The following is a 56,466-nucleotide window of genomic DNA, read 5'->3' on the forward strand; positions in this document are numbered from 1 at the left end:
ATTGATGCCGGCTCAATAACCACGTCTTGAGGATCGCTGCGGGTGTTGAGAAGGTACGTGCCCACGTAGGCAGATGGGCACGTAATGTCAGACAGTCATCTTTCCGAGTTGGCGCAGCGGCTGGTGATCGGCCACAAGCGTGACGGGCGCAGCATCTACGACGAGGGTGCTAAGCACGAGCTGGTCATGGCGTGCCTTGAGCTTCGTAGTCGGCAGACGGGCCTGGCTCTTCAGCGACACAGTGGCCGGCGCCAACGCCAGTGCGAACCTGTACTCGCTGCTGCAGACCTGCATTGCCAACGGCATCGACGGCTACTGGTACCTGCGCCGGCTGCTTACTGAGTTCCCCAAGGCCAAGACCGTGGACGGCTACGAGGCGCTGCTTCCCTGGAACCTGAGACCGGCGGCGAGCTGAACGCCGCTGCAGCAAGCAGATCCCGCACTCGTCCGCCAGTACGGGGAAGATTGCGCGCTTACTGTGCATCTTCTCTGCCGCACTCCGTGCGACGCCGACAAGGCCGTCGACCGGCCACGGTTGTTCAGCGTCTATTGGAATTTGCAGGAGCACCACCCATGGTCCTCGACATCCTGGCGGGCATGTTGCGCGCCGTCGGCAGGCGGGTGATGGAGTAGAGTTGGATGAACCCCGGCTGGTGATCAGCGTTGACAGCACTGTCGGGGTCACCTACTGCCTGGGCCGTGGACATTAAAACCGTCGGCTTCATGCCCTTGACATTTACAGGCCAAATAAATGTCCACGCAGGGGCCCCTTGGCGTCACACGGAGTGCTTCACCGTCGCGATTTCGAGCTTCCATGCCTGAACTTTGATCCAGCGGCGGAAGCCGTTTTTCGAGGGCCGTCTGTGAGTACGTTGTTGCCGGCCACCATATCGATGGCAATAAGGCAGCCGCCATGGGCTGGCGGGGCGTCTTGACGCGACGCAGGAAACGCTTGCGCCGCCTACAGCCCTGATGAAATCTGTTTGATCAGGACGTGCCGGGCGGCCAAGCTCGTTTCATGGGCCGATCAAAGTATGCGCACGGATACTTGCTGGTGGCTGCTGACAAAACCGAGGTATTCGTAGTGCACGCCATACCGATCACAAAATTCTTTCCAGGCACGTATTTCATGCTGTTCGTAGCCCGGATAGTTGAAATACTCATCGAAGCAAATGACCGTGCCTGACTTCATATAAGGGCGGCAGGTTTCCAAAATGGTGCACGTGCCACGGTACAAGTCGCAATCCACGTGAATAAACGCGACGTCGCGCTTCATCTCCTGGATAAACATGGGCAGGGTGTCATCGAACAGGCCTGGTACCAGTTTGCAATTGCTTGGCACCTCGGGAAAGGCGGTCCGTGCAAAAGTGCCCGCGTCGTAGCCGGTGCGCCAAGTTTCAGGCAAGCCGGAAAACACATCGAAACCGTAAATCGTGTCGTCAGGCCGGGCCTTGGCGATGTGGTTGATGGTACGGCCCGTGGCAACCCCGAATTCAAGATACAGGCCAGGAATGGTCACGTGCTGCAGTGCGAAGCTCAGGTGCTCCAGGTCATTGGGCAGGTTCTTGGCCGTGAGCATGTGCTCCTGGTAGTAGCGCGCCGAGCGCAGGGCCGCATCGACTTTTGCGAAATGCAGCATGTCAAAACTGTCGGTGCGCTTGCCGAACACCGAGTATTCAATGAGCTGGACAAGGTTGTTCATATGAATGGCCGTGGAAATCCGTGGAAAGGTAAACAATCAAGCATGCGACGTTGCAAAAGCAACATTGCCTGGGTGAGTGATAAGGAAAGGAGTGATCATCTGAGGCTGACGCAGATGCGTTGAACCGCTTGCAACAGCAGCATCTTTTCGGTTTGTAGACCGTATTCCCGTGCCAGGCGTTGAATGCCGGGCCAAAGAGCTTGCGCGGCCTCAGCATTCATCGATGCGGCCGTTGCACGCCGAAACTTCTCGGCGAACTGCCGGATGTCGCCCATGTCAACCGGCAAGAAATTTGGCGCTTCCCAGTATTCGCGTCCTCCCCAGCCGGGATAGCCCACCACCACGTTGCCGCACAGGGCCGCCTCCAAAGGCGGCACAGGACAGCCCTCGAAGTCACTGAAAGCCAGGAACACGCGAGAAGATTTCAAATGGTCGGCGACCACGTCCTCATGCATGCCGTGGATCGGCTGGAATTCCCAACTTGGGAATTGGCGTACCAGCCATGGCACCAGGTTGTTCGCATGCAAGGCTTGCTTGCGCGGCATGTAGGTGGCCTTCAGGCGCTTCTCGCCGACGGAAAAGCGAGAAACGTCCACCGAGTACTTCACGCGTACGATCTTGTGCGCAAACTCCGGGAACACACCGGCCAGATAGTCGCTGGTGTCCTCCGAAATGGAAAGGATGGCCGTGGCGTCGCGGTAGCAGGCGTAAACCTCGTTCATCGGCGCCGTGGGCAGCACCAGATAGCCGTTTTGCACGAACATGCAATAGCGCACGCCGTTGGCTGCGAAATGGTTGCCCAGCACCGTCATGATTTCGGGAACGATCGCGATGTCGGTCCTCAGCATGTCGTTGAGCGTGATGACCGGAGCGCGGTGCGAGAACCAATCACACGAGAAACCTGGGGTGATGTGTGCCACGGCGGCCGGGATGCCCAACTCGCACAGCAACTCGGCATGCTTGTAGATGACCTTGATGCCGCCGGTGGGCGTGTTGGAGTCGGGCGAAACGTAGACGAAGCGGGTCATGAGGGGTGATGCGGTCATTCAAACCACAGGGCCTGGACGGTGGTGAATCGGGTACGCGTCGCCGACAGGTACAGGCTGGTGAAGCGCTCGGCCAAGTAGCCCGGGTAACGGTAGGGCTGGTAGCGCACGTCGCCTGGCACGGCTTCGGGCACGCCCATCTCCTCCACAACCTCGCCAAGAACCTTGAAGAGACTCTTGCAGTAGTCGTCGAAGACCTTGGCGTGTGCCACAACCATGTTGCCGCAGTAGAAGCGCGTCTCTACGTCCAGCAGCCCGGCCACTGCGCCGAACTCGCGGCGACATGCCTTGCGGAAGGCATTCCACACCGCGTCGCCATGCGCTGCGCGGTAACTGCTGGCGATGGACGGGTACTCCGGAACCGGATGCGGCACCACCATCTCGAAATGCTCCAGCAAGGATTCGAGACGCTGCTCCTGCGCTGCAGAGGCCAGGAACGACAGGGTTTCGGGTGCCAGCGGTGCCTTGACGATGGGCAAGCTCTGGTAACCCTGCACAGGCAGAGGGACGAAGCTGAAGTAGCGGCGGTAGTGGCACAGGCCCACGTACGGGTCACGGCAGTGCTTCCACAACCAGTACGTGGCCGTGAGTTCGCAGTACTGGCGGTTCAGCGCAGCGATGTTGTCGCCTTGGGCGTCGTTGAGCTGCGTGGACGCGTCAGAGAAGCCGCCGACGCCGATGGGCTTGAGCCAAGGTGCCGAAGGCATCTGCGCGGGCTTGTGGGTCGCGATGTAGAGGGCCATGTGCGCTCAGAGGTTTGTGATTCGAAGAGTCAGGGGCAGTCAGTCAGTCGGTCAACGCCAGGGCCGCGGCCACTACCTGATCCATGTTGTAGTAGCGGTATTGCGCCAGGCGGCCAACAAAGACGGTGTCGGGCTCGGCGTCGGCCAATGCCTCGTAGCGCTTGTAGAGCGACTCGTTGTCTGCAGCCGGTATGGGGTAGTACGGATCACCTTGCGCACAAGGGAACTCGCGCACGATGGAGGTTCCCGCATGGGTCTCGCCGGTAAGATGCTTGAACTCAGTGATGCGCGTGTAGGCGTGGTCGTTGGGATAGTTGACCGTGCCCACTGGTTGCAGTTGCACCGTGTCTTTCAGGTGCTCGTGCTCAAACCGCAGTGACCTGTAGGGCAGCTTGCCCAGCCGGTGTTCGAAGTACTCGTCGATGGGGCCGGTATAAATGGTGCGCCGGCGCACGATGGAGTGGCGCACCGCATTGAAGTCGCATCCCAGGCTCAACTCGATGTTGGGGTGATCTAGCATGCGTTCAAACATGCGGGTATAGCCTTGAGCGGGCATGGCCTGGAAACGGTCGGCGAAGTAGCGGTCGTCGTCGTTGGTGCGAGTGGGAATGCGCGCGGCCACGCCGGCTGAAAGCTCCCCAAGCTCAAGTCCCCACTGCTTACGCGTGTAGCCGCGAAAGAACTTGTCGCACAGGTCAGGGCCTACGGCGTTGAGCACCACGTCCTCGCTGGTGCGTAGCGGTTCACGCGGCATTCGCGCACGCGCCAGAAACTCCGTGACCCCGGCCTCATCAAGGTCCAGCCCGTAGAGCCGGTTGATCGTGGTGCGGTTGATCGGGATGGGCAGCAGTTGGCCTTCCACCGCAGCTACAACCCGATGCTCGTAGGCTCGCCACTCGGTGAAACGCGAGAGAAAGGCAAACACCTTCTCGCTGTTGGTATGGAAGATATGGGGGCCGTACTCGTGCACCAGCAACCCGTGCTCGTCGCGCCGGTCAAAGGCATTGCCGCCCACGTGCGGGCGCTTGTCGATCACCAGCACGCGGTGACCCGCATCGGCCAGGCGCCGCGCGCAGGTGGCGCCTGCAAAGCCCGCACCGACGATCAGATCATCCATGCCGCCTTGTCCCTTTATTGAGTTCATTGAAGTCCTTCGGTCAGTCCTGGTCCGAGCGACCACAGCAACGCCGTGGCTTGTTGTGCATCGAGCAGCGCGTTGATTCGTGTGACCTGCAGGTTGTGGAAATCGCCTTCGGTGGAAATCACGTCGAACAGAGAGCGACGGCCAAGCTGTTGCCATTGCATCCGTGTAGCCTGGCGAAGCTGCTGGCTGACCTGCAGCACCTCGGCGCTGCGTTGTGCGCGGTCAAAGGCAACGCGCGCCTGCTCGTGCAGCTCCGCTACGCGCTCCAGGCGCTGCGACAGGGCCTCGTTGCGCTGCGCTACGGCGGCTTCTCCGCGTTGCGCCGAGGCACGGATGGCGGGCTGGGCCGTCAGGTCCAGCAACGGCACGCTGACGTTGATGCCGCCACTCCATACCGTGGACGTGCTGCTGCCCGTCGTCCGCGCGCCGTTGATGTTCCAACTCCACTGGGGCCGGCGTTGGGCTTGCAACGCCCGCGTGAGGTCTTGCTGCGCTTGGGCCTGCGCCGTGAGCTGCGCAATGGCGCTGGCGTGCCCCGCCTCGTCGAGCATGCGCTCCAGCGGTGGCGGCGGCATGAGCAAGACATGCAGCGGCGCACGCGGCAGCGGCGCGTCGCCGATGAAGCGGCGCAGCCGGATCTCGGCCAGGCGCTGCTGCGAACGTGCTTGACCCAGCGCCAGTTCGGCCTGGCGCTGCGTGTTGCGCGCCTGCAGCAGCTCGCTGGCGCGGCCACGGTCGGCGGCCACGATCTGCTCCAGCGCACCCACCAAGCAGCTCATGCGCGCCGTGTAGCGCTCGTAGACCTGGGACTGCAGCCCATAGCGCTGTTCGTCCAGGGCCGACGAAAGCACTTGCAGCGCTACTTGCTCGCGCGTGTCAAGCTCGCCCAGCCGTGCCGCATCGAGCAGCCGCGCTCGCCAGTCCAGCAGCGCATGGCTGTAGCCGCTATCGAACAGCGGGGCGCTGAGCGTGACGTCCGCACGGGCTTGGCGGCCGTTGCTTTGAATGCCGTAGGCGTTCTGGTTCGCGCTCGCGAGTCCGCCGCTCAACGTGGCCCGTGGCAGCGGCGCGGCACGCGCTTCCTCCACGTCGCTTTGCGCGGCCGCGGCCAGCAGTTGAGCCGCGCCCACGGCAGCGCTGCGCTGCTCGGCTTGGCGGAGCAGCGCCTGCATATCCAGACGGGCTGCCGTCACCGCATCGCCTTCTACCGGCAGTGAGGCCACGGGTTGCTCGTTTTCCTCTGAACAGGCGCTGGCGGCGGCTGCGGGCAGTGCCAGCCCTCCAACCAGCAAGCTGGCGGCGCCGCATACGCTCCAACCTGCCATGAGGCTACGCGCCACGGCCCACGCTTTCGAAGATGACAACTGCTTCATGGCGCGGGCTCAGCGTTCCTGGAATGCCTCATGCGCCCGCAACATGGGCCGCAGCAGGAAGCTCAGCACCGAGCGTTCGCCGGTGCGAATGTCCACGGTGCCCGTCATGCCGGGGAACACCGGCTGGGGCTCGCCCTGCGCGGGGTGCAACACCGCGTCATTGGTGCGAAGCAGCACGCGGTAGTAGGTGCCATCGCCGCCGGGACGTTCCGTGTCGCCCAGCACGTCGGGGCTGATGTGCTCGACATGGCCCTTGAGCGCGCCGTAGACGGACACGTCGTAGGTACTGAGCTTGAATTCGGCGCTTTGGCCAGTGCGCAGGAAACCGATCTCCGCCGGTTTCACACGCGCTTCCACCAGCAGCCGAGAGCTCGTGGGCACAATCTCCAGGACTGGTGCGCCGGGCGCCACGACACCCCCCACGGTGTGGGCGCGGATGTTCTTCACCAATCCGTCCACCGGCGAGGTCAGCACCGTGCGGCGCAGGACATCCGCGCGCCCGGACTGCTGCTCATCGAGTTGTGCCAGCTCCGTACGCACACGCAGCAAGTCGGTGCTGGCGTCCTGGCGGAAACGGTTGAGGCGTTCCTGGCCTTGCAGCAACTGCTCGTTGAGTTGGCGCTGCAGCCGCATGACTTCCACTTCCGACAGCAAGCCTTGCGACGCCATCTGCTGTGCCACGTCGAGCTCGCGTTGAAGCAGCGCTGCGCTGCGCTGGTTGGCTGCCAGCGCTTGGTCCAGTGCGTGCCGGCGTGCCTGGAAGGCCTCGGTCTCAGAGCGCAGCAATACCGTTTGCTTGGACAACGAGGCCGGAAAACTCAGTCCATGCCCCGCGGCCTCCGCTTCCAGCCGTGCGATCGTGGCGCGCAGTGACAGACGCCGGGCCTCGCCCTCGTTTTGCTGCGCCTGAAACCGCGTAGGGTCCAGCCGCATCAAGGGCTGGCCGGCGCGCACGTGCTCGCCCTCACGGACCAGCATCTCGGCCAGGATCCCGCCTTCTAGGCTGGCCACCTGTTGTTCGCGTCCGTCGGGAATCACGCGGGCGTCGGTCCGTGTGACACGGTCCACCCGTGCCAGCGCTGCCCAGGTGACGAAGGCGGTCATCAGCAAGGCAATAAGCACCAGGGTCCAGCGCCCGCGCGGCAGCTCATCCAGGTGCTGCGCAGCGCGCAGTTCGGAAAGGTATTGCGCGTCTTCGGCGCTCAATGGAGTCGTTCGGGCGGCCATGATGTTTCAAGCCTGAGCCAGTGCTGTCGCAGCGGTCGTGGCAGGGGAAGTGGGCGTTGCTGCGGCCGGCATCGCTGCGCCGGGCTTGTTGTGACCTGCCAGTGCCGCCAGCACCAGCGCCTTGGGGCCGTCGAGCAACACTTGGCCGGCATCGATCACGACCAAGCGCTGAGCCAGCTCCAGCACGGCCGGGCGGTGCGTGACCATCACCAGCGTGCGGTCACCCGCAGCGGCGGTGAGCTGCCGCAAGAAGGCCAGCTCGGATTGCGCATCCATGGAGCTGGTGGGCTCGTCCATAAGCAGGATGCGCGGACGCGTGACCAAACAGCGTGCGAGCGCCACGAGCTGACGCTGGCCGCCTGACAACAGCGCACCCATCTCGCCGACTTGCAGCTCCCAGCCTTGCGGATGCGTGTCCACCAGGCGATCCAAGCCGGTGAGCCTTGCTACCTCGGTCAGCGCCGCGGCGTCGATGCCCGGCCGCCCAAGCACCACGTTCTCCCGCAGCGAGCCGGTGAAGAGCCGCGGCTCCTGCGATACGAAGCCTACTTGGCTGCGGAAGTCCGCACGGTCGAGCTGCCGCAGGTCGATGCCATCGACCTCGACGCGCCCCTGGGTTGGCTCGTACAACCCGGCCATGATGCGCAGCACGGTGGACTTGCCGCTACCGATGCGCCCGATCACGGCCACGCGCTCGCCTGGTTCAAAGCGAAGATTCATGCCCTTGAGCACTTGCGGCGGCGGTGCCTGACCGGTGGGCGGGTAGCTGAACTGCACATCGCGCAGCCCGATGCGACCGCTGAGCGCCATGGGGGGCAGCGGCGGTGCACCGGCACCGCGCTCAGTCGGTAGCGCCATCAATCCGTCCAGCGACTGCAGCGCCGCACGCGCGCTCTGGTAGCGCGTGGCCAGTGCCACGACCATAGACAGCGGCGCGATGGCGCGCCCGGCATACATGATTCCTCCGATGAGCGCCCCGGCGCTGAGCTGACCGGCGGCAATCAGGTACACACCCCAAATCAGCATTGCCAGCGTCACGAGCTGCTGCGCCATGGAGCTGAGATTGGTGGTCCAGCTCGCCAGTCGACGCGACCTCAGGGCGGTTTCGGCGACAGCGGCGGTGGCCTGGTCGTGCCGCTGCACGAAGCGGCCCGCGGCGCCAACGGCCTTGAGGTCTTCCAGTCCTTCCAACGCTTCAACTTGCAGCGCATGCAAGTCAGCCTGGTGCTTGAGGTTGTCGCGCATGGTGCGCCGCAGCGCGCTTTGCATCAGCGCCGCAATGCCGAGCACCAGCGGAATAGCCACCACCATCACCCAGCCCAGCGCGCCGGCCGTGGCGAAGATCATGGCTGTAAACAGCAGCACGAAGGGCAGGTCCGACAGGGCCGAGAGCGTGGCCGAGGCAGTGAACTCGCGCACCAGCTCGATCTGAGCCATCTGGTGCGCACAGGCACCGGCCGACGCAGGGCGGTGCTCCATGCGCACCTCCAATGTCTGGCGGAACAGTGCCGAGCCCACCAGCAGGTCAGCCCTCTTGCCGGCCAGGTCGATGAGGTGACTGCGCAGTTGACGTGCTGCCGTGTCGAAGGTCAGCGCCAGCAGCGACACCGCTGCCAATGCCCACATCGTCACGAAAGCCTGAGTAGGGATGACCTTGTCGAAAGTCACCGACGACACCAGGCCGATGACCAGGGTGAGCACGTTGCTCAGCAGCGCCGCCAGCAGTGCAGAACGGTAATAGGGCAGGAAACGCCGCAGGGTGCCCCAGAGCCAGTGCGGCGCGGCGCCGTGCGCCGGGCCGGCATGGGCCTGCGGCGTGGCCGCCAGCGTGAAGCCGCTGTGGCGTGCCGTGAGCGAGGCTTCATCCAGCACCGAGGTCTCGCCGGTGTGTGGGTCCAGCACCTCGTACCTTGCACCTTCCAGACGACGAAGCACGATGCAGGCATCGCGCCCGTGCAGCAGCAACACGGCAGGGAACAGCAACTCGTTGAGTTGCGACAGCGGCCGCTCCACGATGCCGGCCTTGAGGCCTGCAGCCTGCAGAACGCGCAGTGCTTGTGCCGCGGTGAGTTGGCCATCTACGGGGTGCCCTGCGAGCAGTGAAGCTGTGCTGTGAGCGTGGCCATGGTGCCGCGTGAGCCACAGCAGTGCGGCCAGCAAAGGGTCGGTTGCAGCGTTAGGGTCGTTGGACATTGGAACTCCTTGAGGCCTCAACCCTTGCGGCGCTGCAGCGCGAGGCGTTCGAACTCGGCTTCAAGCTCGCGCACGAAGCGCGGCGTGTCGAACAGCACCGATTGCCGGCCTTGCTCCTTGAGATAGCGCCGGTACGAGGCCACACGGGCAGGCGTTCGTCCGAGCAGGATGGCCATGCGCTCGTACTCGGCCAGCGTGGTCGTGATCAAGTCAGGAAGGCCCACGTGCGTGAGCAGGCTGCCGGCCATACGCGAGATGTAGCTGCGTCCTGAAAGCGTGAGCAGCGGCAACCCCATCCACAGCACGTCGCTGGCGGTGGTGCCCCCGTTGTAGGGGAACGTGTCCAGGAACAGGTCGGCCAGTTGTAGCCGCGCCAGGTAGTCCGGCGGCGCCACGCGCGGCGCAAATAGCAGCCGCGTCCGATCCACCCCCTGGGCATCGGCGGCGCGACGCATGTTCTCCTGGGCCCATTCGTTGTCTGCCAGCAGCCACAGCACGCTGTTGGGTACGGCATGCAGCACACGTATCCAACTGCGGAACACGTCTTCGGTGAACTTGAAGTTGTTGTTGAAAGCGCAATAGACGAATGCGTCCTGAGGCAAGCCGTACTGCGCACGGGTCGGGGTCGCGCCGACCTCTCGTTGCCGGTCGCTGACCTGATAGCAGTTAGGCAGGTAGATGGGCTGCTCGCTGCTGTAGGGCAGCAGATCAGGTGGCATGACATAGTGGTCCGCAATGACCCAGTCCACGCCCGGCAGCCCACAGGTGCCGGGAAAGCCCAAATAGCTCACCTGCACCGGGGCAGGGCGGTGGGCCAAGATGGTCGGTCGCGCGCCGCTGGTCAAGCCCTGCAGGTCCACCAGAATGTCAATGCCTTGGCTGGCAATCAGTTGCGCGGCAGCTTCGTCGGACAGTCCGGCAATGGGCCAGACCTTGTCGAAGCCGCGCTTGATGCGGGCGCGCAGCGGCGAGCCGTCCTCGGTGCTCCAGCAGAAGGCGTGCACCTCGAATCGGCGCCGGTCGTGGAGCTCGTAAAGCTCGGCCGTGAGCAGCCCCACGGCGTGCATGTGCAGGTCACCCGAGAGGTAGCCGATCTTGATTCGCCCGCGGCGCGCAGGCTGGGCGGCATGCAGCGCGGCAGGCAGCGGCTTGGGCGTGCGCTCCAGCACGAAGCGCTGTGCCGCCACCATGTGCAATGCCGGATCATCCGTGGCACTGAGCATGGCCAGCGCTGAGGTATTGGCCAGCAACTGGTAGTGGTTGACCTCGCCCAGGGGTTGGTACACGGGCCAGGCACACTGTTTCTGGCGCAGGTGCACGTAGTGCTGAATAGGCCCCGACTGCGCGGGGTTGAGCGACAGGCTTCGGCGCAACCAAGCTTCGGCCACGTCAAAGCGGCGCAGTTGCTCGTTCACTCGCGCCAAATTGTTGAGCGCGTGAAGCCGCAGCTCCATCGTGGTGGCATCGGTGCCCGTCAGCGCAGTAATGGGCTCCCATTGCGCGATCGCTTCGTCGTGGCGGCCTTGCCGTTCGATCTGGTGACCCAAATTGAGCCGGGCTTGAGCAAAACCGGGAGCCAGCGCCAGAGCCTGCCGGTAAGCGCGCTCGGCGTCCGCGCTGCGCCCAAGCGCACCCAGCACCACACCCCAGTTGAAGCACGCTACGTGGCGCAGCGGCGATGCGGTGTGCTCAATCCAGTTTTCGTAAAGCTTGGCAGATGCTTCCGGCAGCCCCTGCTGGCTTAGGCGCCCGGCACTGTCGAGCAGCTCGGCCAGCGGCATCTTCCCCGAGCGAGCCTGGACCAGGATGGGGGCCAGCGCGGCTTCTTGGGTCGCAGGCAAGGAAACGGACTTCGATGAGGACATGGGCTGGCCGGCAGAAAATGCTTCAGTGGGAATTGTCGGAAACCCGCGCCGCGCCCAATCGCCGCATCAAGCCCGGGAAGGCCCGCCAGATCACCGGACGGGCCTCCCCGCAGCCGGTACGTCCAAACGCCGCCGGGAACGCGTCGGCAGGTCAAATTGCCAAAAATTACCGGTGCCGTGGCCGGCGCTATTCGAGCGGCGGGTTGCCGGGCAATTTGCTCAGCAGGGCCAGCAGGGAAATGCGGTTGAAAAACCACAGTCCGTCCAGCCGCCAGGGCGTATATTTTTTCAGCACGTTGCTGAAGGTGTAGGGGGGTATACCAACAATTGTGGTCCGGATGCACGACTTCCACCACCGTGCCCTGGTCGGGCACATGCTCAAAATGGGCGGAAAAGCAGGAGTAGGCATCCGGTACGGTGATGACATACTCTTTGGCCTTGACCTTGTCCAGTTGCCCCAGAAAACCCTGAACGTCCGGCACGTGCTCCAAAACCTCTGGCACCAGCACCAGGTCATATTCTTCCGTCACCTCGGCCCAGTCGGAGAAAAGGCGGGAACCCTGGGGCAGGGCGGGGCGCAGCACATCGAAGATTTCGGCGTGTATGTCGAAGCCGTCGAGCTGCGCGCAATAAGGCGCTAGCTGCAGGTGCAGGCTTTGGCGAACATCGGTAATGGGCCAGTCCACGCAGCCCACGTGCAGCACGCGGCGGCCTTCGCACAATTGCCGGAATACGTCCAGCCGGCGGTGGCCCTGCAGCTCGGAGCGCACGGGAACGGCCTGCACGAAATAGGGCGCATGGCGCCGGGCCAATTGGGAGGCAGACAGATCCGGTGGCGCGGCGGGCGTGTCCATGGTCATGCTGCAGGGGTTTGGTTATTCGAAAGTCTTCAGGTGCAGCTCGTCATAAGCGCGCCGCGTGCTGCCCCACTCCTGCTGCGCAAATACCGGCCCCGGGCCCTCGTAGCGTGCGCCGGAGAAATGCTCGGGAATGAAGAAATGGCTGGGGTAAATGGTCAGTCCGCTGTACTTGTGCTTGTAATAGGCCTCGCTCAGCGCCATGGGCCCCACCGTCTTCCAGGCCATGTCGTCGGTCACCGTGGCCTTGGCCTGGATGTCGAGAATGATCTGGCCGAAAACGGATTTTCCGGCACCGAGCCGACATAGCCGGCCGCAATCAGCATGGGCCGCTCCAGCTCGTTTTCCCAACAGGCGAAGGCTTCGGATTCCAGCATCCATTCCGGCAGCGGCCGGGTGCATAGGCTGTCGGCATCCAGCACGATGCCGCCCTCGTTGTAGAGAATCTCCCAGCGCATCATGTCGGCCACGCCGTTCAATTCCTTGCTGGACATGTCGCGCATGTGGCGGGCATTGATCCATTCGGTGGACGCGAGATCCTCATTGCCCCAGATGCGAATATCCCAGCCGGGATGGCGGCGTACCCAGGTGTCTATGCAATTGTTGGGGCGCTTGCTCTCGTCGCCGACCCAGATGAAATGAAGCTTCTTGCTGATCATGCTTGTCGAGCCGGTGCAGTGGAGTTTTGCCGCAATTGGCGGGCGAGGTTTTCGTAATGCCGCTGGCGCTGCGGATTCTGCAGGCCACCGTAGAGCACGGCGAGATTGTGGGCGGCCAGGAAACTGCCGCGGCCTTGCACGCCGTCCAGGTCCGGGCACTCGCCCAGCTCCAGGCAGCGCAGCCAGGCCGATTCGGCCATGGGCAGCCATTGCTCATGGGCCTGGCCGGGTTGCGCCACCGCCATGTCCAGGAAAAGATTGCCCAGCGCGAAAAAGTAGTCGGGAAAGTGCTGGCAGTCGTCCATGAGGTCGCCGGACAGGACGATGGCGCGCTCGAATTGCCGGGACTGCGCCAGGCAATACATCAGCCGCACGGCCGCGTCCTTGCGCCAGGCCGCTTGTGCGGGCGCGCACTCCAGGGCGCGGAAATATTCATCGCAGGCGCTCTGGAATTCGCGGTGGATTTCCATGTCCTTGCCCAACTGGTAGCGCACATAAGCGTCGCCGGGGTGGTCCTGGACTTCGCGCAGCAATATCTCGCGGTTGCGTCCGGCCTTTTGGGCGAGTTGCGCGGCTGCATAGCCGTCATGCCCAAGCACCAGCGACAGCCGCCGGCGCGGCAGGCAGGAAACGGGCTGCTCGTGGATGCGGCCCTCGTAGCGCACGCCGCGCGGCAGCAGCCGCGGCAGCCAGGTGCGGCTGTGCTCCTGGTGCGCTCCCACGGCGATGTCGCTGCGCACCGTCACCAGGCCGAGGAAGGGCTCCGCCAGGGCGGGGCCGCGCAGCGCGTGCGCGCCGGCTTCCAGCCATTCGTCGGCGTCCAGCACCAGGTGCCAGTCGGCGTCGGCCAGGGCCAGCGCGGCGTTGCGCGCGGCGGAGAAGTCGCCCGTCCAGGCCAGGTGCTCCACGCGTGCGCCGCAGCGGCGGGCGATCTCCACGGTGGCGTCCGTGGAGCCCGTGTCCAGCACCAGCATGCGGCGCACGTGGGGCGCGGCGCTTTGCAGGCAGCGCGCGATGCAGCGGGCCTCGTCGCGCGCGATGACGACCAGGGCGATGTCCGGCTGCGCCGGCCGGGCCGGCGGTGCGTTGCCGCGTGCGCCGCGTGGTTTCTTGCCCATGGCGAAAGAGGGAGGGTTGCCAGGCGGCAACGGGCAGCGCCGGCGGATGGCGCGGCGCCGCCGCTGCGCGCGGCGTTGTGGGTGATGAAGTGCTCACGCCGTGGCCGGCGTGGGGTGCTCAATGCACGGTGCGGGGGCGGGCGGCCAGCACGGCGTCGAGCTCGTCCAGCCAGGGTTCGGCCAGGCGGCGGATCTGCGCGTCGTTGAGCAGGATGCGCTGCAGGATGCGGGCCTTGGCACGCGCCTGCTCCACGGGCAGCTTGCGCGCGCTGCCGGCCTGCCGCAGTTGGGAAATCAGGTTCCCGCAAGTGCCTTCCAGCGCCACGAACTGTTGCCAGTCGCCACGCTGAGCCGCCAGCAGCATGTCGGCGCTGGTCTTCTCTATGGCCTCGTAGTAGCTCAGCAGCGAAGTGTTCATGAAGAACTTTGGGCCAGCCGTGGGCCGGCGTTAGGCGTTGGGCGTGGGGTGGTGCGGCAGGGTGTGCACGCGCGCGGGCGTGGTCAGCGGGCGCCTTCGACCTGCGGGCCGATGGCCTTCCAGGCCTCGCGCACCGGCTCGATCAGGCGCTTGCATTCCTCGATCATCTCGGGGCTGCTGCGCAGGTTGGCCAGCGTCAGCCGCATGGACACGTAGGCATACAGCTCGTTGAGGTCCTGGGCGATCTGGCCGCCTTGCTGCAGGTCCAGCGCGGACTTCAGGCCTTCGTCAACGATGCGCACCGCGCGCGAGATGGCGGTGCACTTGCCTTCCACGTCCTTCTTGCCGATGGCGCCTTGCGCCTTGGTCAGCTCCGTCATCAGCCCGTCGTACAGCATGGCCACGAGCCTGTGCGGGGAGGCCGTCGTCACGCCGGTGACCACGCCAACTTCGTGGTAGGCATTGGCCAGACCCGTGCGGGCCGCGATGGGGGGGCGCGAGAAGGGGGAGGCGGTGTACATCGGTTCTACCCTATCAGTGAGAGTTGTCATGGGACGGTGGTTGCGGCAACACCGGCGCGGGTGCCGGCCGTTGTCCTGTAAGGGCGGTGCCCGGCGCCGGGCCCGCCTGCCGCCTCGGCAGCGGTCAGCCGCTGTTGTTCATGGCCGTGACCTGTTGCGTGATGTAGGTGGACAGGCTGTTGAGCGAGGACATCTTGCTGTCCAGCGCCTGGTACTGCTTTTGCAGCCGCAGCATGTTGGCGTTCACGCGGTCTTCCAGCCGGGCCTGCTCGTCCTGGTTGCGCTTGAGCTTGCTTTGCAGGCCCTCGGTGCGCGAGGTCAGCAGCCCGCCGGAGCCGGTGATGCCGCCCAGCAGCTCGCGAAAGCGCACGCCCAGGCCGTTGTTGCCCTTGACGTCGCTATCGGTGCTGGAAAAGAGCTTGGCCACCTCGGCGGGCTGTTCCAGTGCCTTCTTGAGCTTGGTGCTGTCGACCTTGATGGTGCCGTCGGTCTGCGTGGACAGGCCGATGGCCTGCAGCGAGCTGAAGACGCTGGAGGCGCCGTTGGTCTCGTGCAGCAGGCTGCGCATCTGGCTGCGTATGCTCAGCGCGGCGCTGTCGCCCTGCAGTGTCCCGGCGGTCTTGGTGGCGTCGTCGTACTTGGTCTGGTTGACCAGCTGGGTGTTGAGCGCGTTGTACGCGGTCACGAAGTCCTGCACCGCCTTTTCCTGCGCGGCGTTGTCGTTCTTGACGCTCAGCGTGATGGGCGTGGTCGTTTCCTTGGTCAGGTTCAGCGTCACGCCGGGCAGGGCGTCGGCGATCTGATTGGAAGACGCCGTGACCGGCACGCCGTTGATGGTGAGCTTGGCGTCCTGCGCCGACTGGCCCTCGCGCACGCGGTCGGGGTTGGTGACGTCGGAGGTGTCCGAGGGCGGGTAACTGAAGCCGGCCAGGCCGTCCGTGCCCGTGATGGAGATCTGGTTCTGCGTGCCGGAATTCTTGGCCGTCAGGGCCAGCCGCGCGGCGCCGGTGGCGTCACGTATGAGCGAGGCGTTGACGCCCAGGTCGGCACCGTTGATGCGGTCGCGCACCTGCTCCAGCGTCGTGTTGGGGTCGCTGAAGTCCAGCTGCACCGCGGTGCTGCCATCCTTGGGCGTGGGCGGGGAATAGCCGCTCATGAGCTGGATGGTCAGCGAACCGGCGCCCACCACGGCGGCCGAAGACGAGAGGGCGCGCGAGTACAGCGTCTGCGCCCGCGCGATCTGCGACACCGACACCGCGTAGTCGCCCGCGGCCAGGCCGCCGCTGGTGGCGGTGGCCGACATCACGGTCGTGTCCGAAGGCGTGGCCGTGCCCTGTTTCCACAGGCTGGTCGATGCCAGCGCCGCTGCGCTGTCGCGCAGCGTGGACATCAGGCTTTGGATCTTTCCGTAGGCCGAGATTTGCGAATCTATGGACTTGGCGGCGGTCTGCAGGTTGTCTATGGGCTTGCGCTCGACAGCCTCCAGCTGGCTCAGGATGCTGCTGACGTTGAGCCCGCTGCCTATGCCGGTGGAAGATAGGGTGGCCATGCTCCGGTCCTTCAGGGCTTGATGGGGTACGTGTCAGATCGGCGCGAGCCGGCGGAACTTGAATGATTTCGCGCTGGCCACGACGGCAGGCGCGGGGTCTGAAGGCAAAGCGGCCCAGGGCCGCGCGGGGCAGCGGCCCGCGCGGCGAAGGCGAGCGCGTCAGCCTTGCAGCAGCTTCATCACCTGCTGCGGTTGCTGATTGGCCTGCGCGAGCATGGCGGTGCCGGCCTGCTGCAGGATTTGCGCGCGCGAGAGGTTGGCGGTTTCGGCGGCGAAGTCGGCGTCCATGATGCGGCTCTTGGCGGCGGACTGGTTCTCCGAGGCCGACTGCAGGTTAGAGATCACCGACTCGAAGCGCGACTGGTTGGCGCCCATGGTGGCACGCTCGTCGTTGATCAGGTCCAGCGCCTTGTCGATGTTGTCCATCACGGTGTGGATGGATGTGTTGTCGGCGGTGTTGTCGATCACCGCGCGGCCCGCCCCCGTGTTGTCCGCCCCGGCCACGGCGATGATGTCGGGCTCCGTCGTCATGCTCTTGGTGAAGACGGTGATGGTGTCGTCGGTGGTGGTGTTGGCACCGATCTGGAACTTGAAGCCGGCGGTGGGCTGCGCGTCGGTGCCGAGCACGTGCTTGCCGTTGAAGGTCGTGCTGCCCAGCACGCGCTGCACCTCCTGGGCCAGCTCGCCGAACTCCTTGTCCAGCGAGTCGCGGTCGGAGGTGGTGTTGGAGTCGTTGCCCGACTGCACGGCCAGCTCGCGCATGCGCTGCAGCGCATCGCTGGCGCGGCCCAGCGCGCTTTCGACGGTCTGGGTCATGGAGATGCCGTCGTTGGAGTTGCGCACGGCCTGGTTCATGCCGCGCACCTGGGCGTTCATGCGCTCGGCAATGGCCAAACCCGCTGCGTCGTCCTTGGCGCTGTTGACGCGCAGGCCGCTGGACAGGCGCTGCATCGACGTGGAAACGGCCCCCTGGTTGCCCTGCATATTGCGCTGCGCAACGAGGGAAGCCAGGTTGGTGTTGATGGATTGGGACATGGCGGTGGCAAAGGTTCAGGTTGGCGGCGTGCGGCCCGTCCTGTGGACGACCTCGGCGGGTAGGAGGATTCTTTCGCCAGGCGCGGCGTGTGAAAGCTGCGACAAGCAGGGTGTTTCCGGCGCAGTTTGCCGCCGTGAAACCCGTGGCTGGTAAGAAAAAGGGCCTCGACCCTTGCGGGGAGGCCCTTGGCGCTCGCGTCTGGAGCGCAAGCGATGCTGTCGCCGGGATCAGCGCAGCAGCGACATGACCTGCTGGGGCTGCTGGTTGGCTTGCGCCAGCATGGCGGTGCCGGCCTGCTGCAGGATCTGGGCGCGCGACAGGTTGGCGGTTTCGGCCGCGAAGTCGGTGTCCATGATGCGGCTCTTGGCGGCGGACTGGCTCTCCGAGGCCGACTGCAGGTTGGAGATCACCGACTCGAAGCGCGACTGGTTGGCGCCCATGGTGGCGCGCTCGTTGTTGACCAGGTTGATGGCCTTGTCGATGTTGTCCATCACGGTGTGGATGGCGGCGTTGTCGGCGGTGTTGTCGATCACCGAGCGGCCCGCACCCGTGTTGTCCGAACCGGCCACGGTGACGATTTCAGTCGCCGTGGTCATGTTCTTGGTCTTGATCGCGATGGTGTCGTCGCTGGAGGTGTTGGCACCGATCTGGAATTGGTAGCCCGTGGTGTCGTTGGAGTCAGCACCCAGGATCTTCTTGCCGTTGAAGCTGGTGTTGCCCATCACGCGCTGGATTTCCTTGGCCAGCTCACCAAACTCCTTGTCCAGCGAGTCGCGGTCAGAGGTGTTGTTGGAGTCGTTGGCCGACTGCACGGCCAGCTCACGCATGCGCTGCAGCGAGTCACCGACCTTGCCCAGCGCGGCTTCGGCCGTCTGCGTCATGGAGATGCCGTCGTTGGAGTTGCGCACGGCCTGGTTCATGCCGCGCACTTGCGAGTTCATGCGCTCGGCGATGGCCAGACCGGCAGCGTCGTCCTTGGCGCTGTTGACGCGCAGGCCGCTGGACAGGCGCTGCATCGACGTGGCCACGGCACCTTGGTTGCCCTGGAGATTGCGCTGCGCGTTGAGTGACGCGATGTTGGTATTGACAGACATGCTCATGATGAAACTCCGTGTCTAGTAGATGACCCCGGCAGACGCCGGCATTGCCCCGGTGCGTGGGCACCCGCCCTCGCACCGCATCAGCGGTTGTCCGCCGACTGCGCCCGGCGGTAGTCATCCGTGCAGACCTTGGTGGGCTCGATGCCCGTGTTCCTTGTCTGCGTCCGGCTCCTACTGTCGGACCCCGAACCGTTTTTGCGATCCGTTGTGTTTGTTATCGGAGGGGGCCCGGAAGAACTTTAGGGGGGCGTCAACACAAATTTGATGTGATTTTTGGCCGCTTTTCCGTAGGCGGAGAAAGCGCTGTCATCTGGTTATCGGAGACGGTTTAGGGAACTTGAGAACTGTTTTTCTTGTGCCCGCGCGGCACGCCGCCACAGAGGGAAGCCACCCGGCCGCGCCCGGGAGCGGGTGCCTGTAGGCGGCCCGGGTCTTGTAGGAATTTGCCTGACAAGGGGCTGGAAAAAACAAGACAAAACGGACGGAGATGGGCCGATATTGGCCCGCTTCTTCGGCTTCTACAGTTCACACCACGCTGCAAACGCCCCATTCACCTTGCCGGAGAACGCCATGAACACCGAACAGATCCTTGCCGAGATTCGGGAAGCCAACCTGTCGTACCTGATGCTGGCGCAAAGCCTCATCCGCAGCGACCGCGAGCAGGCGCTGTACCGGCTGGGCATTTCCGACGAGACCGCCGGCCTCATCGGCACGCTCACGCCGGCGCAGATGCTCAAGATCGCCTCCGGCAACACGCTGCTGTGCCGCTTCCGCATGGACGACGAGCTGGTGTGGAACCTGCTCACCAACCATGGCCGCGGTGCCGCCAACGACGGCGTCAACCGGCTGCATGCTTCCATATTGATGGCCGGGCGCCACCAGGAAGCGGCCTGAGCCGCCGGCGCGCCGCGCGCCTGCCCTTTCTCAAGTCCGTTCCACGCGCAACCGCGTCCGCAGTCCGCGCCCGCAGTTGCAGTCGCAGTCGCAGTCACCAAATTCCGCCATGGCCCGCAACAAAAGCATCCTCTCCGAAGCCCGCCAGATCGAACGCGCCGTCACGCTGATCAACCTGGGGGCCCGGCTGCAGGTGCTGGAGAGCGAAACCGACCTGAGCTACGAGCGGCTGCTGCGCCTCTATAAGGAAGTGTCGGGCAAGAGCCCCAGCAAGGGCCAGCTGCCGTTTTCCACGGACTGGTTCATGACCTGGCAGCCCAACATCCACGCCAGCCTCTTCCTCAACATCCACGAGTACCTGAACAAGAGCGCGGCGCTGGAGGACATCGACATCATCATCAAGGCCTACCAGCTCTACCTGGAGCACACAAGCTCCCAGGGGCTGGAGCCGCTGCTGTCGGTCACGCGCGCCTGGCGCCTGGTCAAGTTCGTGGACAACGGCATGCTGGCCATGACCAAGTGCAGCCGCTGCGGCGGCCACTTCGTGACGCACCCGCACGAGATCGCCAAGCACTACGTGTGCGGGCTGTGCAATCCGCCGGCGCGCGCGGGCAAGGGCAAGGCCGCGGGCAGCCTGTCCATGCACTGACGCCGCCGCCGCTCCAGCGGCCCGCCGCGCACGCGGGCCCGCTCTGGCGCAACGTTGATGCAGCTCAAGTTCGCTGCCGCCCGTGCCGATAACTTCTGGCCCGCGCCCGCCACGGCGCCCGCCCATGCGCCTGCCGCCGTCCCTCCGTGAAGCTCGTTCCCTTTCCGCAGCCCTACCTGGAGACCAACAACGAACTGCCCTTTGACGTCTTTGACGGCAAAGGCCGGTTGCTGCTGGCCGCGGGGCAGCAGATCGAGCCCAACACGCTGACCTACCTGCTGCGCTGGGAGCTGTTTGCCGACGAGGCGCAAAGCATGGCCTGGCGGCGCCAGCTCATGGGCGTGGACGTCTCCAAGCGGCGCAAGATCGCCGAGGACGACGAGGACGACTTCGACGAGTACGGCGCCGTGCAAAAGCGGCTGAGCCTGGGCCGGGAGTGGTCCACGCTGGTGGTGGCGCTGGATTCGGTGCTGCGCGAGCCGCGAGCGGATCCGGGCTGGGTGCGCGAGCTGTGCTCGGTGCGCCAGCGCGTGCGCCAGGTGGCCGAGCGCGCGCTGGACGCCTCCGTGTGCCACCTCATCTACACCGGCGGCATGCACGCCAACCTCTACAGCTGCCACCAGGCGCTGCGCTGCATGCTCATTGCCGGCGAGTGCGCGCGCGCCATGGGCTGGAGCACGGAGATGGTGGAATCGCTGGAGAACGCGGCGCTGACCATGAACGTGGCCATGCGCGCGTTGCAGGACATGCTGGCGCAGCGCGACACGGGGCTGAGCACGGGCATGCGGATGCAAGTGGCCAACCATCCGCGCGAGGCGGCGCGGCTGCTGGCCGCTGCGGGCGTGACCGATGCGGTGTGGCTCAGCGCCGTGATGCTGCACCACGACGCGCAAAACGCCACCACGCCGCCGGAGCAGCTCACCCCGGCGCAGCAGGCCGCGCAACTGCTGCGCCGCGTGGACATCTTCTGCGCCAAGCTCAGCCGCCGCGGGCGCCGCGCGCCGCTGTCGGGCCTGCGTGCGCTGCGCGAGGCCTGCCTGGACGCCGACGGGCACGCCGACGAGATCGGCTCGGCGCTGCTCAAGACCATGGGCATGTACCCGCCGGGCAGCTTCGTGCAACTGGCCGGCGGCGAGCAGGCCCTGGTGCTGTCGCGCGGCAGCCGCGCCAACGCGCCGCGCGTGGCGGCCTTCACGGACGCGCAGGGCGCTCCCGTGTTCCGTCCACGCTTGCGTGACACTGCCTTGCCCGGCTACGCCGTAAAGTCCGCGCTCGATTGCACCAAGGTGCGCGAGCGGCCCAATCATGAGAAGTTGTTGGCGCTGTTGCGCTGAACCGAAGGGCGCGCGGCAGAGGGTTTCTTAAATCCTCCCTATCGTGGGCCGATAACAGAAACACTCAAAAACTCTCCACCTTTCATGTTCGTTTTCATTGGCTGGGGTGTTGCGCTGGCCTGCGTTTTTGGTGTGTTCGTGGCTCACGGCGGGAATATTTCCGTCGTGTTGCATGCGCTGCCGTTCGAGCTGATCACCATCGGTGGCGCGGCGGCTGGCGCGTTCGTGGCGAACAACCAGCCCAAGGTGCTCAAGGCCACGGGGCGCGGGGTGGCCGCGTGCTTCAAGGGCTCCAAGTACAGCAAGACACGCTACCTGGAGCTCATGGCGCTGCTCTACGACATCCTGCAAAAGGCGCGCAAGGAAGGCCTGATCGCCATCGAGAACGACGTGGAGTCGCCCGGCGAGTCCGCGCTGTTTCAGCGCTACCCCTCGGTCAGCGCCGACCACCACGTGGTGGAGTTCATCACCGACTACTTGCGCATGATGGTCTCGGGCAACCTCAATGCGCATGAGATTGAAAGCCTCATGGACAGCGAGATCGATACCCACCACGCCGAGGCGCATGCGCCGGCGGCGGCCATGACGCGGGTGGCCGGCGGCCTGCCGGCCTTCGGCATCGTGGCGGCCGTGCTGGGGGTGGTCAACACCATGGGCTCCGTGGGCCAGCCCCCGGCGGTGCTGGGCGCCATGATCGGCTCGGCCCTCGTGGGGACCTTCCTGGGCATCTTGCTGTCCTACGCCATCTTCGAGCCGCTGGCCGGGCTCATGGAACAGAAGATCGACGAAAGCACCAAGGAGCTGCAGTGCATCAAGACCACGCTGCTGGCCTCCATGCAGGGTTACGCGCCGCAGGTGGCCGTGGAGTTTGGACGCAAGGTGCTGTACTCGACCGAGCGGCCCACCTTCGCCGAGCTCGAAAGCCACGTCAAGGGCAAGAAGTAAACCGGCGGCGCAGGCACCCGGCAGGACCATTCCATGGCAGGCGACAACAAGAAGCTGCAGCCCATCATCATCAAGCGGGTGAAGAAGGGCGGCCACGGGCACCACGGCGGTGCCTGGAAGATCGCCTATGCCGACTTCGTCACGGCGATGATGGCCTTCTTCCTGCTGATGTGGCTGATGGGCTCGGTCACCGAGGGCGACCGCAAGGGCATTGCCGACTACTTCAACGCGCCGCTGAAGGTCATGGTGATGGGCCAGACGGGCAACAGCACGGGCGACGCGCAAAGCATCATCAAGGGCGGCGGGCAGGACCTCACGCGCAGCGCCGGGCAGGTCAAGAAAAGCGACCCCGACCCGGCCGAGGCCGTCAGGCAGCTCAAGGCCGAGCAGGCGCGCCAGGAGCGCCGCCGCCTGGAGGCGCTGCGCGCCAAGGTGTTGTCCAAGCTGGGCGAGAACCCGCGCCTGGCGCAGATGTCCTCGCAGATCAAGGTGGAGATGGTGCGCGACGGTTTGCGCATACAAATCGTCGACGAGCGCAACCGCCCCATGTTCGCCACCGGCAGCGCCGTGGTGCAGCCCTACATGCGCGAGCTGCTGCGCGAGATCGGCCAGACGCTGGCCGACATCTCCAACCGCCTCACGCTCGAAGGCCACACCGACGCGCAGCTCTACTCCGGCGGCGAGCGCGGCTACAGCAACTGGGAGCTCTCCAGCGACCGCGCCAACGCCAGCCGCCGCGAGCTCATTGGCGCGGGGCTGCCCGAAGATCGCGTGCTGCGCGTGCAGGGCCTGGCCTCCAGCGTGCTTTTCGATCCCAAAGACCCGCTGAACCCGCAAAATCGGCGCATCAGCATTCTCGTCATGAACCGCGAAGCCGAAGAACGTTTCTTCCGCAACGCTTCCGACCTTGCCGAAGCCCTGGACTCCGCGCCTGAGCCGGCTTCTCCTGGCACCGTGGCGCCGGCAACGCCGGTTCCTCCCAACATCCGTCCCCGAATCACACCATGAGCAACCCTTCCGATCTGAAATTCCTGATCGTCGACGACTTCTCCACCATGCGCCGCATCGTGCGCGGGCTGCTCAAGGAAATGGGTTGCCACAACGCCGACGAGGCCGAGGATGGTGCCATTGCGCTGAGCATGCTCAAGAACCAGAAGTTCGACTTCGTCGTCAGCGACATCAACATGCCCAACATGAACGGCTTCGAGCTGCTGGCCTCCGTCAAGGCGGACCCGGCGCTCAAGCACCTGCCGGTGCTCATGGTGACGGCCGAGGCGCGCAAGGAGGACATCGTGCGTGCGGCGCAAAGCGGGGCGGCCGGCTACATCGTCAAGCCTTTCACCAAGGCGACGCTGGAAGAGAAGGTGCAGAAGATCCTGCAGAAGATGACGGCCGCAAAGGCTTGAGGCGAAGGAGCCAGCGATCATGAACTTCGACCTGACCACGCCCAGCAATCCGCTGATCGTCTCTCCCGAGGTGTTCCAGCAGCTCGGCGCCATCACGCGCATGCTGCACGACACCATGCAGCAGCTCGACGTGATGCCGCGGCTGCAGACCGCCACCGACGGCCTGCCCGACGCGCGCAGCCGGCTGCAGTACATCGCCACCAAGACGGCCGACGCCGCCACCAAGGTGCTCAACCTGGTCGAAGAGGCCAAGATCGAGCAAAAGCGCATCAGCGACGCCACGCGCGAAATCGCCGCCGCCATGGTGAGCAACCCCGTCAAGGCCGTGGCCTCCGGCGCGGTGATGAACTTCATGCACGACGTGGAGACGGCCTCCTCGCGCATCGACGGGCACCTCACCGACATCATGATGGCGCAGGACTTCCACGACCTCACCGGCCAGGTGGTGGCCAAGGTCGTGACCCTGGCCAACGAGCTCGAAGACGGGCTGCTCAAGCTGCTGGTGCAGGTGGTGCCGCCCGAGCAGCGTGAAAAGATGCACAACATGGCCACCGCCCAAGTGGCCGAGCTCGACGGCCCGGTGGTCGATGCCGAGGGCCGCACCGACGTCGTCACCGACCAGAGCGAAGTCGACGACCTGCTGGCCAGCCTGGGCTTCTGAGCCCGGCGCGCCGGCCGCGCAGCCAGGCTCCCAAGCGAAGCCGCCCGCGGGCGGCTTTTCGTATTGCGCGGCATAGGCGCCGCTTTTTGGCCCGCCGCGGCCGCGCGCGCGGGCGCATCATCGCGCGCTTTCCCACTGAGGCACAGCCATGGCTGATGACCAGGACCGCGACTTACCGGCGTCAGAACGCAAGATACGCAAGGCCCGCGAAGAGGGCCAGGTGGCGCGTTCGCGCGACCTGGGCCATTTCGCGGCCATGGCCGTGGGCGGGCTGGCGCTGGTGGCCGGGGCGCGGCCGCTGGCCGACTGGTTGCGCAGGATCCTGGTGCACGGGCTGCGTTTCGACCACCAGGTGCTGATGCACCCGGAGGCCATGGGGCAGCGCCTCATGGACCTGGTGCTGCCCATGCTGCTGGTGGTGCTGCCGATGGGCCTGCTCATGGCGCTGGTGGCGGTGGGCGCGGCCCTGGGCGGCGGGGGCTGGAACTTCGCCACGCAGGCGCTGCGCCCGGACTTCACCCGCTTCAACCCGATCACGGGCCTTGGGCGGCTGGTGTCCAAGGACCAGCTGGTGCAGACGCTCAAGGTCAGCCTGCTGGCGCTGGTGCTGGGCGTGGTGGGCGGGCTGTACTTGCGCGCGCACCTGGGCGACTTCACCGCGCTGCTGTCGCTGCCGCTGCCCGCGGCGCTGGCCGAGGGCACCTCGCGCGTCTACGGCGGGCTGGCGCTGCTCATCGGGGCGCTGGCGCTGTTTGCGCTGGTGGACGTGCCGCTGCAGCGCTTCTTGCTGCTCAAGCGGCTGCGCATGAGCCACCAGGAGGCCAAGCAGGAGCACAAGGAAGCCGAGGGCAACCCGGAGGTCAAGGGCCAGATCCGCCAGCGCATGCGCGAGATGTCGCGCAAGCGCATGCTCTCGGCCGTGCCCAAGGCCGACCTGGTGGTGACCAACCCGACGCACTACGCCGTGGCGCTGCAGTACGACGAGGCCTCCATGGCCGCGCCCAAGGTGGTCGCGCTGGGCACGGACCTCATGGCGCAGCGCATACGCGAGGTCGCGCGCGAGCACCAGGTGCCGCTGCTGGAGGCGCCGCCGCTGGCGCGTGCGCTCTACGCCCACGGCGACCTGGACCGCGAGATCCCCGGCGCGCTGTACGCCGCGGTGGCGCAGGTGCTGGCCTACGTGTGGCAGTTGCGCGCGGCCATGGCCGGGCGCGGCGCCATGCCCGTGGCGCCGGCATCGCTGCCCGTGCCGCCGGAGATGGACCCGCTGAACAAGACGCCGCATTGACGCGCCGCGCCCGCGGCGGCGGCTGCGCTACGGACGCTGGCACCGCGGGCGTCGGGAAACGGCAATTTTTTGCGTTGTCGCAAGCTGCGTCGTGCCGTGGGTGAACAGCGCCGTTTTCGGCCTTCTAATCCGGCTCAAGTCGCCGCCACGCCCCGGAACAATCCTCCCCCATGAACTCCTATCTCGCTCGGCTGCAGGCGATGCTGGGCGTGAAGCCGGACTTCGTGCGCACGCTCGGTGCGCCGCTGTTCGTGGTCATGGTGCTGGCCATGATGGTGTTGCCGCTTCCGGTCTTCGTGCTGGACGTGTTCTTCACCTTCAACATCGCCATGGCCCTGATCGTGATGCTGGTGGCCTCCAGCATGGTCAGGCCGCTGGACTTCGCCTCCTTCCCCGCGGTGCTGCTGGTCACGACGCTGTTGCGGCTGTCGCTCAACGTCGCCTCCACGCGCGTGGTGCTGCTCAACGGCCACACGGGCACGGGCGCGGCCGGCCACGTCATCGAGGCCTTCGGCCACTTCCTCATCGGCGGCAACTTCGCCGTGGGCCTGATCGTGTTCGCGGTGCTGGTGGTGATCAACTTCATCGTGATCACCAAGGGCGCCGAGCGCATCGCCGAGGTTGGCGCGCGCTTCACGCTGGACGCCATGCCCGGCAAGCAGATGGCCATCGATGCCGACCTCAACGCCGGCCTGATCGACGAGAAGGAGGCCAAGCGCCGCCGCGCCGAGGTGGGCGACGAGGCCGAGTTCTTCGGCTCCATGGACGGTGCCAGCAAGTACGTGCGCGGCGACGCGATGGCGGGCCTGCTGATCCTGTTCATCAACATGGTGGGCGGCTTCATCATCGGCATGGCGCAGCACGACCTCAGCGCCGCCGACGCCGCCAACTCGTACATCCTGCTGGCCGTGGGCGACGCGCTGGTGGCGCAGATCCCGGGCCTGCTGATCTCCGTGGCCTCGGCCATGGTGGTCTCGCGCGTGGGCAAGGACGCGGACATCGGCAGCCAGATCGGCGGCCAGCTCTTCGGCTCGCCGCGCGCGCTGGCCATCGCCGCGGCCATCGTGGGCGGGCTGGGCCTGATCCCGGGCATGCCGCACCTGGTGTTCCTGCTGCTGGCCGCGGCGCTGGGCGCGGTGGCCTGGAAGCTGCAGCAGGCCGCGCAGCGCCGCGCGCTGCAGCCGCAGCAGCCCGCGGCTCCCGTGGAGCGCCCGGCCGACGCCGAGGCCAGCTGGGACGACCTGGTGCCCGTGGACACGCTGGGCCTGGAGGTGGGCTACCGGCTCATCACGCTGGTGGACAAGACCCGCAACGGCGACCTGCTCACCCGCATCAAGGGCGTGCGCAAGAAGTTTGCGCAGGAGGTGGGCTTCTTGCCGCCGGCGGTGCACATCCGCGACAACCTGGAGCTGCGCCCAAGCGTGTACCGCGTGACGCTGCGCGGCGCCGTGGTGGGCGAGGGCGAGGCGTTCCCCGGCATGCTGCTGGCCATCAACCCCGGCGGCGCCACGCAGCAGCTGCCCGGCACCGCCACCACCGACCCGGCTTTCGGCCTGCCCGCGGTGTGGGTGGAGGAGCGGCTGCGCGAGCAGGCTCAAATGAGCGGCTTTACCGTGGTTGATTGCTCGACCGTGGTGGCCACCCACCTCTCACACTTGATGCAGGTCCATGCCGCGAAGCTGTTGGGCCGCGTGGAAACGCAACAGTTGGTGGACCATGTGGCCAAGCTCGCACCCAAGCTCATCGAAGACGTGATTCCCAAGATCGTGGCCATCCCGGTGGTGCAGAAGGTGCTGCAGCTGCTGCTGGAAGAGGGCGTGCACATCCGCGACATGCGCTCCATCGTGGAGTGCCTGTCGGAAAATGCCGCCGCCGCGGCCGATGCGGCCGAGATGGCGCGCCGCGTGCGCGTGCACCTGTCGCCGGCCATCGTCCAGCAGATCTACGGGCCCGTGCGCGAGCTCGAGGTCATCGCCATAGAGCCGGGGCTGGAGCGCCTGGTGGCACAGGCGCTGAACTCGCCGCACGGCGCGGCGCTGGACCCGGGCGTGGCCGAGGCACTGTCCAAGGGCGCGGCCGACACCGCGCAGCGCCAGGAGGAGCTGGGCGTGCCGGCCTGCCTGCTGGTGCCTGACGCCATCCGCGCGCCCATGGCGCGGCTGCTCAAGCGCGCTGCGCCACGCCTGAAGGTGCTGGCGCACAGCGAGATTCCTGAAACCCACTCCATTCGAATCGCCTCGATCATCGGGGGCACTGCATGAACGTCAAACGCTTCACAGCGCGCACTTCGCGCGAGGCCCTTCAACTGGTCAAGCAGGCCTTCGGCGAAGACGCCGTCGTGCTCTCCACCCGCCCTTGTGCCGAGGGCGTGGAGATGCTGGCCATGCCGCCGGAGAGCGTGCGCCAGCTTGAACGCTTCACGCCCGGGCTGCCTGCTCGAACCGCGGTGGCTGCCGCCGTGCAGTCGGCCGCCCGCCCTCAGGCCCAGCCGCTGGCGCAGCTGCCAGCCCATGAGGAGGCGGCGGCCATGAGCACGCTGTCGTTCCAGGACTACGTGCGCGAGCGCATGCTCAAGCGCCGCCAGGCCGAGATCACGCGCCCCGCGCAGCCGCAAGCGCCCGCCCTCCCGGCGGCCGAAATGCCCTTGCGCGCCGCGGCGCCGATGCAGGTGGCGGCCCAGCCGCAAGCGCCCGTGCCTCAGGCGCAGTTGCCCGTGCATCAGGCGCAACTGCCGCCCGCGCCGCCGCCCGCGTCGCTGGCGGAGTCCCTCTACACGGGGCAGGTGCCGCTGGAGGCCGTGCCGGTGCTGCAGACGCCGCTGGCACAGCCGCCCGCCGTCAACGTCGTGCTGCCCGAGATCAGCGACATGGCCGCAGACCTGCGCCGCGAACAGATGGAGATGCTCAACGAGCTGCGCTCCATGCGCGGCGCCATCGAGCAGCGCTTCGATGCCATGGCCTACGTGGACCAGCTCCAGCGCAGCCCCACGCAGGCGGCCTTGACGCAGCGGCTGCTGGACTGCGGCTTCTCGCCTGTGCTCATCCGCAAGCTCTGCCAGGGCCTGCCGGCGGAGACGGCCGAGCCGCTGGCCTGGGCCGCGGGCGTGCTGCAGCGCAACCTGCGCAGCGCCGAGGCCGAGGTGCCGCTGGAAGACGAGGGCGGCGTCTACGCCCTCATCGGCTCCACCGGCGTGGGCAAGACCACCACCACCGCCAAGCTCGCCGCGGCCTGCGCCACGCGCCACGGCCCGGGGCAGCTCGGCCTGGTGACGCTGGACGCCTACCGGGTGGGCGCCCATGAGCAGCTGCGCACCTACGGCCGCATCCTGGGCGTGCCGGTGCACACCGCGCACGACCGCGCCTCGCTGGAGGACCTGCTGGCGCTGCTGGGCGGCAAGAAGATGGTGATCATCGACACGGCCGGCATGGCGCAGCGCGACGAGCGCACGCGCGAGCTGCTGGACATGCTGGTGCACCCGTCCATCCGGCGGCTGCTGGTGGTCAACGCCGCTTCGCAGTCCGAGACCATAGACGACGTGATGCTGGCCTGGCGTGCCGCGGAGTGCCGCGGGGTGATCCTGTCCAAGCTGGACGAGGCGGTGAAGCTCGCGCCTGCGCTGGACGCGCTCATCCGCCACCGCCTGCGCGTGGTGGGCGTGGCCAACGGACAGCGCGTGCCCGAGGACTGGCACCGCCTGTCGGCCACCGCGCTGGTGCAGCGCGCATTGCGCGCCGGCGGCGCAGCGGCCTACCGGATGCAGACTGACGACGTGAACCTGGTGTTTTCCAACGCGGGCCGTTCCGACTCGGCACAGGCCATGCTTTGAGGGAGCGGCGGGGTATGCGCAGTCTCTTCAACCGCAATTCCTTGACGCTGAGCGACCGCACCGACCAAGCCGCGGGCTTGCGCCGGCTCTTCAGCGGCGGCGCGCACCAGCGCTTCGTCGCCGTGGCCAGCAACCCGCACGTGGCCTGCGCCGGCGTGCTGCTGGAGCGGCTGACGGCGGCCTTTGCCGCCCAGGCCTGCCACGCGCTGGTCATAGACGCCAGCGAAAGCGCGCCCGTGCCCTCCGTGGCGGTGCTGGAAGACCCGGCGCTGGGCCTGGAGCCCCTGGGCGAGCGCCTGTCCTACGTGGCTGCGCGCGGGCTGTCGCAGGGCTTGCGCGAGGTGGCCGGCGGCGCGGCGCAGTGGCTGCAGCGCCTGGCGGCCGCGGCGCCGCAGTGCGACGTGCTGCTGGTGCACGCGCCGGCCACGGAGATCAGCCGCTTCTTCGGCGGCCGCGCGCTGCAGCCGCTGCTGCTGGCCGCCGAGGGCGACGACAGCCTCACCCACGCGCTGGCCAGCCTGCGGCTGCTGGCCGCGCGCCACCGCTGCACGCAGTTCGACCTGCTGCTGGGCCTGCCCATGACCTCGCCGCAGGCCGTGCGCGCCGTGCGCCACCTGGGCGGTTGGGCGCGCAGCCGGCTCAACCTGGGGCTGCGCCACGGCGTGGCGCTGGACCCGGCGCGCGACGCGCAGGAGCCCGCGCTGCCGCCCACGCTGGCGCAACTGGCCGCGGCGCTGCTGGAAGCACACGATGAACAAGAGCCGGGGAACTGGCATCCGGGCGGAGGCGATGCCGCCCGGGGCGCGGCCTTACCCGCGCGCAACTGAGCAGGACGCCCTGGAGCGCTGGAATATGTACACCGCCAAAGGTCGCTTGGACACCGACGCACTGCTGACGCAGTACAGCCCGCTGGTGCGCAGGCTGGCGCATCAAATGATCGCCAAGCTGCCGGCCAACGTGGAGCTGTCCGACCTGATACAGGTCGGCATGATGGGCCTCAACGATGCGTTGGGCCGCTTCGACGCCAATCAGGGCGTGCAATTCGAAACCTTTGCCACGCAGCGCATTCGCGGCGCCATGCTCGACGAGCTGCGCGGCGCCGACTGGATGAGCCGCGGCAACCGCCGCCAGCAGCGCGAGATCGAGGCGGCCGTGCACAAGCTGGAGCACCGCCTGGGCCGCGTGCCCATCGAGAGCGAGATCGCCGCGGAGATGGGCCTGTCGCTGACCGACTACCAGGACATGCTGGGCAAGGTGCGCGGCACGCAGTTGCTGTACCTGGAGGACATGAGCGGTGGCAACGGTGACGGCGACGAGGAGTTCCTCGACCGCCATGTCGGCGACGCCGAGGCCAACCCCATGTTCCGGCTGCAGGACCGGCGCATGCGCGAGGCGCTGGTGGCCGCCATCGAGGCGCTGCCCGAGCGCGAGCAGTACGTCATGAGCATGTATTACGAGCACGACATGAACCTCAAGGAGATCGCCGCCGTGCTGGGCGTGACCGAGTCGCGCGTGTGCCAGCTCCACAGCCAGAGCATCGCGCGGCTGCGCTCCAAGCTCAGGGAGTGGTGAAGCGCCTGCCGCGTGCCGCCCGCCTGTAACACAAGCTCCCTTTAGGCACGCCCCGAACGCGCCAGGGCACCACCCTTGCTCTCTCCCCGGCCGTCTTTTCACGGTCTTGGGGGTTGCCATGCGGTTTCAAGCGGAGTGGCGCGCCTGGCTGCGCGCCTTGGGGGTGGCGGGCGGTGCGGTCGCCGTGGCGGCGGGCTTGCCGGTGCGGGCCCAGGAGGGCGCCAGCGCTGCGGCGACGGCGGCGGCCATGCCGTCCGCGAGCCCGGGGCTGCCCGGCGACGGGGTGTATCGAGTGGAAAACCAATGCAGCTTGCGTGTGCTGCAGGTACAGGGCGGCGCCGTGCGCGAGCAGGCGGCGCTGCAGCTTGGGCATTGGCAGTCGCTGGCACACCAGCGCTGGCGGCTGGAGCGGCTGGCCGATGGCGACTACCGCCTCACGGCGCAGCACAGCGAGCTGGCCTTGCAAAGCGAGGCCGCCGGCTATGCGCAAGGCGCCAGGGCCGACACGGCCAGCCAGCGCGTCGTGCTGCAGCCCTTGGGCGACGGCTGGATGCGCGTGGTGTCGCGACAGGACGGGCTGGCGCTGGCCGCCGCGGCGGATGCCGAAGGCGCCGCCGCCGTGCGCCAGCCCTTGAGCGCCGACTGCGCCCAGGCCTGGCGCCTGGTGTCCGAGGAGGCCGCCGCCGGCACGCCGGCCGACGTGCGCGTGGTGCAGGGCCAGGGCCAGAGCGCGCCCGTGAACACGCGGCTGCCCGTGGCGCCCATGGTGCGGGTGCTGGACGCCAACGGCGTGGCCGTGGTGGGCGTGCCGGTGCGCTTCCGGGTGGTGGACGGCGGCGGGACCATCACCGGCGCCTACGTGCTCACCAACGGCCAGGGCAATGCGCGGCTGGGAAGCTGGACGCTTGGGCCCATTGCCGGGCGGCAGCGCGTCTCGGCCAGCACGCCGGGGCTGGCCGAGGCCGTGATCCGGGCCACGGCGCTGTCCGACGGGGCGCGGCTGGAGGTGCCGGAAGCCAGCAACCACCAGATGGCGCCGGTCAACACCGCGCTGCCGCGCCAGCCCGCGGTGTACGTGATGAACGCCGCCGGGCGGCCCGTGGCCGGCGTGGCCGTGAGCTTCAGCCCAAACGACGGCAGCCGCGTCGGCCGCACCGTGGCCGTGAGCGACACCCAGGGGCGCGCCAGCCCGGGCACCTGGACGCTGGGGGCCGGCGAGGGCGAGCAGACCATGGACGTGCAGGCCGGCGGCTACGCCGGCTTGCAGCTCAGCGCCCAAGCGCTGCCCGCGGGCGCGCCCACGCTGGTGCGCGAGGTCTTCATGCGCAACGTCTACGAGGTCTGGGACATGGCCTTCGCGCCGGAGGGCGTGATGCTCTACACCGAGCGCGGCAAGGGGCTGTGGGCGCGCCTGCCCGGCGGCGAGCGCCGGCAGCTCTTCGCGCCGGCGGATTTCGTGAGCGCCACCAACAGCGGCATGCTGGGCCTGGCGCTGGACCCGGAGTTCGCCGCCAACCGCCGCGTGTACGTGTTCATGGCTTCCAGCTTGGGCGGCGTGCGCGACAACCGCGTGGTGCGGCTGCGCGTGAAGCCGGACTGGACGGGGGTGGAGGGACGCACCGACATCGTCACCGGCATCCCGTTCCAGAACCAGCCCGGGCTGGTCGGCCAGCACTCCGGCGGGGCGCTGGCCTTCGTGGGGACGGACTTGCTCATCAGCACGGGCGACCTGCGCGCGGGGCCCGTGCCGCAGAACCTCAAGTCCTTGGGCGGCAAGGTGCTGCGGGTGGACCGCGAGGGGCGCCCGGCCGCGGGCAACCAGGCGCCGGCCGGGGGCGATGCGCGCCTCTGGGTCGTGGGCCTGCGCAACGGGCAGGGGCTGGCGGTGCAGCCGTTCACGCAGCGGCCCTACCTGATAGAGCACGGCCCCGGCAGTGACGACGAGGTCACGCCGCTGCGCCCCGGCAACGGCGGCTGGGACCCGCGCCCGCGCCCGCTGGGCAGCCCCGGCGCGCGCTGCCCAAACGGCCAGTTGCTCACCTACTGCGGCTATGCCGGCACCAGGATGACGGACACGGGCCTCTATCCCGACGCGCTGCGCCCGGCCTGGCGCTCCGGCCTGCCCGCGCGCGGCACGGGCGGCGGCACCTTCGTCACCGGACCGGTCTGGAAGGACTGGCGCAATGCCCTGGTCATCGGCCAGATGTCGGGCCGCCGCCTGCTGGTGCTGCAGCTCACCGACACCGGCGACGCCGTGCGCGCCGTCACGCCGCTGCTGGAGGAGCTCAACGTGCGGCTGCGCCACGTGGTGCAGGGGCCTGACGGCTCGCTCTACATCAGCACCTCCAGCGACAACAACCACAGCAACGTGCGCACCCAGGTCTGGCGGCTGAGCCCCTACAGCGGCGGCGTCAATCCGTGAGCCGGGGCGTCGCTGACTCCTACAAACCGTGCCGATGCCCCCGCGTGGCGACGGGGAACAAAAAAGGCCCGCTGGAAGCGGGCCGTTCAGGCGAGGGTGCGGCCGCTCAGGCGCGCACCATGCCGCCGCGCGAGGGGCGGTCGGCCAGGCCGCCGGCGCCGTAGACGGGGCCGGCATTGAGGCCGGGCAGCAGCACGTCGATGGCGCGGTCCAGCGCCGCGGTGGCGCGGGCCAGGGCTTCGCGCTGGGCGGCCACCTGGCTGCCCGCGTGCGCCAGGCGCAGGCGCAGTGCCGGCGGCACGCTGCCGTTGCGCGCGGCCTGGGCGAAGCGGTTGACGGCCGTGGCCAGGGCCTGGTGCAACTGCTCGGCCTGGCGCTCCATGGCGGCGGCGTCGCGCTCGCGCAGGGAATTGCTCAACCCCAAAAGGTTCGCCTCCAGCACAGCCAGAGTGCTTTCCAGCTCTTCGGCGGTGGACGTGTTGTCGGCGCAGGGGTTGTTCATGGGTTACAGCGGTGGTTGTGTCAATGCGGAGAACGCGCCAGCAGTTCCTGGGCGTTGTCGAGAAGCTTGTCGGCGATGGCTCCGGCGTTGATGCGGAAAGAGCCGTCGCGTATGGCTTGTGCGATGCGCTGCACCTTGGCGGTGTCGAAGCTGGCATCGCCGCCGGCAATGAGCGTGGTGGCTGCAGGCGAGAGTGCGACCTGCGTGCTGCTGGCCTCGCCAGCGGCCACGGAAGAGGATGTGGATGCCGTGCCGCTGGTGGAGGGACGCGCAGCAGCCGCGGTCTCGCCATTGGCCGTGGTGCGGGCGGACGAGAGATTGAAAGGGCCGATCTTCATGGTGCGTCTCCGGGTACGGGCTGGACCGGCCCGCTCAACATGGGTGAGATATCGGAGCCGCTACGGAGAACTTTAATGGGGCTTGGTAACCGGCGCTCATATAGGGGGCAGGGCGCCGCGCAGCCTTGAGCACGCGCAGGCGCCGGCGGGAAAACGGACGTGCGCGTCATGGCGCCACCTCCGCCTGGCGCGGCGCCACGGGCAGCGCGCTGATGACGCGGCCGCTGTCGGTGCGCAGCCGCACGGCCTGGCCTTCCAAGCCGGGACCCAGCGCCTGGGCCTCGCCGCTGACGCTGTAGCCGTCGCCCGTGGCGACCACGCGCACCGTGTCGCCGGCGGCGAACCACTGGCGCGCACGCAGGTGGGCGCGCTGCAGCGTTTCGCCCGCGGGCAGTGACTGCGCCAGCGCGCGGCCCAGCGCCTGCTCGGCCGCGGTCACCGCGGGGCTGGCGCCGGCGGCGACGTCCACTTCCTCGCGCGCCAGGTGCGCGGCTTCCAGTACCGTGCCCACGGGCAGGGCCTGCGCCATCACCAGCGCCGGGGCGAAGACCTTGACCGTGACGGGCAAATACACGTTCCAGGGCGCACCGGCCATGCAGCGCAGGCCGATGCGTGCGCGCCCCCACATGCGCTGGCCCGCAGGCACGTAGGGTTGCACCTGCGCGCAGGGCGCCAGGCGCAGCCTGGGGTCCAGCGTGCCCAGCTCCAGCTGCACGCGGGCGCCGGGCAGCTCGGCCGAGGCGGCCTGTGCCGCCTGCTGCGCCAGCTCACGCACGCGCGCCAGCACCGCGGGCTCCAGCCCCGCGCCGGCGGCAGCAGGCGCTGCCGCTTGCGCGCAGGCCGCAGCCGCGGCACACAGGCCGAGCAGGGGCAGAAGTAGGGGGCGCAGTGCTTTCACGGCGGCCACTTTAGAGCCCGCCCGCGCGGGCCATGCGCCGGAATTGCGCCCGGTTCCTGCCGCTTATTCCAGCGGCCAGCGCGCGACGGCGTGCCCACAATGCGACGCATCAGAAAAGCCGTGCCGTCATGCTCAAACGCCTCACCGACACCCTGAGCTTCCAGACCGAGGCTTTGCTGCTGCGTTCTGAACGCCAGCGCGTGCTGGCCAGCAACATCGCCAACGCCGACACGCCGCACTACCAGGCGCGCGACATGGATTTCGCGCAGGCGCTGCGCGAGGCCACGGGCGGCCAGGCCACGCTCAGGGCCGAGATGATGCCGCCGTCCACGGCCGCCGGCGCCTCGGCCGCGCCGGCGCTGACCATTCGTTCCGGCGCGCCGCAGCCGCTGGCCAGCGCCGCGGGCCACCTGGCCTCGCCGGTGGAGGGCTCCGTGGCCGAGATAGGCACGCAAAGCCGACACGGCGAGCTGGCCTACGCCAGCCCGGCCATGACCTCGCTGGACGGCAACACCGTGGACATGGACCGCGAGCGCGCCGCCTTCGCCGACAACAGCGTCAAGTACGAGGCGACGCTGCGCTTCATCAATACCGGCGTGCGCACCATGCTCGACGCCATCAAGGGCCAGTGAGCGGCCGGCGCCGCCCGCACCGCCGCCGCTTCGCCCACCGATTCCAGGACCACCGCCGCATGAGCCTGCTCAACATCTTCAACGTCGCCGGCAGCGCCGTGAGCGCGCAAAGCCAGCGCCTGAACACCGTGGCCTCCAACCTGGCCAATGCCGACACCGTGGCCGGCCCCGACGGCCAGGCCTACAAGGCGCGCCAGGTGGTGTTCCAGACCGAGCTCATGGGCGCACAGCAAGGCGGCGTGGGCGAGAGCGCCGGCGTGCGCGTGAGCAACGTGGTGGAGGACAACTCGCCGGGGCGCCGCGTGTTCGACCCTAAACATCCGGCCGCCGATGCCGATGGGTATGTCACCTTCAGCAACGTCAACCCGGTGGAGGAGATGGTCAACATGATCTCGGCCTCGCGTTCCTACCAGAACAACGTCGAGATCATGAACACCGCCAAGAGCCTGCTGCAGAAGACGCTGCAACTGGGCCAGGGCTGACGTTGACTGCGCCGGCCCGCTCCTCCTGACTTCCTCCCCGCATGACCACCACCGCCACCACCTCCGCCAACAGCGCCAATCCCTTTGCGGCGCTTTCCAACAGCAGCACGAGCAGCACGAGCAGCTCCGGCAGCAGCGACAAGAACAAGCAGGTGGCCACCGAGGACCGCTTCCTCACGCTGCTGGTGGCGCAGATGAAGAACCAGGACCCGCTCAACCCCATGGACAACGCGCAGGTCACGAGCCAGCTGGCGCAGATCAATACCGTCAGCGGCCTGGACAAGCTCAACACCACCGTGGCCGGGCTGGGCTCGCAGTTCATGCAGATGCAGGCGGTGCAGGCCGCCAGCCTGGTCAACCGCAACGTGGTGATCGAGGGCAACCGGCTCACCGAGGGCAGCGCCTCCAACAAGCTGGCCGGCTCGCTGGACCTCGCCAACTCGGCCGACCGGGTGCAGGTGCAGATCTTGGACGGTGCCGGCGCCGTGATCGATACCGTGCAGCTGAACGCGCAAAAGGCCGGGCGCGTCAATTTCGAGTGGACGCAGCCCAGCGGCGTGGCCGCGGGCCAGACCTTCAAGGTCACCGCGAGCGCCGGCTCCAACGCCGTCACCGCCACGCCTTTGACCACCGACACCGTCACCGCCGTCAGCACCAGCGGACAGTCGCTGCAACTGCGGCTGAGCCATAGCGGGCTCGTGAACTACAGCGCCGTCAAGGCCTTCAACTGAAGAACAAGGACTCGCCATGAGCTTCCAGCAAGGCCTCTCCGGCCTCAACGCCTCCAGCAAGAACCTCGAAGTCATCGGCAACAACATTGCCAACGCCAACACCTATGGCGCCAAGACCGCGCGCGCGGAGTTCTCGCACATGTACGCGGCGGCTTCGGGCGGCGTGAGCGGGGACATCGGCATCGGCGTGAGCCTGGACGAGGTGTCGCAGCAGTTCACCGGCGGCAACATCACCTCCACCGACAAGCCCACCGACCTGGCCATCAGCGGCAGCGGCTTCTTCCAGGTGAGCGACGGCGTCAACCCGACGATGTACACCCGCAACGGCCAGTTCAAGGTGGACCGCAGCGGCACCATCGTCAACAACGACGGCATGAAGCTGCTGGGCTACCCGGCTGACCCCAACGGCAACATCCAGCCCGGCACGCCGCAGGCGCTGCAGTTGCCCACCTCCGGCATACAGCCCAAGGCCACCGGCAGCATTTCGCTGGAACTCAACCTGGACTCGCGCTCGGCCGTCACGGCTTCGGACACCAAGCCGTTCAACGCCACCGACCCCACCACCTACAACAACGCCACCTCCCAGACCGTCTACGACGCCAAGGGCCAGCCGGTGGCGATGACCTACTACTTCCAGAAGGCCGCCGTCGACACCTGGAACGTCTTCGTCAGCGCCAACGGCAACATGCTCAACGGCGGCGCCGCGCTGACCAACCAGCTCAAGTTCGCCAGCAACGGCAGCACCGTGCAGGACCCGCAGCCCGAGCTGCCCGCCCTGGAGTCCGGCGGCAACGGCATCGTGTCCACCACGACGGCGGCCACCGGCACGCTGCCGGGCATGACGACGCTGGACATTCCCATCTCCGGCTTCGATTTCACCGCGGTGCGCCAGTACGGCACCTCCTTCTCGGTGACCAAGATCAACCAGGACGGCTTTCCCCCGGGCAACCTCACGGGCCTGAACATCCAGGACAACGGCACGGTGATGGCCCAGTACAGCAACGGCCAGAGCCTGGCCGCGGGCCAGGTGGAGCTGGCCAACTTCCGCAACCCGCAGGGCCTCAAGCCGGTGGCGGGCAACATGTGGGCGATTTCGCTGGAAGCCGGCGAGCCCGTGCGCGGCGCCCCGGGCAGCGGCTCGCTGGGCAAGCTGCAGGCGGGTGCTCTGGAGGAGTCCAACGTGGACCTGGCCGGCGAGCTGGTGAACATGATCACGGCGCAGCGCTCCTACCAGGCCAACGCGCAGACCATCAAGACGCAGGACCAGGTGCTGCAGACCCTGGTCAACCTGCGCTGATAGTTCCCGCCGCCCACTGACCGAAGCACCGAAGGAGCATTGCCTTGGACCGCATGATTTACCTCTCCATGACGGGAGCCAAGGCGACCATGCAGCGCCAGGACGTGATCTCCAACAACCTGGCCAACGTCTCCACCGCGGGCTTTCGCGCCGAGATGGCGGCCTTTCGCGCCGTGCCGGTGCGCGGCGACGGCGCCAGCACCCGCGTGCCCTCGCTGGAGACCACCACCGGCTACGACGCCACGCCCGGCCCCATGCAGAACACCGGGCGCAACCTGGACGTGGCCATGGTGGGCGACGCCTGGCTGGCCGTGCAGGGCCTGGACGGCACCGAGGCCTACACCCGCGCGGGCTCGCTGGACCTGGACGCGCAGGGCCAGGTCGTCACCCGCAACGGGCTGCCCGTGTTGGGCGAGGGCGGTCCCATCAGCGTGCCCGCGGGCACGGGCGGCACCCTGAGCATCGGCAGCGACGGCACGGTGAGCATCACCAACCCTGACGGGCGCACCACCACCGCCGGGCGGCTCAAGATGGTCACGCCGCAGGCCGCGCTCACCCGCGGCACGGACGGGCTGTTTCGCGCCGCCAATGGCGACCTGCCCGCCGACCCCGCGGCGCGGCTGCGCGACGGCACGCTCGAAGGCAGCAACGTCTCGCCGGTGGAAACCATGGTGGCCATGATTGCCGCGGCGCGCCAGTTCGAGCAGCAGATGAAGCTCATGCAGACGGCCGAGCGCCAGTCGCAGACGGCGGCCAAGCTGCTGGGCGGCTGACCCCCGCCGCCGAAATCCGCGCGCGGCGTGCCCCGCGCCGCCTCCCTTCGTGACCTCAGCGCGCCCGGTCCGGCTCAAGCCGCGCCGGGCGCTGCCGATATGGACATCAAACACCGCTTTTTTCGTGCCCTGGGCGGGGCCGGGGGCGGGAGAAGATCGCCCGCAGCATCCAGGAGAAGCTTTCCATGATCCGTTCGCTGTGGATCGCCAAGTCCGGTATGGAAGCCCAGCAGACCAAGCTGGACACCATCACCAACAACTTGGCCAACGTCTCGACCAATGGCTACAAGCGCAGCCATGCCGTGTTCGAGGATCTGATGTACCAGAACCTGCGCCAGAGCGGCTCGGCCACCTCGGAGCAGACGCAGTTGCCCGAAGGCCTGCAGCTGGGCCTGGGCGTGCGCACCGTGGCCACCTCGCGCAACTTCGAGCCGGGCAGCCTGCAGAGCACCGGCAACGACCTGGACGTGGCTATCCAGGGCCAGGGCTTTTTCCAGGTCCAGCTGCCCGACGGCACCACGGCCTACACGCGCGACGGCGCCTTCCGGCTGGACTCCAATGGCCAGGTCGTCACGCACGAGGGCTACACGGTGCAGCCGGGCCTGACCGTGCCCAACAACGCCACCAAGGTGTCGGTGTCGTCCACCGGCATCGTCACCGTGACCGTGCCCAACCAGCTCGCGCCGCAGCAGATCGGCCAGCTCCAGCTCACGCAGTTCATCAACCCGGCCGGCCTGGAGCCGCGCGGGCAGAACCTGTACACCGAAACCGCGGCCTCCGGCACCCCGACCACGGGCACGCCCAACAGCAACGGCCTGGGCCCGCTGGCGCAGGGCTTCGTCGAGACCTCCAACGTCTCGGTGGTGGAGGAGCTGGTGAGCATGATCCAGACGCAGCGCGCCTACGAGCTCAACTCCAAGGCTGTCTCCACCTCGGACCAGATGCTGCAAAAGCTCAGCCAGCTTTGAGGCTGAAAGCGCTGCGCAACATCCAAGGTTCCGTCGTGAAGTACCCCCGTCTCCCGTCCCGAAGCGCCGCCGCGGCGGCCGCCACCGTGCTGCTGGCGCTGTCCGGCTGCGCCGGCCTGGACGACTACCGCGCCCCGCGCGTGGACATGCCCAGCACCGCCCCCGTGCAGCCCCAGGCCATGCCGGCGGTGCCGGTGGTGGCCAACGGCTCCATCTTCCAGGGCGCGACCTACCGCCCGCTGTTCGAGGACCACCGCGCCCGCCTGGTGGGCGACACGCTCACGGTGCAGATCGTGGAAGCCGTGAGCGCCAGCCAGAAGTCCACCAGCTCCGTGGACAAGAGCGGCAAGGTGGACGCCAGCGTCAGCGCGCTGCCCATACTGGGCAGCGGCTCCATCGTCGGCAAGCTCGGCGCCGGCGCGGACGCGAGCAACACCTTCGCCGGCAAGGGCGCCACCGAAAGCAGCAACGACTTCTCCGGAACCATCACCGCCATGGTCACGGGCGTGCTGCCCAACGGGCACCTGCTCATCACCGGCGAGAAGCAGATCGGCGTGAACGCCAACGTGGACGTGCTGCGCTTTGCCGGCCAGGTCGATCCGCGCGCCATTCAGCCCGGCAACGTCGTGCCCAGCTCGCGCATCGCCAACGTGCGCGTGGAGCACCGCAGCCGCGGCCAGCAGGCCGACGCGCAGCTCATGGGGCTGCTGGGCCGCGTGTTCCTGAGCGTGCTGCCGTTCTGAGGATGCGGGCCATGACACCGTCACTTCGCTCCTTCCGCGGCCGCGCCGCCCTGGCCGTGCTGGCGCTGGGCGCCGCGCTGCTCGTGCCGCTGCACAGCGCGCACGCCGTGCGCATCAAGGAAATCGCCGCCGTGCAGGGCGTGCGCAACAACCAGCTCGTGGGCTACGGCCTGGTGGTGGGCCTGGACGGCACGGGCGACCAGACCACGCAGACGCCCTTCACCACGCAAAGCCTCAACGCCATGCTGCAGCAGATGGGCGTGACGGTGCCGCCGGGCACCACCATGCAGCTGCGCAACGTGGCCGCGGTGATGGTGACGGCGGTGCTGCCGCCCTTTGCCGTGCCGGGGCAGGCCATAGACGTCAACGTCTCCTCCATGGGCAATGCCAAAAGCCTGCGCGGGGGCACGCTGGTGGCCACGCCGCTCAAGGGCGCCGACGGGCAGATCTACGCGCTGGCCCAGGGCAACCTGGTGGTGGGCGGCGCCGGCGCCTCGGCCGGCGGCTCCAAGGTGCAGATCAACCACCTGAGCGCCGGGCGCATTCCCGAGGGCGCGACGGTGGAGCGCGAGGTGGCCACGCCGCTGCAGCAGGGCGAGGTGCTGAGCCTGGGCCTGAGCGCCGCGGACTTCGACACCGCGCGCCAGGTGGCGCACACCATCAACCGCGCCAAGGGCGAGGGCACGGCGCAGGCGCTGGACGGCCGCGTGGTGCGCGTGCGCATGCCCGCCCAGGGCAATACCGACGCGCGCGTGGCCTTCCTGGCCGACATCGAGAACCTGCAGGTCGAGCTGGCCCGCCCGGCGGCCAAGGTGGTGCTCAACGCCCGCACCGGCTCGGTGGTGATGAACGAGGCGGTGACGCTGGGCGCCTGCGCCGTGGCGCACGGCAGCCTGTCGGTGACCATCAACACCACGCCCATGGTCAGCCAGCCCGCGCCGCTGTCGCAGGGCCAGACGGTGGTGACGCAGAAGTCCGACATCACGATTTCGCAGCAGGGCGGCGCCCTGGTGCAACTGCCCGCGGGCACCAAGCTCGCCGACGTGGTCAAGGCGCTCAACCTGTTGGGCGCCACGCCGCAGGACCTGCTGGCCATCCTGCAGGCCATGAAGACCGCGGGCGCCCTCAATGCCGAGCTGGAGGTGATCTGATGTGCGCCTTCCCGACCAAGGGCCTGTCCTCCGCCCCGCAGGGGCTGGCCGCCGACACGCGAACGCTGGACTCGCTGCGCAACGTCGCCAAGAACGACCCGCGCGGCGCCGCCAAGGAGGTGGCCAAGCAGTTCGAGTCGCTGTTCATGCAGGAGATGCTCAAGAGCATGCGCCAGGCCACGCAAAGCAGCGGGCTGCTGGACAACGAGGGCTCGCAGTTGGGAACGGAGCTGCTGGACAAGCAGCTGTCCACGCAGTTGAGCGGCCAGCCCGGCGGGCTGCACGGCGCCATCCTGCGCCAGCTCGAACGGGGCATGGGCCTGGACAAGGCGGGCACCCATGGGGCGCAGGCCGTCCAGGGGGCCGGCGCTGCCGGCCAGGCCGCGGCGTCGCGCGCCCTGGCCGCGCCGCTGCCCGGCCAGGCGGCCAATGCGCCGGCGCGCGCCGACGGCGCGTCCGCCACGGCCGCGGCCGCTCCCCGCGGCAAGGCGCATGAATTCATTGCCGCGCACCAGGGCGCCGCGCGCGTGGCCGAGGTGGCCACGGGCATACCGGCCACCTTCATGCTCGCGCAGGCCGCGCACGAGACCGGCTGGGGCAAGCGCGACATCCGCAAGACCGACGGCAGCCCCTCGCACAACCTCTTCGGCATCAAGGCCGGCAGCGACTGGAAGGGCCCCGTGGCCGAGGTGCGCACCACCGAGTACGTCGGCGGGCAGCCGCGCCAGGTGGTGGCGCGCTTTCGCGCCTACGCCAGCGCCGAGGAGTCCTTCGCCGACTACGCCCGCCTCATGAAGAACAGCCCGCGCTACGCCCAAGTGGTGGCCAGCGGCAGCAATGCCCAAGGCTTTGCGCAGGGGCTGCAGCGCGCGGGCTACGCCACCGATCCCGCCTACGCCGACAAGCTCGGCCGCGTCATCGACACCACGCTGCGGCTGCAGCGGGCGATGACCTGAGGCGCGGCCCGCTTTCAAAGAACACGAACCCGGAGCTTTCCTATGGCCTTTTCCCTGTTGTCCGTGGGCGCCCGTGCGATGAGCGCGAACTACGCCGCGCTGCAGACCACCGGCAACAACATCGCCAATGCCAACGTTGCCGGGTACTCGCGCCAGGAGGTGGAGTTCAGCACCGCCAACGGTCAGTACACGCCCAGCGGCTTCATCGGGCAAGGCGTGGACGTGACCACCATCTCGCGTGCGCACGACGCCTTTCTCACCCGCGAGGTGAGCGCCGCCCAGTCGCAGGCCGCCGCGGACAGCACGCGGCTGGACCTGCTGTCGCAGATGGAAAACGCCTTTCCCACCGGCGACTCCGGCGTGGGGGCTGCGGCCAGCTCGCTGCTGGGCGCCTTCACCGACCTGAGCACCAGCCCGGGCGACGCCTCGGCGCGCCAGGTGGTGCTTTCGCGCGCGGACCAGCTCGCGCAGCGATTCGCCAATGCCGGCGAGCAGCTCAACGCGCTGCAGGACGGCGTGGTGAAGGACCTGCGCACCGCCATCAACGGCGCCAACGGCATCACCAGCGGCATCGCGCAGCTCAACGCGCAGATCGTGCGCCAGCAGGCCCAGGGCCAGCCGCCCAACGACCTGCTGGACAAGCGCGACCAGCTGGTGCAGCAGCTCAGCGGCTACCTGCAGGTGAGCACCGTGGCGGCGCCGGACGGCTCGATAGGCGTGTTCGCCGCCGGCGGCCAGAGCCTGGTGCTGGGCGACCAGGTGCAAAAGCTCGAAGTCACGGCCGACCGCATGGACGGCAGCCGCGCCGCGCTGGGCGTGCGCCAGGGCAACGGCATGCTGGTCACGCTGGACAGCACCGCCCTCTCCGGTGGCGGCTCCATGGGCGCCATGCTGCGCTTCCAGAACCAGGACCTGGTGGCCGCGCGCAACTCGCTGGGCCAGATGGCCACCGCGGTGTCGGCGCGCATGAACCAGCAGCAGGCCCTGGGCCTGGACCTGCGCAGCCCCGCCGGCAGCGGCCAGCCGCTGTTCACCGACTTCGTGAGCCAGTCGCAAGCCGGCGCGCTGCGCGGGCTGGCGGACGTGGGCAACGCGCGCGACGGCAGCGGCAACGCGCTGGGCAGCGTGGAAATACACATCGACGACGCCTCGCTGCTGGAGGCGGCCGAGTACACGCTCGAAGGCGCCGCCGGGGGCGGCTACGTCATGACGCGCACCAGTGACGGCCAGCGCTTTTCCACCGCCGACGGCCAGAGCTTCACCCGCGAGGGTGCCGCGGCGGGCTCGGACGCGAGCTTCCACCCCGGCTTCACGCTGAACATCGAAGGCGTGAGCGCGGGCGACCGCTTCCTGCTGCAGCCCGTGGGCGGTGCCGCAGCCAACATGCGCCGCGTGCTGGACGACCCGCGTGGCCTGGCCGCCGCGGCGCCGCTGACGGCCTCGCCCCAGCGCACCAACACCGGCACCGCCACCGTGAGCGCGCTCACCATGACGGGCAGCGGCTTTGACGCCTCGCACTCGGTGCAGGGCAGCCTGAGCTTCACCGACGACGGCGGCGCCTACGAGTACAAGTGGGACGAGCTGGATGCCTCCGGCGCCGTGGTGGGCAGCAACACGCTCACCGGCACCTGGCAAGCCGGCCAGCCCATCGCGCTGGAAGGGTTCAGCCTCACGCTGGCCGGCCGCCCGGCCAAGGGCGACAGCATCGCCGTGGCCACCACCACCAACCCCGCCATCAACAACGGCAACGCCCGCGCGCTGGCCGGGCTGGGCACGGAGTCCTTCATAGGCCGCAACTGGTCCGCCGCCGGCAGCACCGGCGGCGACACCATCACCAACGCCTACGCCGGTGCGCTGGCCAACGTGGGCTCGCGCGTGCAGGTGGCGCGCACGGCCAGCGAGATCTCCGACGGCGTGGCCACCAATGCGCTGGCGCAGCGCGACGCCAAGACCGGCGTGGACACCGACGAGGAGGGGGCCAAGCTGATCCAGTACCAGAAGAGCTACCAGGCCGCGGCCAAGGTGCTGCAGGTCGCGCAGACGGTGTTCGACGCGCTGCTGCAGGCCACCTCGCGCTGAGGCCCGCCCGGCACCGACCGCCGCCGCCGCACCGTACCCGCCATGAACCAAGACGTCCGCGCCCGCGCCGCCCAGGCCCGCCGCCGCACGCACAGGAGCCGCCGATGAGGATCACCAACACCGCCACCTTCGCGCGCAGCGTCGCTGCGCTGCAGGACCGCCACAGCGAGCTGGCGGACCTGCAGGATCACCTCAACGCGCAAAAGCGCGTGCTGCGCGCCAGCGACGACCCCGTGGCCGCCGCGCGTGCCGAGCGCGCGCAGGCCCAGATCGCGCGCAGCGACGCCCAGCAGCGCGCCGTGGACGCCAGCCGCAACGCCATGTCGCAGACCGAGTCCACCTTGAGCGACGCCATCGACCTGATGCAGGACGCCCGCGAGACCCTGGTGCAGGCCGGCAACGGCGCCTTGGGCGACAGCGAGCGCGCCAACATCGGCAACAAGCTGCAGGGCCTGCGCGACCAGTTGCTGGCGCTGGCCAACCGCGAGGACGGCGCGGGCAACTACTTCTTCGGCGGCCAGGGCTCCAGCGCGCCGCCCTTCGTCAACGGGCCCGCGGGCGTGGCGTTCCGCGGCACGGCCGGCACCCAGACCGGCGCAGACGGCGGCGAGGGCCTGGCGCTGACCGTGGACGGGCAGGGCGCCTGGCTGCAGGCCCCGGACGGCAATGGCCTGTTCAAGGCCAGCAACACCAACAGCACCACGGCCTGGAGCGACGGCGGGCACGTCACCAACCCGGCCGCCTTCTTTGCCGCCACCTCGCCGCCGGCGGTGGCCGACCCTTCGGCGCTGCGCTACGAGGTGAAGTTCAGCGGCACGGCCGGCGACATGAGCTACACCGTGCTCAAGAACGGTGAGGCCATGGATGCGCCCAAGCCCTGGACGGGCACCAGCACGTCCGGCGGCCGCGCCGTGGAGTTCGACGGCATGAGCTTCGCCATCGGCGGTGCGCCGGCCGACGGCAACGTCTTCGAGGTGCGGCTGTCGCAGCCCAAGCAAAGCGTGTTCGACACGCTGGACCGCGCCATCGCCGCGCTCAAGACGCCCAACCGCGGCAGCGCCCAGGTGCAGCAGACGGTGCAGGAGGGCATGGCGGGGCTGGACGGCTCGCTCACGGCGCTGGGCTCGCTGCGCAGCCGCGCGGGCGAGTCGCTCAACCACGCCGACGCGGCCGAGGAGCGCAACGCCTCGCTCAAGCTGCAGGGCCAGGAGGCCAGGAGCCAGGCCGTGGACCTCGACCCCTACCAGGCGCTGTCGGAATTCCAGCTCAAGAACACCGGCTACGAGGCGGCGCTCAAGACCTACTCGATGGTGCAGCGGCTCTCCATCTTCAACTACATCGGCGGCTGATGCCGCGGGCGCGGGCCCGCACTGCGCGGCGGGGCTGGACAAGCGGCCATTGCCGCGGTGCTGCCGGGGCAACGCCCTTGCCAGCAGGGGGCGGCGGCGGGGCAGAATGCAGGCAATACGCCAGTCCTTTGCCCTCATGACCGACATCGACCCCTCGCAAGCCCTGCTGGCCGCCCTGAGCCCTCCGCTGGACGCAGAGGCGCTGCAGCGGCTCAGCGAGCTCGATCCCGGCGGCCGCCATGGCTTGCTGCCCAAGGTGCTGCGCACCTTCGACAGCTCCACGCGGCGGCTGCTGGAGCAGTTGGCGACCGCGCGCGGCGCGGCCGACCTCGAAGGCCAGCGCATGGTGGCGCACACGCTGAAGTCCTCCTCCATGAGCGTGGGCGCGCTGCGGCTGTCGCAGTTGTGCGCCGACGCCGAGCAGTGCGTGCGCGAGCAGCGCACGCAGGGGCTGCCGGCGCTGCTGGACGAGTTGGAAACGGAGGGCCGGCAGTTGCTGTGCACGTTGCAGCCGCTGCTGGGCACCGGTGGCTGAGCGCATGAGCCTGCCGCTGCCCATGGATGCCGACGAGGGCCTGGAGCAGCCCAAGGTGCTGCTGGTGGACGACGACCAGGTGCAGCTCATGCTCACCGGCGCGGCGCTGCGACAGCGCGGCTTCGAGGTGACGGAGGCCGACGGCGGCGCGGCGGCGCTGCGCATGCTGCAGCAGGCGCCCTTCGACATCGTGGTGCTGGACGCGCTCATGCCCGACCTCGACGGCTTCGAGACCTGCCACCGCCTGCGCGCCACGACGGGCTTCGAGCACATGCCCGTGCTCATGCTCACGGGCCTGAACGACGACGCCTCCATCAGCCGCGCCTACCAGGCCGGCGCCACGGACTTCTACGTCAAGAGCTCGCAGTGGAGCCTGCTGGCCGGGCGGCTGCAGTACCTGCTGCGCAGCGCCCGCACGCGGCGCGAGCTCGAGCGCAGCCAGGCGCGGCTGGCGCGGGCGCAGGACATCGCCCGCATGGGCAGCTTCGACTGGCGCCACCCGCAGGACGGGCACCCGGGCACGCTGCTGCTTTCGCCCGAGGGCTTGCGCGTCTTCGGCTACGCCGCGGGCGACCGCCCGGGCCTGTACCACCTGCTGCGCCTGGCCGAGCGCGCCGACCGCGCCGGGCTGCTGCGCCTGTTGCGCGAAGCGCTGGCGCACGGCGCGGTGCTGGCCACCGACGTGCCCGTGACCCTGCCTGACGGCCGCCACCGCGTGCTGCACATCGAGGCCGAGCCGGAGTTCAACGAGCACGGCGTGCAGACGGGCTACACCGGCATCGTCCAGGACGTGACGGACCGCCGCGTGGCCGAGGACAAGATCCGCCACCTCGCCAACTTCGACGCCCTCACCGGGCTGCCCAACCGCCGCCAGCTCCTGTGGCGCGCCGACAAGGCCATAGAGCACGGCCGCCGCCTGGGCCACGCCGCGGCGCTGCTGCTCATCGACCTGGACCGTTTCAAGGTCATCAACGACACGCTGGGCCACAGCGCCGGCGACGAGCTGCTGGTGGAGGTGGGCCGCCGCCTGAAGGCCTGCGTGCGCCACTGCGACACGGTGCAGGAGGGCACGCTGGAGGCCGTGGGCTCGCGCTCGCACCGCTCGCTGGAGGCGGTTGGACGCCTCGGGGGCGACGAGTTCATCGCGCTGCTGCCGGAGGTCATGGACGAGACCGACGCGCAGCGCGTGGCCGACCGCATCCTGGAGGTGATGCGCGAGCCCATTTTCGTGGGCGGGCAGGAGTGCTTCGTCACCGCCAGCGTGGGCATCGCGCTGTACCCGCGCGACGGCGCCTCGGTGGCCGACCTCATGCGCAACTCCGACGTGGCCATGTACGCCGTCAAGGCGCAGGGCCGCAACGCGGCGTCGAGCTACAGCCCCATGCTGGCCGGCCGCGGGCGCGAGAAGCTGGAGCTGGAAAGCGCGCTGCACAAGGCCATAGAGCGCGACGAGCTGGTGATGTACTACCAGCCCAAGGTGGACGTGCGCGGCCAGGGCATGGTGGGCGTGGAGGCGCTCATGCGCTGGCAGCGCGGGCGCACGCTGGTGTCGCCGGCGGAGTTCATCCCGCTGGCGGAGGAAACGGGGCTGATCGTGCCCATGTCCGAATGGGCGCTGCACGAGGCCGCGCGCCAGGCCAAGCGCTGGGAGGTGAGCTTCGGCTTCAGCGACTCCATCGCCGTGAACCTGCCCAACCGCCTCTTCGAGCGCTCGGACCTGGTGCAGCACATCGAGCGCGCGGTGAGCGAGTACGGCGTCAAGACCGACGCCATCCAGCTGGAGATCACCGAGACCGGGCTGATGAAGGATTTGCAGGAGGTCATTCCGTCGCTGCACCGGCTCAATGAAATCGGGGTGCAGATCGCCATCGACGATTTCGGCACCGGCTACTCGTCGCTGGCCTATCTGACCACGCTGCCCATCTCGGAGCTGAAGATCGACCGCAGCTTCGTGCGCGACCTGGGCGTGACGCCGCAGAGCTCGGCGGTGGTGACGGCCATCATCGCTCTGGCGCGCACGCTCAAGCTGCGCGTGGTGGCCGAGGGCGTGGAGACGCTGCGCCAGATGGAGGTGCTCAACCGCCTGGGCTGCACCATCATGCAGGGCTACCTGTTCAGCCGGCCCTGCCTGGCCAGCGAGCTGGAGCGCTGGCTCACGCAGACCGTGCTGCCGCGCAAGGCGGCGTGGATGGATGTGGCTGACGGCGAGGAGGTAGCCGACCCCGCACTGCTGCCGCGGGCCGCGGCGGGCTGAGGGCGCCGGTCACGGTTTGGAGGAAGCGGCAGCTGCAAGGCTGCCGTTTTTTATTTCGGCTGCGATATTCGAAGGGCAGGGAAATTAATTTCCTGGACCTTCACCCTATCGACTGTGCCAAGTCGCCGATCATTTCGGCCAAAGCCAAAGATATTCAACAAGCATGCCGACGCGTTGAAGGGGCTCGTCGCCGAAATGAAAAAACGCCCGTGGGGGCGTTTTTTCAGTTTGGCGGAAGCGGTGGGATTCGAACCCACGGAGGGGATCAACCCTCGCCGGTTTTCAAGACCGGTGCCTTAAACCGCTCGGCCACGCTTCCTGATGTCGCTGTTGCCGTGCGGTTCCAGCTTGGGAGCCGCGCGGCGAAGGGCGTATTGTCGCATCTTCCGGCCCGGGTGCCGACGTGCGCTTACTTGGCGGCGTACTCCAGCGCGAGGAAGAAGTTGCGGCCCGCGGTGTTGTAGCCGTGAGCCAACTCGTAGCCCTTGTCGGTCACGTTGTTCAGCCGGGCGGAGACGCTCCATTTGGGCGTGAGCGCATACGCCGTGCGCAGGTTCAGCAGCGCGTAGCCGCCCATGGGCGTGGTGTTGGCGCTGTTGTCGAAGGTGGTGCTGTTGTAGCGCAGGCCCTGGGCCACCAACTCGGCACCCACGCGCCATGGACCGGGCGTCCACTCCACGATGGCGGCGCCGTGATGCTTGGCGCGGCGGGTGAGCTGCACGCCGTTGGCCGCTTCGGGCTCCTGGTAGGTCCATTCGGCCCGCGCGCTCCACGACGCGGCACGGTAGGCCGCATCCAGCGTGGCGCCACGGATGCGCGCGCTGCTGAGGTTGACCATGGTGCTGTAGTCGCTGGTGATGGTGATCAGGTCGCGCACGCGGTTGTTGAACACCGTGAGGCCCGCGGCCAACGCCCCATCGTCGTAGCGCGCGGCCACCTCGACGTTGCGCGAGTGCTCCGGGCGCAAATCGGGATTGCCCTGGAAACCGAAGGACAGCGGCCAGTACAAATCGTTGAAGGTGGGCGCCTTGAACGCCGTGCCGGTCGTTGCCGACAGCCGCCACACGGGGGTGACGAAATAGCCGTAGCCCAGGCGCCCGGTGCTGTGGCCGCCGAACTGGGAGTCATCGTCATAGCGTGCCGAGGCCTCCAGGCGGTGCGCGCCCTGCGTCAGCACGTAGCTGCCAAAGGCGGCGCGCGCCAAGCGCAGATTGCGAGTGAACACCGTGGAGGATTCGAGTTGCTCGTGGCGCCATTCCACGCCGGCAGCCAGCGTGCCCATGGGCAGCGTCAAGTCGTTCTGCCACGTGAACTGGTTGCGGTCGGTGCGGTAGAAACTCGGCGAGCTGCCGTAGGTCTTGTAGTCGTCAACGCTGCGCGCCACGCGCACCAGGCTGCGCCAGTCGGCGGAGAACTGGTTGCTGCTTTCGGCCGACGCAACGGACAGCCGCCGATGCGAGTAATCGTCGTTGCCCAAGCCGCTGTCGAAATGCACATTGCCTTCGCTGCCCCAGGCACGCACGGTCAGCGTGTGGCCAGCCGCGAACTCGTGCGATGCGCTGGCGCCAAGGTTGCGGTTGCGGTAGCCGTCCCGGTCAGGGTTGAAGTAGTACACGCCGCTTTCAACATTGGTGGCGGAAAAGCCGTCCGTCTGCTTGAAGCCTGCGCGCAGCGACACGCTGGTGTCGCCAAAGCGGCGGCCCACGCCCGCGGAGACTTCGCGCGTTTGCCAACTGCCGAAGCCCACGCTGGCTTCGGCATGCTCACCCTGCTTGGTGAAGATCTGTATGACGCCGCCGATGGCATCGGCGCCGTAGAGGCTGCTGGCCGGGCCGCGCAGCACTTCGATGCGCTCGATCTGGTTGAGCGGTAGCTGCTCGAAGGCGGTGCTGCCGTCGCTGATGCTGCTCACGCGAATGCCGTCCACAAGCACCACCACGTGGTTGGCGTTGCTGCCGCGCAGGAAGACGCTGGAGAGCTGGCCAGCGCCGCCGTTGCTGGAAATTTCAGCGCCGCCGTAGGTCCTCAGCACGTCGGCGACGGACATGGCGCCTGCCTGGCGCAGTTGACGGGCATCGATCACGCGCACGTCGGCCAGCGTCTCATTCACGGGCTGCGCCATGCGCGTGGCCGTCACAACGACAGGCTGCACCGGCATATCCGCCAGCGCGACGAGACTGGGCTCCTGCACCGCGGCTTCGGCGGCACGGGCGATGGGGGTGAGGGCAAGCAGGGCCAGGCCGCACAGCGCGGCAGGCCGTTGGAAGGGGAAATTCATCACAAGGCTCCGGCAGCCAGCGTCCCCGCAGGCTGCAGTGGCAACAAGCCGCTGTGGTTGAGCGCCTTGCAACAAACAAGGCGCAGACCGAGGCGGCGGCGATGCATCGAGGCCGGTATCCGGGCTCGCAGGCTGCGCGCGGGAAGGTGTGGCTTCCTCCGCACGCGTCATGCATCGCCTTCCCACGGGCGTCATTGCCCGCAGTGGCCCAGTGATGAACAACATGCCTGCTTACCGGTGCGGGGGCAGCGCAGGCCTTCCCGGCGTCAGCGGGTGTGTGAACCCCCGCTTCGCCGCGGCACCTGCTTCCCGTTCAACCCCCGGCCGAGACCGCGGGCACCTGAAGCGGCGCGCATCATACCGGGCCGGGCGCCTGCGCTTGCTGACAGTCGACCTGCGTCACCTCGCGCCGCCCGCCGTCCACGCGCACGGCGGTGAGCCGTCCGCCCCAGACGCAGCCCGTGTCCAGCGCCAGCAGTTCCGGCCGATTGATCAGGCCCAGCGTGCTCCAGTGGCCGAAGGCGATGGGCTCGCCCTCGCTGCGCCGCCCGGGTACCTCGAACCACGGCATCAGCCCCGGCGGGGCGGCCAGCGCGCCGTCCTTGGTCTTGAAGTCCAGCGTGCCGTCGGCGGCGCAAAAGCGCATGCGCGTGAGCACGTTGATGACGAAGCGCCAGCGCTGGGCGTCTTGCAGCGCGTCGCTCCAGCGTGCGGGCTCGTTGCCGTACATCACGGCCAGGAAGTCGGCCAGGCCCGGGCCGCGCAGCAGGGTTTCGACTTCGCCGGCCAGGGCCAGGGTGTCGTCGCCGCTCCACTGCGGCGGCAAGCCCGCGTGCACGCACAGCCAGCCTTCGCGGCGCAGGGCCAGGGGGCGCTGGCGTATCCAGTCGATCCAGGCCTCGCGCTCGCCGGACTCCAGGATGTCGCGCAGGGTGTCGCTGCGGTGCTGCGGGCGCACGCCGTGGGCCACGGCCAGCAGGTGCAGGTCGTGGTTGCCCAGCAGCGCGTCGGCGGCGTTGCCCAGATCGCGCAAGCGCCGCAGCGTGCCCAGCGAGGCAGGGCCGCGGTTGACCAGGTCGCCCAACACCGTGAGGCGGTCGCGGGAAGGGGAGAAGCCCAGCTCGGCCAGCAGCCGCTCGAAAGCGTCGCAGCAGCCCTGGAGGTCGCCGATGAAATAGTGCATTTAGGGGATTCTGCTACGCTTGCCCGCCTCTTCTACCCGGCGCGGCCGCCGCCGCGGCGCCCCGCGCCTTCCCGATGGACTTTGCGTTACTGGTATTCCTGATCCTGCTCAACGGGCTGTTCGCCATGTCGGAAATGGCGCTCACGGCCAGCCGCAAGACGCGGCTGCTGGTGATGCTCGAAGCGGGAGAGCCCGGCGCCCAAGCCGCGCTGGACTTGCACGACAACCCCACCAAGTTCCTCTCCACGGTGCAGATCGGCATCACGTCGATAGGCGTGCTCAACGGCATCGTGGGCGAGAACGCCTTCTCCCAGCCGCTGTCGCACTGGCTCACGCAGACGCTGCACGTGCCGGAAGACGCCGCGGCCGTGACCGCCACGGCGCTGGTGGTGATCATCATCACCATCCTGACCATCATCTTTGGCGAGCTGGTGCCCAAGCGCGTCGGCCAGATGTTCCCGGAGCAGGTGGCGCGGCTGGTGGCGCTGCCCATGGAAGGCCTGAGCACCGTCGCGCGGCCCTTCGTGGTGCTGCTGTCGGTGTGCACGGAAGCGGTGCTGCGCCTGCTGGGCATTCGCAACGCGGTGAGCCGCAGCGTGACGGAAGAGGAGATCGCCGCGCAGCTCGAAGAGGGCGTGGACGCCGGCGTGATCGAGGCGCAGGAGCACCAGATGGTGCGCAACGTGTTCCGGCTGGACGAGCGCCAGATCGGCTCCATGATGATTCCGCGCGCCGACATCCAGTGGCTGGACGCCGGCGCCACGGTTGAGGAGGTGCAGGTGTCGCTGGCCGAGGCCGCCCACTCGCGCTACCCCGTGTGCCGCAGCGACCTCAACGACGTGGTGGGCGTGGTCGCCGCCCAGGCGCTGCTGCGCCAGGTGCTGCGCGGCGAGCCGCTGAACATCGCCGACCACCTCATGCCGCCGGTGTTCGTCCCGGAAACGCTGTCCGGCATGGAGCTGCTGGAGCACTTCCGCGCCACGGGTGCGGAAATGGTGTTCGTGGTGGACGAGTACGGCGAGGTCCAGGGCGTGATCACCATCCGCGACCTGCTGGAGGCCATCACGGGCGAGTTCAGCGGCGGCGACGGCGAGCACGAGCAGCCCTGGGCCGTGCCGCGCGAGGACGGCAGCTGGCTGCTCGATGGCCTCATCCCCGTGCCCGAGCTCAAGGACAGGCTGGACCTGAAGGAGCTGCCGGAGGAGGAACGCGGCCGCTACAACACCCTGGCCGGCATGGTGCTACTGCTGCTGGGCCGGCTGCCGCGCACGGCCGACGCCGTGGAATGGGCCGACTGGCGCTTCGAGGTCGTGGACCTGGACGGCAAGCGCATCGACAAGGTGCTGGCCACGCCCATGGCCGAGCCTGCCAAGGCGCAGTGAGGCGCCTGCTTCCCACGACGCCTGAACCCTTTGCTCGCGCCCGCCGGCCCGGCCCGCTCCCGGCCGCCGCGGCGCCAACGGTTTTTTCCCGCTTCACAGACTTGCCATGATCAATCCCGCCCTGCACCGCGACCCCGTCGCCCTGGACCGCAACCACCACCGCGCGCTGCGTTTGAAACTGCCCGTGGACCTGGCCAGCGCCGCGGGCAAGCTCAACGCCTGTTTCCTGCACGGGGCGGAGTTTGCGCAGGCGTGCATGGAGTACCCCATCGTGTTCGTCCGCGCCGGCACCGACGAGGCCGGCCAGCCGCAAATCGCCCCAATGGCGGTGCTGGGCCTCACGCGCGACGAGAACCTGTACCTGCAGCCTGACGGCGCCTGGTCCGCGCAGTACCTGCCGGCGCAGTTGCGCGTCTACCCCTTCGCGCTGGCGCAGGTGGACGCGCAGCAGGCCGCGCTCTGCATAGACCGCGCCTACGCCGGCTTGTCGGAGGCGCAAGGCGACTTGCTGTTCGAAGCCGACGGCAGCCCTTCGGCGCTGGTGCAGCGCATGCAGCAGCAATTGCCGGAGCTGGAGGCCGAGGCGCAGCGCACGCGCCGCGGCTGCGCGCGGCTGATGGGCCTGGGGCTGCTGCAGGAGATGCGGCTGGACATCAGCCAGGGCGAGGGCGGTCCGACGCTGCGGGTGGACGGCTTCATGGCCGTGGCCGAGGAAAAGCTGCTCAAGCTGGACGACGCGACGCTGGCCGAGCTGGTGCGCAGCGGGCTGATGCGCCTGATCCACGCCCATCAACTCTCCATGGTGCACCTGCGCCGCCTGGCCGAGCGCCGGGCGATCCGCGCGGCGGCGCACTAAGACCCCTCGCCGCAGAACGTAGGAGGCCCGCTGGCGGGCCGAACCGCCGGCGCGCCGTGGTGTTGCGCGCTGCAATTCGGCCCGCCAGCGGGCCTCCTACAGGCTCCCGCAGGAGCCGTCGCCCTCAGCGGCGTTACGCCTGCTCGCGGTGATGCGCCAGCAGCCGCTCCAGCAGCTTGTCGAACTGCTTGCGCTCGTTGGGCGAGAAGACGCCGAAGACCTGCTCGTTGTGGCGCTCGATCAGCGCCATCACCTTGCGCCAAGCCGCGCGCCCGGACGGGGTGAGCGACAGCACCACGCCGCGCGCGTCGGCGGCGTTGGCCTGCTTGCGCACCAGGCCCTGGTCGGAGAGCGACTGCGCCGCGCGGCTGGCCTGCGCCTTGTTCAGCCGCGCCCGCGCGGCCAGCTCCACCACCGACAGCGGCTCGAAAGCGCCAATGGCGGCCAGGCAGCGCGCGTCGCCCGGGGCCACGCCGCTGGCGCGCAGGCCGCTGCCGCTGCCGAAGGCGTCGCTGAGCTTGTAGAGCTCGTGCAACCGGTGACTGAGCAACGCATCCAGTGCCGGCGGAGGCGTGCGGGTGGCGGGCTTGGAACGTGTTGTCATGGTCGGCTCGCAATTCAGTACCAAAGGAAGGCCAGTGTAGCGAGGCAACGGTCGTGTTGCGCACGCAACCGCCCATTCCTTCAAGGCATTCTGGGCGGCAGGGCCGGCTCGCCAGGGCGTTCCGGGACATCCCACCCGCCCGCAGAGCGGCCAGCGTGGCCGTGGCGCACACAACCATGGCAAACCGCGCTCCCGCACCGACCCCCTGCCCAAGGTTCGTGACTTTTCCCCAGGAGCCCGGTGCCGCAGGCAACCACCGCGGTGGCAGGCTGCCTGCGCAACGGGGCGGCAATCGGGCCGCTGTAGGGCGGCTGTCGGGCGACCACAAGGCGGCCTCCGGGCGGCTGCGGACCGCCATGGGGGGAGGCATGCCCATGCATTGGGACCTCCACGCCGGGCGCGCCGCCGTCCACAGCGGCCGCGCCAGCAGTTTTCCGGTGCATGCTTGCGTGTGTGATCAAGCGCCTTCGCAGCGCAACCAACTTCCGCCGGCGCGGCCCTGCGCCGGGGTTTCACATGCACACCGCCATGCCGATCCCCCTCTTTCATGACGCAACGGCGGCCCATGCCGCCGCCCGGTTTCCCCGGGCGACTCCCGGGCCATGCGCAGGCCCATGCCGGGGCCGCGCCGCGTGGCCTGGCCGCAACGCGTCAGCCCGCCGTGTGCAGGAGCGCGCGTGATGGACAGCGTCGATACCGTCGTCATAGGCGCCGGCGTGGTGGGCCTGGCCGTGGCGCGCGAGCTGGCGCAGCGCGGGCGCGAGGTGCTCATCCTGGAAGGCGCCACCGCCATCGGCACGGGCACCAGCTCGCGCAACAGCGAGGTCCTGCACGCCGGGCTGTACTACCCCAGCGGTTCGCTCAAGGCACTGCTGTGCGTGCGCGGCCGCGAGCGGCTGTACGCCTACTGCGCCGAACGCGGCATTG

Annotated in this window: 52 protein-coding genes, 1 tRNA gene, 1 pseudogene and 1 riboswitch (1 of these 55 only partly in view); of the genes and pseudogenes, 30 read left to right on the forward strand and 24 right to left on the reverse strand. The window is 68.4% G+C overall.

From position 1 onward, the window contains the following. Positions 1-202: 202 nt before the first annotated feature. Positions 203-415: pseudogene (locus ALA01S_RS31470) on the forward strand (transposase domain-containing protein); the annotation flags it as partial. A gap of 612 nt (positions 416-1,027) precedes the next feature. Here ALA01S_RS31470 and ALA01S_RS04345 read toward each other — a convergent pair. The 17 genes from ALA01S_RS04345 to ALA01S_RS04415 all read right to left on the reverse strand — a co-directional run bounded on the left by ALA01S_RS04345 (position 1,028) and on the right by ALA01S_RS04415 (position 18,551). Further along, positions 1,028-1,702: a class I SAM-dependent methyltransferase gene (locus ALA01S_RS04345; RefSeq protein WP_066332503.1), complete on the reverse strand. Its 675-nt coding sequence runs from the start codon at positions 1,700-1,702 to the stop codon at positions 1,028-1,030. A 95-nt stretch (positions 1,703-1,797) separates the two neighbouring features. Beyond that, positions 1,798-2,730: a glycosyltransferase family protein gene (locus ALA01S_RS04350; RefSeq protein ID WP_066332505.1), complete on the reverse strand. Its 933-nt coding sequence runs from the start codon at positions 2,728-2,730 to the stop codon at positions 1,798-1,800. A 14-nt stretch (positions 2,731-2,744) separates the two neighbouring features. Further along, on the reverse strand, positions 2,745-3,491 hold the full coding sequence (locus ALA01S_RS04355) for a DUF4422 domain-containing protein (RefSeq protein WP_066332507.1): 747 nt from the start codon (positions 3,489-3,491) through the stop codon (positions 2,745-2,747). Between the two features lie 43 nt (positions 3,492-3,534). Next, complete coding sequence (glf, locus tag ALA01S_RS04360; protein WP_066332509.1) at positions 3,535-4,608, reverse strand: UDP-galactopyranose mutase; 1,074 nt, start codon at positions 4,606-4,608, stop codon at positions 3,535-3,537. Positions 4,609-4,631: 23 nt separating this feature from the next. Beyond that, complete coding sequence (locus tag ALA01S_RS04365) at positions 4,632-5,828, reverse strand: TolC family protein (RefSeq protein ID WP_169805848.1); 1,197 nt, start codon at positions 5,826-5,828, stop codon at positions 4,632-4,634. A gap of 189 nt (positions 5,829-6,017) precedes the next feature. Next, entirely contained in the window at positions 6,018-7,235 is a 1,218-nt protein-coding gene (locus tag ALA01S_RS04370) for a beta-barrel domain-containing protein (protein ID WP_084267213.1), read from the reverse strand. 6 nt (positions 7,236-7,241) lie between these two features. Then, entirely contained in the window at positions 7,242-9,428 is a 2,187-nt protein-coding gene (locus ALA01S_RS04375) for a type I secretion system permease/ATPase (protein WP_084267214.1), read from the reverse strand. A 17-nt stretch (positions 9,429-9,445) separates the two neighbouring features. After that, a complete protein-coding gene (locus tag ALA01S_RS04380) occupies positions 9,446-11,269 on the reverse strand; it encodes an O-linked N-acetylglucosamine transferase, SPINDLY family protein (protein ID WP_238455694.1) in 1,824 nt (607 codons plus the stop codon). Continuing rightward, positions 11,170-12,147, reverse strand: coding sequence for a class I SAM-dependent methyltransferase (locus tag ALA01S_RS34635; RefSeq protein WP_238455695.1), 978 nt, complete (start codon positions 12,145-12,147; stop codon positions 11,170-11,172). The genes ALA01S_RS04380 and ALA01S_RS34635 overlap by 100 nt, the downstream gene beginning before the upstream one ends. A gap of 21 nt (positions 12,148-12,168) precedes the next feature. Continuing rightward, entirely contained in the window at positions 12,169-12,390 is a 222-nt protein-coding gene (locus ALA01S_RS34640) for a hypothetical protein (protein ID WP_238455696.1), read from the reverse strand. Next, a complete protein-coding gene (locus tag ALA01S_RS34645; RefSeq protein ID WP_238455697.1) occupies positions 12,387-12,809 on the reverse strand; it encodes a glycosyltransferase family 32 protein in 423 nt (140 codons plus the stop codon). Before ALA01S_RS34645 ends, ALA01S_RS34640 begins: the two co-directional genes overlap by 4 nt. Beyond that, the gene (locus ALA01S_RS04390) at positions 12,806-13,927 is read right to left on the reverse strand and encodes a glycosyltransferase (RefSeq protein ID WP_066332524.1); all 1,122 of its coding nucleotides are present in this window, start codon (positions 13,925-13,927) and stop codon (positions 12,806-12,808) included. Before ALA01S_RS04390 ends, ALA01S_RS34645 begins: the two co-directional genes overlap by 4 nt. A gap of 118 nt (positions 13,928-14,045) precedes the next feature. Next, the gene (locus ALA01S_RS04395; protein ID WP_066332526.1) at positions 14,046-14,345 is read right to left on the reverse strand and encodes a flagellar protein FliT; all 300 of its coding nucleotides are present in this window, start codon (positions 14,343-14,345) and stop codon (positions 14,046-14,048) included. 83 nt (positions 14,346-14,428) lie between these two features. Further along, positions 14,429-14,866 carry a flagellar export chaperone FliS gene (fliS, locus tag ALA01S_RS04400; RefSeq protein WP_066332530.1) on the reverse strand — a complete coding sequence of 146 codons (438 nt, stop codon included), beginning with the start codon at positions 14,864-14,866 and terminating at the stop codon, positions 14,429-14,431. 124 nt (positions 14,867-14,990) lie between these two features. Beyond that, a complete protein-coding gene (fliD, locus tag ALA01S_RS04405; protein WP_066332533.1) occupies positions 14,991-16,415 on the reverse strand; it encodes a flagellar filament capping protein FliD in 1,425 nt (474 codons plus the stop codon). 159 nt (positions 16,416-16,574) lie between these two features. After that, positions 16,575-17,450 (reverse strand): flagellin N-terminal helical domain-containing protein, encoded by an 876-nt coding sequence (locus ALA01S_RS04410; protein WP_066332535.1) that lies wholly within the window; start codon positions 17,448-17,450, stop codon positions 16,575-16,577. Between the two features lie 228 nt (positions 17,451-17,678). After that, positions 17,679-18,551: a flagellin N-terminal helical domain-containing protein gene (locus tag ALA01S_RS04415; protein ID WP_066332538.1), complete on the reverse strand. Its 873-nt coding sequence runs from the start codon at positions 18,549-18,551 to the stop codon at positions 17,679-17,681. A 570-nt stretch (positions 18,552-19,121) separates the two neighbouring features. On the opposite strand from ALA01S_RS04415, the gene flhD reads away from it, so the two are divergent. The 13 genes from flhD to ALA01S_RS04480 all read left to right on the forward strand — a co-directional run bounded on the left by flhD (position 19,122) and on the right by ALA01S_RS04480 (position 33,548). Beyond that, on the forward strand, positions 19,122-19,445 hold the full coding sequence (gene flhD / locus ALA01S_RS04420) for a flagellar transcriptional regulator FlhD (RefSeq protein ID WP_066332744.1): 324 nt from the start codon (positions 19,122-19,124) through the stop codon (positions 19,443-19,445). Positions 19,446-19,554: 109 nt separating this feature from the next. Then, positions 19,555-20,094 carry a flagellar transcriptional regulator FlhC gene (gene flhC / locus ALA01S_RS04425; RefSeq protein ID WP_066332542.1) on the forward strand — a complete coding sequence of 180 codons (540 nt, stop codon included), beginning with the start codon at positions 19,555-19,557 and terminating at the stop codon, positions 20,092-20,094. Positions 20,095-20,240: 146 nt separating this feature from the next. Then, positions 20,241-21,428, forward strand: a complete 1,188-nt coding sequence (locus tag ALA01S_RS04430) for an HD-GYP domain-containing protein (protein ID WP_066332543.1) — start codon at positions 20,241-20,243, stop codon at positions 21,426-21,428. Between the two features lie 84 nt (positions 21,429-21,512). Next, positions 21,513-22,373 (forward strand): flagellar motor stator protein MotA, encoded by an 861-nt coding sequence (gene motA / locus ALA01S_RS04435; RefSeq protein WP_066332544.1) that lies wholly within the window; start codon positions 21,513-21,515, stop codon positions 22,371-22,373. 33 nt (positions 22,374-22,406) lie between these two features. Then, the gene (gene motB / locus ALA01S_RS04440; RefSeq protein WP_066332546.1) at positions 22,407-23,381 is read left to right on the forward strand and encodes a flagellar motor protein MotB; all 975 of its coding nucleotides are present in this window, start codon (positions 22,407-22,409) and stop codon (positions 23,379-23,381) included. After that, the gene (gene cheY / locus ALA01S_RS04445; RefSeq protein WP_066332550.1) at positions 23,378-23,779 is read left to right on the forward strand and encodes a chemotaxis response regulator CheY; all 402 of its coding nucleotides are present in this window, start codon (positions 23,378-23,380) and stop codon (positions 23,777-23,779) included. Before motB ends, cheY begins: the two co-directional genes overlap by 4 nt. Before the next feature lie 19 nt (positions 23,780-23,798). Next, complete coding sequence (locus tag ALA01S_RS04450; protein WP_066332553.1) at positions 23,799-24,440, forward strand: protein phosphatase CheZ; 642 nt, start codon at positions 23,799-23,801, stop codon at positions 24,438-24,440. 148 nt (positions 24,441-24,588) lie between these two features. Beyond that, a complete protein-coding gene (flhB, locus tag ALA01S_RS04455) occupies positions 24,589-25,728 on the forward strand; it encodes a flagellar biosynthesis protein FlhB (protein WP_066332558.1) in 1,140 nt (379 codons plus the stop codon). Positions 25,729-25,898: 170 nt separating this feature from the next. Then, positions 25,899-27,989 (forward strand): flagellar biosynthesis protein FlhA, encoded by a 2,091-nt coding sequence (gene flhA, locus ALA01S_RS04460; protein ID WP_066332561.1) that lies wholly within the window; start codon positions 25,899-25,901, stop codon positions 27,987-27,989. After that, entirely contained in the window at positions 27,986-29,554 is a 1,569-nt protein-coding gene (gene flhF, locus ALA01S_RS04465) for a flagellar biosynthesis GTPase FlhF (RefSeq protein WP_066332563.1), read from the forward strand. The genes flhA and flhF overlap by 4 nt, the downstream gene beginning before the upstream one ends. Before the next feature lie 14 nt (positions 29,555-29,568). Continuing rightward, a complete protein-coding gene (locus ALA01S_RS04470) occupies positions 29,569-30,381 on the forward strand; it encodes a hypothetical protein (protein ID WP_066332564.1) in 813 nt (270 codons plus the stop codon). A gap of 25 nt (positions 30,382-30,406) precedes the next feature. Next, complete coding sequence (locus ALA01S_RS04475; RefSeq protein WP_066332746.1) at positions 30,407-31,126, forward strand: RNA polymerase sigma factor FliA; 720 nt, start codon at positions 30,407-30,409, stop codon at positions 31,124-31,126. 118 nt (positions 31,127-31,244) lie between these two features. Then, entirely contained in the window at positions 31,245-33,548 is a 2,304-nt protein-coding gene (locus ALA01S_RS04480) for a PQQ-dependent sugar dehydrogenase (RefSeq protein ID WP_066332566.1), read from the forward strand. 106 nt (positions 33,549-33,654) lie between these two features. Here the strand turns inward: ALA01S_RS04480 and ALA01S_RS04485 are convergent, their stop codons facing one another. The 3 genes from ALA01S_RS04485 to flgA form a co-directional block, all read right to left on the reverse strand. After that, on the reverse strand, positions 33,655-34,050 hold the full coding sequence (locus ALA01S_RS04485) for a hypothetical protein (protein ID WP_066332569.1): 396 nt from the start codon (positions 34,048-34,050) through the stop codon (positions 33,655-33,657). A 20-nt stretch (positions 34,051-34,070) separates the two neighbouring features. Beyond that, on the reverse strand, positions 34,071-34,388 hold the full coding sequence (flgM, locus tag ALA01S_RS04490) for a flagellar biosynthesis anti-sigma factor FlgM (protein ID WP_066332571.1): 318 nt from the start codon (positions 34,386-34,388) through the stop codon (positions 34,071-34,073). A gap of 166 nt (positions 34,389-34,554) precedes the next feature. Beyond that, positions 34,555-35,286 carry a flagellar basal body P-ring formation chaperone FlgA gene (gene flgA / locus ALA01S_RS04495; RefSeq protein ID WP_157118757.1) on the reverse strand — a complete coding sequence of 244 codons (732 nt, stop codon included), beginning with the start codon at positions 35,284-35,286 and terminating at the stop codon, positions 34,555-34,557. Positions 35,287-35,414: 128 nt separating this feature from the next. Between flgA and ALA01S_RS04500 the strand changes: the two genes are divergently transcribed. The 13 genes from ALA01S_RS04500 (at position 35,415) to ALA01S_RS04560 (ending at position 49,236) form a co-directional block, all read left to right on the forward strand. Next, positions 35,415-35,918, forward strand: a complete 504-nt coding sequence (locus ALA01S_RS04500) for a flagellar basal body rod protein FlgB (RefSeq protein ID WP_066332573.1) — start codon at positions 35,415-35,417, stop codon at positions 35,916-35,918. 59 nt (positions 35,919-35,977) lie between these two features. Beyond that, a complete protein-coding gene (gene flgC, locus ALA01S_RS04505; protein ID WP_066332750.1) occupies positions 35,978-36,400 on the forward strand; it encodes a flagellar basal body rod protein FlgC in 423 nt (140 codons plus the stop codon). 41 nt (positions 36,401-36,441) lie between these two features. After that, positions 36,442-37,131 carry a flagellar hook assembly protein FlgD gene (locus ALA01S_RS04510; RefSeq protein WP_066332575.1) on the forward strand — a complete coding sequence of 230 codons (690 nt, stop codon included), beginning with the start codon at positions 36,442-36,444 and terminating at the stop codon, positions 37,129-37,131. 16 nt (positions 37,132-37,147) lie between these two features. Further along, positions 37,148-38,428 carry a flagellar hook protein FlgE gene (flgE, locus tag ALA01S_RS04515; protein ID WP_066332582.1) on the forward strand — a complete coding sequence of 427 codons (1,281 nt, stop codon included), beginning with the start codon at positions 37,148-37,150 and terminating at the stop codon, positions 38,426-38,428. A gap of 44 nt (positions 38,429-38,472) precedes the next feature. Further along, the gene (gene flgF, locus ALA01S_RS04520) at positions 38,473-39,201 is read left to right on the forward strand and encodes a flagellar basal-body rod protein FlgF (protein ID WP_066332586.1); all 729 of its coding nucleotides are present in this window, start codon (positions 38,473-38,475) and stop codon (positions 39,199-39,201) included. Positions 39,202-39,386: 185 nt separating this feature from the next. Next, positions 39,387-40,169, forward strand: coding sequence for a flagellar basal-body rod protein FlgG (gene flgG / locus ALA01S_RS04525; protein ID WP_066332590.1), 783 nt, complete (start codon positions 39,387-39,389; stop codon positions 40,167-40,169). 35 nt (positions 40,170-40,204) lie between these two features. Beyond that, positions 40,205-40,912, forward strand: coding sequence for a flagellar basal body L-ring protein FlgH (locus ALA01S_RS04530; RefSeq protein WP_066332753.1), 708 nt, complete (start codon positions 40,205-40,207; stop codon positions 40,910-40,912). A 2-nt stretch (positions 40,913-40,914) separates the two neighbouring features. Further along, positions 40,915-42,063: a flagellar basal body P-ring protein FlgI gene (locus tag ALA01S_RS04535; protein WP_066332599.1), complete on the forward strand. Its 1,149-nt coding sequence runs from the start codon at positions 40,915-40,917 to the stop codon at positions 42,061-42,063. Further along, a complete protein-coding gene (gene flgJ, locus ALA01S_RS04540; RefSeq protein WP_084267215.1) occupies positions 42,063-43,019 on the forward strand; it encodes a flagellar assembly peptidoglycan hydrolase FlgJ in 957 nt (318 codons plus the stop codon). The genes ALA01S_RS04535 and flgJ overlap by 1 nt, the downstream gene beginning before the upstream one ends. 42 nt (positions 43,020-43,061) lie before the next feature. Then, positions 43,062-45,098, forward strand: a complete 2,037-nt coding sequence (flgK, locus tag ALA01S_RS04545) for a flagellar hook-associated protein FlgK (protein WP_066332601.1) — start codon at positions 43,062-43,064, stop codon at positions 45,096-45,098. Positions 45,099-45,202: 104 nt separating this feature from the next. Then, the gene (flgL, locus tag ALA01S_RS04550; protein ID WP_066332603.1) at positions 45,203-46,447 is read left to right on the forward strand and encodes a flagellar hook-associated protein FlgL; all 1,245 of its coding nucleotides are present in this window, start codon (positions 45,203-45,205) and stop codon (positions 46,445-46,447) included. A gap of 106 nt (positions 46,448-46,553) precedes the next feature. Then, positions 46,554-46,982 (forward strand): Hpt domain-containing protein, encoded by a 429-nt coding sequence (locus ALA01S_RS04555; protein WP_084267216.1) that lies wholly within the window; start codon positions 46,554-46,556, stop codon positions 46,980-46,982. 4 nt (positions 46,983-46,986) lie between these two features. After that, positions 46,987-49,236, forward strand: a complete 2,250-nt coding sequence (locus ALA01S_RS04560) for a putative bifunctional diguanylate cyclase/phosphodiesterase (RefSeq protein ID WP_066332621.1) — start codon at positions 46,987-46,989, stop codon at positions 49,234-49,236. Positions 49,237-49,465: 229 nt separating this feature from the next. Here ALA01S_RS04560 and ALA01S_RS04565 read toward each other — a convergent pair. The 3 genes from ALA01S_RS04565 to ALA01S_RS04575 all read right to left on the reverse strand — a co-directional run bounded on the left by ALA01S_RS04565 (position 49,466) and on the right by ALA01S_RS04575 (position 52,697). Beyond that, positions 49,466-49,555: transfer RNA gene (locus ALA01S_RS04565), tRNA-Ser, on the reverse strand. Positions 49,556-49,645: 90 nt separating this feature from the next. After that, positions 49,646-51,514 (reverse strand): TonB-dependent receptor domain-containing protein, encoded by a 1,869-nt coding sequence (locus ALA01S_RS04570; protein WP_066332622.1) that lies wholly within the window; start codon positions 51,512-51,514, stop codon positions 49,646-49,648. Positions 51,515-51,606: 92 nt separating this feature from the next. After that, positions 51,607-51,873, reverse strand: a riboswitch (cobalamin riboswitch). Next, on the reverse strand, positions 51,870-52,697 hold the full coding sequence (locus ALA01S_RS04575) for a symmetrical bis(5'-nucleosyl)-tetraphosphatase (RefSeq protein ID WP_066332624.1): 828 nt from the start codon (positions 52,695-52,697) through the stop codon (positions 51,870-51,872). Its footprint overlaps the riboswitch before it by 4 nt. A 74-nt stretch (positions 52,698-52,771) precedes the next feature. Between ALA01S_RS04575 and ALA01S_RS04580 the strand changes: the two genes are divergently transcribed. Then, positions 52,772-54,079, forward strand: coding sequence for a hemolysin family protein (locus ALA01S_RS04580; RefSeq protein WP_066332626.1), 1,308 nt, complete (start codon positions 52,772-52,774; stop codon positions 54,077-54,079). Between the two features lie 106 nt (positions 54,080-54,185). After that, positions 54,186-54,935: a SapC family protein gene (locus tag ALA01S_RS04585; RefSeq protein WP_066332629.1), complete on the forward strand. Its 750-nt coding sequence runs from the start codon at positions 54,186-54,188 to the stop codon at positions 54,933-54,935. 133 nt (positions 54,936-55,068) lie between these two features. Here ALA01S_RS04585 and ALA01S_RS04590 read toward each other — a convergent pair whose 3' ends face one another. Continuing rightward, positions 55,069-55,539: a MarR family winged helix-turn-helix transcriptional regulator gene (locus ALA01S_RS04590; RefSeq protein WP_066332632.1), complete on the reverse strand. Its 471-nt coding sequence runs from the start codon at positions 55,537-55,539 to the stop codon at positions 55,069-55,071. A gap of 680 nt (positions 55,540-56,219) precedes the next feature. Between ALA01S_RS04590 and ALA01S_RS04595 the strand changes: the two genes are divergently transcribed. Further along, positions 56,220-56,466: the start of an NAD(P)/FAD-dependent oxidoreductase gene (locus ALA01S_RS04595; protein WP_066332635.1), read on the forward strand. Its footprint extends 875 nt past the window's final position; only the first 247 of its 1,122 coding nucleotides appear in the window; it begins with the start codon at positions 56,220-56,222; its stop codon lies off the right edge, out of view.

The organism is Azohydromonas lata NBRC 102462 (genome assembly GCF_001571085.1).
In the GTDB taxonomy this organism is placed as follows: Bacteria; Pseudomonadota; Gammaproteobacteria; order Burkholderiales; family Burkholderiaceae_C; genus Azohydromonas; species Azohydromonas lata.

Bases quoted from the DNA above. Each gene is read 5' to 3' on its own strand.
- ALA01S_RS04375 (WP_084267214.1), bottom strand. From the start codon at position 9,428: ATGTCCAACGACCCTAACGCTGCAACCGACCCTTTGCTGGCCGCACTG.
- flgK (WP_066332601.1), top strand. From the start codon at position 43,062: ATGGCCTTTTCCCTGTTGTCCGTGGGCGCCCGTGCGATGAGCGCGAAC.
- fliD (WP_066332533.1), bottom strand. From the start codon at position 16,415: ATGGCCACCCTATCTTCCACCGGCATAGGCAGCGGGCTCAACGTCAGC.
- flgM (WP_066332571.1), bottom strand. From the start codon at position 34,388: ATGAAGATCGGCCCTTTCAATCTCTCGTCCGCCCGCACCACGGCCAAT.
- ALA01S_RS34635 (WP_238455695.1), bottom strand. From the start codon at position 12,147: ATGGACACGCCCGCCGCGCCACCGGATCTGTCTGCCTCCCAATTGGCC.
- ALA01S_RS04350 (WP_066332505.1), bottom strand. From the start codon at position 2,730: ATGACCCGCTTCGTCTACGTTTCGCCCGACTCCAACACGCCCACCGGC.
- glf (WP_066332509.1), bottom strand. From the start codon at position 4,608: ATGGATGATCTGATCGTCGGTGCGGGCTTTGCAGGCGCCACCTGCGCG.
- ALA01S_RS04370 (WP_084267213.1), bottom strand. From the start codon at position 7,235: ATGGCCGCCCGAACGACTCCATTGAGCGCCGAAGACGCGCAATACCTT.
- ALA01S_RS04480 (WP_066332566.1), top strand. From the start codon at position 31,245: ATGCGGTTTCAAGCGGAGTGGCGCGCCTGGCTGCGCGCCTTGGGGGTG.
- ALA01S_RS04575 (WP_066332624.1), bottom strand. From the start codon at position 52,697: ATGCACTATTTCATCGGCGACCTCCAGGGCTGCTGCGACGCTTTCGAG.
- motA (WP_066332544.1), top strand. From the start codon at position 21,513: ATGTTCGTTTTCATTGGCTGGGGTGTTGCGCTGGCCTGCGTTTTTGGT.
- ALA01S_RS04485 (WP_066332569.1), bottom strand. From the start codon at position 34,050: ATGAACAACCCCTGCGCCGACAACACGTCCACCGCCGAAGAGCTGGAA.
- flgL (WP_066332603.1), top strand. From the start codon at position 45,203: ATGAGGATCACCAACACCGCCACCTTCGCGCGCAGCGTCGCTGCGCTG.
- cheY (WP_066332550.1), top strand. From the start codon at position 23,378: ATGAGCAACCCTTCCGATCTGAAATTCCTGATCGTCGACGACTTCTCC.
- ALA01S_RS04450 (WP_066332553.1), top strand. From the start codon at position 23,799: ATGAACTTCGACCTGACCACGCCCAGCAATCCGCTGATCGTCTCTCCC.
- ALA01S_RS04585 (WP_066332629.1), top strand. From the start codon at position 54,186: ATGATCAATCCCGCCCTGCACCGCGACCCCGTCGCCCTGGACCGCAAC.
- flhB (WP_066332558.1), top strand. From the start codon at position 24,589: ATGGCTGATGACCAGGACCGCGACTTACCGGCGTCAGAACGCAAGATA.
- flgE (WP_066332582.1), top strand. From the start codon at position 37,148: ATGAGCTTCCAGCAAGGCCTCTCCGGCCTCAACGCCTCCAGCAAGAAC.
- ALA01S_RS04345 (WP_066332503.1), bottom strand. From the start codon at position 1,702: ATGAACAACCTTGTCCAGCTCATTGAATACTCGGTGTTCGGCAAGCGC.
- ALA01S_RS04500 (WP_066332573.1), top strand. From the start codon at position 35,415: ATGCTCAAACGCCTCACCGACACCCTGAGCTTCCAGACCGAGGCTTTG.
- ALA01S_RS34645 (WP_238455697.1), bottom strand. From the start codon at position 12,809: ATGATCAGCAAGAAGCTTCATTTCATCTGGGTCGGCGACGAGAGCAAG.
- ALA01S_RS04580 (WP_066332626.1), top strand. From the start codon at position 52,772: ATGGACTTTGCGTTACTGGTATTCCTGATCCTGCTCAACGGGCTGTTC.
- motB (WP_066332546.1), top strand. From the start codon at position 22,407: ATGGCAGGCGACAACAAGAAGCTGCAGCCCATCATCATCAAGCGGGTG.
- flhF (WP_066332563.1), top strand. From the start codon at position 27,986: ATGAACGTCAAACGCTTCACAGCGCGCACTTCGCGCGAGGCCCTTCAA.
- flhA (WP_066332561.1), top strand. From the start codon at position 25,899: ATGAACTCCTATCTCGCTCGGCTGCAGGCGATGCTGGGCGTGAAGCCG.
- ALA01S_RS04395 (WP_066332526.1), bottom strand. From the start codon at position 14,345: ATGAACACTTCGCTGCTGAGCTACTACGAGGCCATAGAGAAGACCAGC.
- ALA01S_RS04555 (WP_084267216.1), top strand. From the start codon at position 46,554: ATGCAGGCAATACGCCAGTCCTTTGCCCTCATGACCGACATCGACCCC.
- ALA01S_RS04390 (WP_066332524.1), bottom strand. From the start codon at position 13,927: ATGGGCAAGAAACCACGCGGCGCACGCGGCAACGCACCGCCGGCCCGG.
- ALA01S_RS04510 (WP_066332575.1), top strand. From the start codon at position 36,442: ATGACCACCACCGCCACCACCTCCGCCAACAGCGCCAATCCCTTTGCG.
- ALA01S_RS04570 (WP_066332622.1), bottom strand. From the start codon at position 51,514: ATGAATTTCCCCTTCCAACGGCCTGCCGCGCTGTGCGGCCTGGCCCTG.
- fliS (WP_066332530.1), bottom strand. From the start codon at position 14,866: ATGTACACCGCCTCCCCCTTCTCGCGCCCCCCCATCGCGGCCCGCACG.
- ALA01S_RS04410 (WP_066332535.1), bottom strand. From the start codon at position 17,450: ATGTCCCAATCCATCAACACCAACCTGGCTTCCCTCGTTGCGCAGCGC.
- flgG (WP_066332590.1), top strand. From the start codon at position 39,387: ATGATCCGTTCGCTGTGGATCGCCAAGTCCGGTATGGAAGCCCAGCAG.
- ALA01S_RS04475 (WP_066332746.1), top strand. From the start codon at position 30,407: ATGTACACCGCCAAAGGTCGCTTGGACACCGACGCACTGCTGACGCAG.
- ALA01S_RS04560 (WP_066332621.1), top strand. From the start codon at position 46,987: ATGAGCCTGCCGCTGCCCATGGATGCCGACGAGGGCCTGGAGCAGCCC.
- flgJ (WP_084267215.1), top strand. From the start codon at position 42,063: ATGTGCGCCTTCCCGACCAAGGGCCTGTCCTCCGCCCCGCAGGGGCTG.
- ALA01S_RS04470 (WP_066332564.1), top strand. From the start codon at position 29,569: ATGCGCAGTCTCTTCAACCGCAATTCCTTGACGCTGAGCGACCGCACC.
- ALA01S_RS04535 (WP_066332599.1), top strand. From the start codon at position 40,915: ATGCGGGCCATGACACCGTCACTTCGCTCCTTCCGCGGCCGCGCCGCC.
- ALA01S_RS04590 (WP_066332632.1), bottom strand. From the start codon at position 55,539: ATGACAACACGTTCCAAGCCCGCCACCCGCACGCCTCCGCCGGCACTG.
- flhC (WP_066332542.1), top strand. From the start codon at position 19,555: ATGGCCCGCAACAAAAGCATCCTCTCCGAAGCCCGCCAGATCGAACGC.
- ALA01S_RS04415 (WP_066332538.1), bottom strand. From the start codon at position 18,551: ATGAGCATGTCTGTCAATACCAACATCGCGTCACTCAACGCGCAGCGC.
- ALA01S_RS04355 (WP_066332507.1), bottom strand. From the start codon at position 3,491: ATGGCCCTCTACATCGCGACCCACAAGCCCGCGCAGATGCCTTCGGCA.
- flhD (WP_066332744.1), top strand. From the start codon at position 19,122: ATGAACACCGAACAGATCCTTGCCGAGATTCGGGAAGCCAACCTGTCG.
- flgC (WP_066332750.1), top strand. From the start codon at position 35,978: ATGAGCCTGCTCAACATCTTCAACGTCGCCGGCAGCGCCGTGAGCGCG.